Raw genomic sequence first — 57671 nt, 5'->3', positions numbered from 1 at the left:
AGATCATCCTGTTCGACGGCTGGGATGCCAAGGGCGAGCTCTGGCGCACCAACTACACGCTGACCCTGCTGGCGCCGGACATCCCGGCCGTCATCGGCAGCATGTTCTGGGGCGGCTACGACCTGCAGACCGGCGCCTACTACCTGAACATGGCCAGCAACGAACTGGCCAGCCAGTACAAGATCGTCGCACCGCTGCCGCGCAGCTTCTTCAGCCCCGAAGAGCTCGCCAACGAAGGGGCCAGGTAATGCGCAGGCTGGCGTTCCTCGCGCTGGCCTGTGCGGTGTCCGCCCAGGCCGCCGCACCGGCGCCGGCCGCGTTGTCCGAGCCGGCGCTGATCAGCCCCAAGGCGCTCAGCGCGGCGACGCTGGCCGTCGCCCGCGCCGGTGAGCGCCTCGTCGCAGCCGGTGAACGCGGCACGGTGCTGTGGTCGGATGACGGCGGCAAGGCCTGGCAGCAGGCTGCGGTGCCGGTGCGCGCGGGCCTGACGGCCTTGCGCTTTGTCGATGCCAACAATGGCTGGGCGGCAGGCCATCTTGGCGTCATCCTCAAGACGAGCGATGGCGGCAAGACCTGGATCAAACAGCTCGACGGCCTGCAGGCCGCTGCCAGCCTGCTTGCCGCCGCCACCGACGACGCCGGCCGCCGCGCCGCCCAGCGCATGGTGGAGGAGGGCGCCGACAAGCCCTGGTTCGACCTCGACGCCATCGACGCGCGCCAGGCCATCGCCGTCGGCGCCTACGGCCTGGCCATGGTCACGCGTGACGGCGGCGCCACTTGGCAGCCGCTGCCCACGCGCGCCGCCAACCCGCGCGGCCTGCATCTCTACGGCGTGCGCGTCGTGGGCGACCAATGGTTCATCGCCGGCGAGCAGGGCCTGCTGCTGCGCTCCAGCGACGGCGGCGCCAGCTTCACGGCCCTGGCCTCGCCCTACAAGGGCAGCTTCTTCGGCCTGCTTGCCTCACCCAGCGGCGCGCTGCTGGCCTACGGCCTGCGCGGCAGCGTCTACCGCTCGACCGACGCCGGCAACAGCTGGGACAAGGTCGACCTCGGCACGCCGCTGAGCCTGCAAGCCGGCATAGCGCGGCGCGGCGAACTGACGCTGCTGGCCCAGACCGGCGAGCTCTTCGTCAGCGCCGACGACGGCCGCACCTTCAAGCGCCAGCCCCCGCCCGCCGGCCCCTTGCCCGCCGCCGGCCTGGCCTCCGCACCCGACGACGCCTGGGTCATTGCCAGCCTGCGCGGCACCCGTCGCGCCCAGCCCTGAACTTTTCAAACAAGACGATGCACGCCACCGACACGCTGGGCGCCCAACCGGTGATCACCCGGCTCGACGACTTCGACACCCGCTCCGGCTCCTGGCCCGAGCGGCTGCTCTTCAACCACCGGCCCTGGGTGATGCTGCTGTGCCTGCTGGCCACGCTGTGGCTGTGCCAGCAGGCCTTCAAGCTGACGCTCAACGCCAGTTTCGAGAAGACCATCCCCACCCAGCATCCCTACATCGCCAACTACCTGGCGCACAAGGGCGACCTGGGCGGCCAGGGCAATGCGCTGCGCATCGTCGTCGAGGCCAGGAAGGGCACGATCTACGACAAGCACTACCTCGACACACTGCAAAAGATCAGTGACGAGATCTACCTGATGCCGGGTGTGGACCGGCCCTTCATGAAGTCGCTGTGGACGGCCAACACCCGCTGGGTCGCCGTGACCGAGGACGGGCTGGATGGCAACACCGTCATGGGCGACAGCTACGACGGCTCGCCCGCCGCGCTGGCCGAGGTGCGCGCCAACGTCGAGCGCTCCGGCGAGATCGGCCAGATCGTCGCCGGTGACGCCAAGTCCAGCATCGTCTTCGTGCCGCTGCTGGACGTGAACCCCAAGACCGGCCAGGCGCTGGACTATGGTGAGCTGGGCCGCCAGGTCGAGGCGCTGCGCGCCAAGTACGACAGCGACGCCGTCGCGCTGCACGTGACCGGCTTCGCCAAGGTCATGGGCGACCTCATCGAGGGCTTGCAGCAGGTGCTGGTGTTCTTCGCCGTGGCCCTGGTCATCTGCGCCGGCGTGCTGTGGGGCTACACGCGCTGCGTGCGCAGCACCGCGCTCGTCGTCGCCTGCTCGCTCGTCGCCGTGGTCTGGCAGTTCGGCCTGCTGGCCTTGCTCGGTTACGCGCTGGACCCGTACTCCGTGCTCGTGCCCTTCCTCGTCTTCGCCATCGGCATGAGCCATGGCGCGCAGAAGATGAACGGCATCATGCAGGACGTGGGCCGCGGCACGCATCGCGTGGTGGCCGCGCGCTACACCTTCCGCCGCCTCTTCGTCGCCGGCCTCACCGCGCTGCTGTGCGACGCCGTCGGCTTTGCCGTGCTGGCCTTGATCAAGATCCAGGCCATCCAGGACCTGGCGCTCGTCGCCAGCATCGGCGTGGCGGTGCTGATTTTCACCAACCTCGTGCTGCTGCCCATCCTGCTGTCTTACGTGGGCGTGAGCCCGGCGGCGGCCAAGCGCAGCCTGCGTGACGACCCCGAGTTCAACCCCAAGGCCGGCAGCTCCTGGATGTGGCGCCAGCTCGACCGCTTCACGCAGCGCGGCCCGGCGCTGGTGGCCCTCGGCGCGTCGGCGGCATTGGCCGTGGCGGGCTATGCCGTCAGCACGCGGCTGCACGTTGGCGACCTGGACCCCGGTGCCCCCGAGCTGCGCGCCGACTCGCGCTACAACCGCGACAACGACTACGTCACCCAGCACTACGCCGCGTCCAGCGACATCCTCGTCGTCATGGTTGCCACGCCCGAAGACCAGTGCACCCGCTACGGCACGCTGGCCAAGGTCGACCAGCTCGCCTGGCAGCTGGAGCAACTCCCCGGCGTCGAGTCCACCAACTCCATGGCGGCGCTCTCCAAGCTCGCGATGGTGGGCTACAACGAGGGCCAGCTGAAGTGGTACGAGCTGATCCCCAACGACAGCGCGCTCGGCGGCGTGCAGACCCGTGCGCCGCGCGAGCTGTTCAACCAGGGCTGCTCCTTCCTGTCGCTCTACGTCTACCTGAAGGACCACAAGGCCGAGACGCTGAGCACGGTGGTGAGCACGGTCGAGGGCTTCATCAAGGAGAACTCGACAAAGGACGAGCGCTTCATGCTCGCGGCCGGCTCGGCCGGCATTGCGGCGGCGACCAATATCGTCGTCAAGCAGGCCATGAACGAGATGCTGTGGTGGGTCTACGGCGCCGTTGTCGTGCTGTGCTGGGTGACCTTCCGCTCCTGGCGCGCCGTCGTCGTGGCCGTGCTGCCGCTGGTGCTGACCTCCATCCTGTGCGAGGCACTGATGGTGGGCCTGGGCATGGGCGTCAAGGTCGCCACGCTGCCGGTCATCGCGCTGGGCGTGGGCATCGGCGTGGACTACGCGCTCTACGTGCTCAGCGTCATGCTGGCCCGGCTGCGCGCGGGCGAAAGCCTGTCGGCGGCCTACCTGCACGCGCTGCAGTTCACCGGCCGCGTCGTGATGCTGACCGGCGTCACGCTGGCGCTCGCCGTGGGCACCTGGGCGCTGTCGCCGATCAAGTTCCAGGCCGACATGGGCATCCTGCTGGCCTTCATGTTCGTGTGGAACATGGTGGGGGCGCTGGTGCTGGTGCCGGCGCTCGCGCACTGGCTGCTCAAGCCCGCCAGGATCGCTTGAGATGGCACGGCGGTGGATCCAGCGTTGGGTGGTGCTGCTGGCACCCCTCCTGCTGGAATTTTGTTTGTCGGTTGCATCGGCGGCCGAGCAGGCGCCGCTGGTGCTGGGCCAGTCGCTGCCGCTGACCGGCGCCGCCTTCCCCATCAGCAATCGCGTGCAGGCCGGTGCCAAGGCGCTGGTGGATCGCGTCAATGCCGGCGGCGGCATCGGCGGACGCCGGCTGGAGTTGGTGACCCTGGACGATAGCGGCGACAGCCAGCGCCGCGCGGCCAACCTGCACAAGCTCGCCCGGGAGCATCACGTCCTGGCATTCGTCAATTGCCTGGGCGAGCGCGCCTGCCTGCAGACCGCCGCGCTGGCGCGTGAGTTGAACGTGCCGCTAGTCGGCCCCTTCTCCGGCGCCGCGGCGCTGCAGCAGCCCATGGTGTTCAGCCTGCGGCCCGATGACCGGCGCGAGGCCGAGGCGCTGGTTGCGCAATTGCGAGCCATCGGTATCGAGCAGGCCGTGCTGCTGGGCGACGGCGACGAGCCGGCCCGCGAGCGCGCGCTGGCTGCGGCGCTGCAGGCCGCGGGCATCCGCTTCCACCCGCTGGCGATGCAGGCAGATTCCGCCGCCACGCTGCGCGAGCTGGCCGCCGTTGCGCCGCAGGCCCTGGTGCTCAATCTCGGCCCCGAGTCGCTGGACCTGCTGACCCGCCACGAGGCCGCCTGGCGCGCCGCGGTGCCGCTCACCGTGGCGGCACTGTCGTCGCCGGGGCTCACGCAGCTGACGCGGCTGCTGCGTGACCGGCTGATCGGCTTCACCAGCGTCGTGCCCAACCCCGAGATCTCGCAGCTGCCGCTGGTGCGCGAGTTCGAGCGGGATGCGGAAAGCCACGTCGGCCCCGAGGCCATCAGCCTGGAGGGCCTGGCGGCCTACCTGCATCTGCGCGTCTGCGTCGAGGCGCTGCGCCGCGCCGGCAACCGTGTCGACGGGCCTGGGCTGGCGAGTGCGCTGGAGAACCTGGGCGCGCTCGACCTCGGCGGCTTCAGCGTGCGCTTCAGCCCCCGCCAGCACCGCGGCTCCGAGCACGTCGAGATCGGCCTTCGCGGCCGCGACGGGCGCCTGCGGCGATGAACTTCACTTTCCCAGTCCCTCAAAGGAGACATTCCATGCTCGATCTGCACCTGCAACACGTGCTGGCCCAGGCGGCCGGCGCCCCCGACCTCTGTGACCTGCCGCCCGAGGCCTCTCGCGGCCTGTACCGGCAGATCTGCACGTTGGCGACCATGCCGCCCGCCGACGTCGACGTGACGCCGCACGAGACCCACTTCGCCGGCCAGGCTGTGCGCGTGCGCATCTACAAACCTCGCGATGCGGCGGGCGCCTTGCCCGTGGCGCTGTACTTCCACGGCGGCGGCTTCGTGCTCGGCGATCTCGAAAGCTATGACGCCGTCTGCCGCCAGCTCTGCGCTGACAGCGGCGTGATGATCGTCAGCGCCGCCTACCGGTTGGCACCCGAGCATCCCTATCCGGCGGCCATCGAGGACAGCTACGCCGCGCTCGGCTGGGTGGCCGAGGCCATCCGCAGCTTTGGCGGCGACCCGAGCCGCCTGGCCGTCGTGGGCGACAGCGCCGGCGCTGCGCTGGCCACCACCGCCGCCTTGCTGGCGCGCGACGCGGGCGGGCCGGCAATCGCCTTGCAGGTCCTCGTCTACCCGCCGGCAGCCGGTGCTCACGATGGCGACTACCCGTCCCGCGAGCGGCATGCCGGTGGCCCCACGCTGACGAAGCGCACCATGGACTACTTCAACCGCCACTACTACGGCGCCGCCGGCAAAGCGCCCGACTGGCGCGGCGCGCCGCTGCTCGCGCCCAGCCTCGCCGGCCTGCCGCCGACGCTGTTGCTGCTGGCGGCCCACGATGCGCTGCGCGACGAGGCCATGGCCTACGGCGAGGCGCTCGGCGCGGCTGGCAATGCCGTCACCGTCATCGAGTACCACGGCCTGGCGCACGGCTTCATCAGCATGGCCGGCGCCGTCCCGGCGGCGCGGCTGGCGCTGGGGCAGGTGGCGAGTGCGCTGCGGCAGGCCTTGCTGGGGTGATCCAAGCCATATCGAAACTGGCATGGCTTGAGAGGAAATCGCCATTGGATTGTTGTCGTGGAATGCCGTACACCCGGCAGCCACGACAAACGAGACAAGAGACATCCCATGGCATTGAATCGCAGGGGCCTGATCAGCGCCGGCCTCACCGGCATCGCCGCGTCCACGTTGCCCGCCCAGGCCGCCACCACCGCTGCAACGCCGGCCAAAGGCCTGCTGGCCCCCACGCCGCCGATGGGTTGGAACAGCTGGAACAGCTTCGCCACCACCATCAACGAAGCCCAGGCCCGCGAGACGGCCCGCATCATGGCGGACAAGCTGCTGCCGGCCGGCTACAACATCTTCACCATCGACATCCAGTGGTACGAGCCCACGGCGTCAAGCTACAGCTACAGCGCCAACCCCGAGCCGGCGATGGACGGTCACGGCCGGCTGATCCCCGCCGTGAACCGGTTCCCGTCCAGTGCCGAAGGCCGCGGTTTCGCGCCGCTGGCGGCGGATGTCCATGCCATGGGCCTGAAGTTCGGCATCCACCTGATGCGCGGCATCCCGCGCCTGGCCGTGAAGCGCAACCTGCCCATCCTGGGCACGCCCTACCGCGCCGCTGACATCGCCGACACCAGCAGCGTCTGCACCTGGAACCCCGACATGTACGGCGTGGACATGAAGAAGCCCGGCGCGCAGGCCTACTACGACAGCGTCTTCGCGCTCTACGCCTCCTGGGGCGTGGACTTCATCAAGATGGACGACATGAGCCGCCCCTACGACGCTCATGCGCCGGAGATCGAGGCCGCCCACCGTGCCATCCAGCGCACGAAGCGGCCGATGGCGCTCAGCCTGTCGCCCGGCGAGACGCCCGTGAGCCGCGCCGAGCACGTACGCCAGCATGCGCAGATGTGGCGCATCTCCGACGACTTCTGGGACGACTGGCATGCCCTGGACGCCCAGTTCACGCGGCTGGAGAACTGGAACCCCTGGCGCCGCCCGGGCGCCTGGCCTGACCCGGACATGCTGCCGCTGGGCCGCCTGGCCCTGGGTGAGCGCGACACCAAGTTCACCGCCGATGAGCAGCGCACGCTGATGACGCTGTGGGCCATCACCCGCTCGCCGCTGATCATGGGCGGCGACCTGCGCCACCTGGACGAGCCGACGCTCGCGTTGCTCACCAACCCCGAGGTGCTGGCCGTGGACCAGGCGAGCACCGACAACCGGCCGCATTTCGTCGAGGACTTCGTGCGCATCTGGTCAGCCCGGCCCGCCGACGGCAAGGGCCGCTACGTCGCGCTGTTCAACCCGACGGACAAGGCCCGCGAGGTTGGCATCGCGCTGCGGGACCTGGGGCTGGACGGCGTTCGCCAGGTGCGTGACCTGTGGGCGCGTAAACCTCTCGACGCGGCATCGGGCCGGTTCGCCCAGCAGCTGCCGTCGCATGGCGCCGGGCTTTACCGGCTGAGCTGACGGTTCAGTCTGCGGCGCATGAACCCCGCGGGCCGAGCGCCGGGCCGCTCCCAAGCCGGCCCGGTGGGCGATGTGCGAGCGGGGCCTTCCCCGCGAGCATCGCCGTCCCCTCGGGGGACCGGCCAACGTACTCGTTGGACGAGGGGCTTCATCTCAGCGGGCGACCTTGGCGAGCAGTTCCTGCAGCAGAAGGCGCTCGCCGCTGGACAGCACACGGTCCAGCGCCTGCTCGGCGACCTGCAGCGCCGCGAGGCTTTCCCCGGCCAGGCGCTCGCCTTCGGGCGTGAGCCGCAGGTGCAGCGCGCGGCGATCGTTGGCGTCGCGTTCGCGCTCGACCCAGCCGCGCTCCTGCAGGCGGTCAAGGATGAGCGTCATCTGCGGTGCCGGCACGCGCAGCAGGTCGCACAGGCGCTTCTGCGTGGTGTTGCGGTTCGAGAAGATCAGCTGCAGCAGCGTGAACTCGACGGGCCGCATGCCAAGCGGCTCGCCCACGCCCTGGCTGAACAGCTGGTTGGTCGTGACGGCCGCGCGCGCGATGGCGTAGCCCAGCGTGTGGGCCAGGCGGGACTGATCGAGGGGAGGGGACTTCTCGCGGGTCGGGCTCATGGGTTCGCAGGATAACCATGGCCTGCTGGCCGCCGTGGTTGTCAAAACTCTTCGGTGTCGATCTCGGCCTGTGTGGCGGCGCTGTAGCGCGCGCCGCTGACCGTGTGGCGGTTGATCAGGGCGTCGAGCCGGGCGAGTGTGGCGGCGTCGAGCGCCAGCTGCGGCGCCGCGAGCAGGTCGCCCAGGTGATCGGGGCGCGAGGTGCCGGGGATGGGGACGATGTCGCCACCCTGGTGCAGCAACCAGGCCAGCGCCAGCGTGGCCGGCGCGCAGCGCAGCCGGGCCGCTTCTGCTTCGAAAGCGTCCAGCAGGCGCAGGTTGGCGCTGTAGTTCTCGGGCGAAAAGCGCGGCATGGCACGGCGGATGTCCTTGGACTCGAGCTTGCTCACGTCGCGCAGCTCGCCGCCCAGGAAGCCGCGCGCCAGCGGGCTGAAGGCGACGAACGCGACGCCCAGTTCGCGGCATGCGTCGAGCACGGCGATCTCGGGGTTGCGCGTCCACAGCGAGTACTCGGTCTGCAGCGCGGCGATGGGGTGCACGGCGTGCGCGCGCTTCAACGTTGCGGCCGAGACCTCGGACAGGCCGATTGCACGGACCTTGCCCGCCTTCACCAGCCCGGCCATCGAGCCGACGCTCTCTTCCACCGGCACCTTGGCGTCCAGCCGGTGCAGATAGAGCACGTCAATGACGTCGGTGCGCAGCCGCTTCAAGCTGGCCTCGACGCTGGCGCGGATGGTGTCGGGCCGGCCGTCGATGACGCGCTGGCCGTCGACGCCCTGCATGCCGCATTTGCTCGTCAGCACGATGCGTTCGCGGTGCGGCGCCAGCAGGCCGCCCAGCAGCTCCTCGTTGGCGCCAAAGCCATATAGCGCCGCTGTGTCGAACAGGGTGATGCCGCCGTTGAGGGCGCCGTCCAGCACGGCCGCCGCCACGTCGCGAGGCGGCGGCGTGCCATAGGCGTGGCTGAGGTTCATGCAGCCCAGCCCGACGGCCGAAACCTCGAAGGGGCCGATACGGCGGTTTCTCATTTCAATTGCTGCTCCAACTCGTGCAGCACCCGATAGCAGGGCAGCACTTGCGCCACGCTGCTGTTGGGCTCGCGGCCCTCGCGGATGGCGGCGAAGAACTCGCGGTCCTGCAGCTCGATGCCGTTCATGGACACGTCCACCACCGACACGTCGATCTTGTTCTCCTTGCCATCGAACAGGTCGTCGTAACGGGCCAGGTAGGTGCCGGTGTCGCCGATGTAGCGGAAGAACGTCCCCAGCGGGCCGTCGTTGTTGAAGGACAGGCTCAGCGTGCAGATGGCGCCGTTGGCGGCCTTGAGCTGGATGCTCATATCCATCGCAATGCCCAGCGTTGGGTGGATAGGGCCTTGCAGCGCATGGGCCTGCACGACCGGGCTCTGCACCTGATATGCGAACAGGTCCACCGTGTGCGCGGCGTGGTGCCATAGCAGGTGGTCGGTCCAGCTGCGTGCCTGGCCGAGCGCATTCATGTTGGTGCGGCGGAAGAAGTAGGTCTGCACGTCCATCTGCTGGACGTTGAACTCGCCGGCCGTGATCTTCTTGTGCACCCACTGGTGGCTGGGGTTGAAGCGCCGCGTGTGGCCGCACATGGCGACCAGGCCGGACTGCTTTGCCACGCTGATGACCTCCTCGCCATCGGCCAGCACGTCGCACAGCGGGATCTCCACCTGCACATGCTTGCCGGCCTTCAGGCAGGCGAGCGTCTGGCTGGCGTGCATCTGCGTGGGCGTGCACAGGATGACGGCGTCGACCTCGGGCAGGGCCAGCGCATCGGCCAGGTCGGTGGTGACATGCTGGATGCCGTACTTGTTCGCGACCTCGCGGGTCTTGTCCAGGTCACGGCTGATCAGCGAGACGACTTCGACGCCGGCTATGTTCTTAATGCCGTCCAGGTGCTTGATACCGAAGGCGCCGGCGCCGGCCAGCGCAACACGAATTGGTTGAATCATGTGTTCTCCAGAATCAGATGGCCGACCGCCGTGTTCGAGGCAGGCACGTGATAGAAGCGATGCGCGACGCGCGGTGCCGAGCCACCGTTGACGTCGGCCATCGCGCCGCGGGCGATCAGCCACATGACGAGCTCGATGCCTTCCGAACCGGCTTCGCGCACGTACTCGTCATGCGGCACGCGCGACAGGGCGTCGGGCTCGGCGATCAGGCGGTCCAGGAAGCGGGTGTCCCACTCGCGGTTGATGAGACCGGCACGCGGGCCTTGCAACTGGTGGCTCATGCCGCCGGTGCCCCAGATCTGCACATTCAGGTCCGGCCCGAACGACTCGACCGCGCGGCGGATGGCCTGGCCCAGCATGAAGCAGCGCCGCCCCGACGGCACCGGGTAGTGCACGACATTGACCGCGAACGGGATGACGGTGCAGGGCCAGGCGCCTTTCACCGGGTCGGGCTGGCCGCACATCAACGACAGCGGCACGGTCAGGCCGTGGTCCACGTCCATCTTGTTGGCGATGGTCAGGTCGAAGTCGTCCTGGATGACGCTGTGCGCGATGTGCGCGGCCAGCTCCGGGTGGCCGATGACGGTCGGCACCGGGCGCGGGCCCCAGCCCTCGTCGGCCGGCTCGAAGCGGGCCGCGGTGCCGATGGCGAAGGTGGGAATCAGGTCGAGGCTGAAGGCCGTCGCGTGGTCGTTGTAGACCAGGAAGACGACATCCGGGCGGTTGTTGTCGAACCAGCGCTTGGAAGGTTCATAGCCCGCAAAGACGGGCTGCCAGTAAGGCTCGGTGGTCTTGCCCAGGTCCAGCGCCGCGCCGATTGCGGGCACGTGCGAGGTGTAGACGGATGCGGTGATGCGGGCCACGGTTATTTGTTCCCTGCTTTGCCTTGCGGCTGGCGGTGCGCCTGCGCGTCGCCGTCCTCGCCAACGCGGCGGTTGCCTTCCACGGAGCGGCCGCCGGAGATCATCATGTTGCGGTACTCCTCTTCGGTCATGCCCGTCATGCTGCCCGCCATCTGCTGGAAGCTCTTGCCGTCGGTCGCGCCGATCTTGGCCAGGAAATAGATGTTGCCGCCCAGGCGGATGCATTCGTTCAGGTCGCGTGCCAGCACCGCCGCCTTCTGCGCATCGGTCATCGGCCACTCGTCGAGATAGGCGCGCTCGTCGGCCTTGAAGCGGGCGCGGTTGTCGGCCTTCATCAGCGACATGCAGAACTGGTTGAGCCAGTAGCCCTTGCGGGATTGTTCGGCGTCGAAGATGGTGGTGCCGGGGATGTCGGTGTAGGACTTGTCGAGCGGCATCAGCTTTCCTCCGGCCAGTACAGGCGCATGGGGTTGTCCACCAGCAGCCGGCGTTGTAGCTCAGGCGTCGGGGCGATGTGGGGGATGAAGTCGACCAGCAGCCCGTCGTCGGGCATGTGGTCCTTGAGGTTGGGGTGGGGCCAGTCGGTGCCCCACAGCACGCGGTCAGGGAACTCGTCCATGACACGGCGGGCAAAGGGCACGACGTCACGGTAGGCGGCCTGCTCGCCGTCCAGCGCGCGCGGGCCGGTGACGGACAGGCGCTCGGGGCAGCTGAGCTTGCTCCACACGTTGTCGTTCTCGCGCATGAACTTCAGGAAGAGCTCGAACTCGGGGCCGTCCACTGGTTTGCTGACATCCGGCCGGCCCATGTGGTCGACGACGACGGTGGTGGGCAGGGCGGTGAAGAAGTCCCACAGCTCGGGCAGGTCGGCCGCCTCGAAGTAGATGACGACATGCCAGCCCAGCCTGGCGATGCGCGTGGCGATCTCCTGCAACTCATCCTTGGGCGTGAAGTCCACCAGCCGCTTGACGAAGTTGAAGCGAACGCCGCGCACGCCGGCCTCGTGCATGCGTTGCAGCTCGGCATCGCTGATGCCGCGCTTGATGGTGACAACGCCGCGGGCCTTGCCGCCCGAGCTTTGCAGCGCGTCGATCAGCGCGCTGTTGTCGGCGCCATGGCAGGTCGCCTGCACGATGACGTTGCGCGCAAAGCCGAGGTGGTCGCGCAGTGCGAACAACTGTTCCTTGCTGGCGTCGCAGGGCGTGTACTTGCGCTCCGGCGCGAACGGGAACCGCGCGCCGGGGCCGAAGACATGGCAGTGCGCGTCGACGGCGCCGGCCGGGACTTGGAAACGCGGTTTGGAAGGAGCGGCGTACCAGTCCAGCCAGCCAGGGGTCTTGGTGAAGTCCATGGTTTCAGTCGATGTAGCGCAGGCCGGCTTTTTCCAGCGGCTCACGCATCTTGTACATGTCGAGGCCAAGCACGCCCGAAGCCAGCTTGGCGCGCTTCTCGCCTTCGAAGCTCTCGCGCTTGAGTGCGGCCTCCAGCGTCTCGACCGCACGCGCGGCCGGCACGCAGACGACACCGTCGTCATCCGCCACGATGACGTCGCCGGGCGTGACCCACATGCCAGCGCAGACGACGGGGATGTTGACCGAGCCCAGCGTGGCCTTGATCGTGCCCTTGCTGCTGATTGCGCGGCTCCAGACCGGGAAGCCCATCTGCTGCAGTGTCTTCACGTCGCGCACGCCGGCATCGATGACGAGGGCACGCGCGCCGCGCGCCTGGAAGGAGGTGGCGAGCAGGTCACCGAAATAGCCGTCGGTGCAGTCGGCGGTGACCGCCGCGACGACGATGTCGCCGGGCTGGATCTGCTCGGCGGCGACATGCATCATCCAGTTATCGCCGGGTTGCAGCAGCACGGTCACGGCCGTGCCCGACACCTGCACGCCGGCGTAGATGGGCCGCATATAAGGCTTGAGCAGGCCGACGCGGCCCATGGCCTCGTGCACGGTGGCCGAGCCCAGCGCGGCCAGGCCGTCGGCGGCCGTGCGATCGGCCCGTTGGATGTTGCGGTAGACGACGCCGAGTTCGTACATATCAAAGACCCTTGGCTTTCAGTTGCGCATCCAGGCGCGGGAAGACGCGGCGGGCATTGCCCTCGTAGACGGCGTGGCGATCCTCGTCGCTGAGATTGGCTGTGGCCTCGACGTAGCGCTTGGTGTCGTCGTAGTAGTGGCCGGTCTCGGGATCGATGCCGCGCACGGCGCCGATCATCTCGCTGGCGAACAGGATGTTCTTGACCGGGATCACCTTGGTCAGCAGGTCGATGCCTGGCTGGTGGTAGACGCAGGTGTCGAAGAAGATGTTGTTCAGCAGGTGCTCGCTCAGCAGCGGTTTCTTCAGTTCCTGGGCCAGGCCGCGGAAGCGTCCCCAGTGGTAGGGCACCGCGCCGCCACCGTGCGGGATCAGGAACTTCAGCGTCGGGAAGTCCTTGAACAGGTCGCTGGTCAGGCACTGCATGAAGGCCGTCGTGTCGGCGTTCAGGTAATGCGCGCCGGTGGTGTGGAAGCAGGCATTGCAGCTGGTCGACACATGCACCATGGCCGGGATGTCGTACTCCACCATCTGTTCGTAGATGGGGTACCAGTGCCGGTCCGACAGCGGCGGCGACGTCCAGTGGCCGCCGGATGGGTCGGGGTTCAGGTTGATGCCGACATTGCCGTACTCCTCCACGCACTTGACCAGTTCGGGAATGCAGGTCGCCGGGTCCACGCCGGGCGACTGCGGCAGCATGGCCGCCGGCACGAAGTGGTCGGGGAAGAGCCGGGCCACGCGGTAGCAGAGCTCGTTGCAGATGGCGGCCCAGGTGGCGGACGTGTTGAAGTCACCGATGTGGTGGGCCATGAAGCTGGCGCGCGGGCTGAAGATGGTCAGGTCCGAGCCGCGCTGCTTCATCAGCTTGAGCTGGTTGGTCTCGATGCTCTCGCGCAGTTCGTCGTCGCTGATCTTCAGCTCGCTGGCCTTGGGCGCGAGGGACGGGTCCTTCAGGCCGGCGATCTGCAGGTCGCGCCAGGCGCCCAGTGCCGCCGGTGCGGTCGTGTAGTGGCCGTGGACGTCGATGATCATCAGAGCTTCTCCTTGTTGTCAGTGCGCGAGCGCCGTGCGGGCATCGCGGTCGTCGGCAAAGCCATCGGCATCACGCTTGATCCACAGCGCCGCGGCGGCGAGGGCGCCGGGCACGGCCAGCACCAGGAAGACGGTGCCGATGCTGGCATGCATGGCGGCCATTTGCGCCACCAGCAGCGAGCCCAGGATGCCGCCGAAGCGGCCGATGCCCAGCATCCAGGACACGCCGGTGGCGCGCGCATTGGTCGGGTAGAAGGCCGCCGCCAGCGCCGGCAGCGAGGACTGCGCGGTGTTCATCAGCACGCCGGCCAGGAAGACGCAGACGACCAGCGCGCCCACGTTGCCTGTCATCTGGCCAATGGACCAGATGGCCACCGAGGTCAGCGCAAAGCCCAGGGCAACGATGCGGTTGGGCTCGACGCGGTCCATCAGCCAGCCGAAGAACACGGCGCCGACGCCGCCCAGCGGGAAGAGGGCCGAGATCAGCGTGGCGGTGCGCGGCTCGATGCCGGCCTCCTTGAACAGCAGCGGCATCCAGTTGATCAGCGCGTAGAAGATCACCAGGCCCATGAAGTAGGCCACCCAAAGCATCAATGTGCCGAGGCGGTAGGAGCGGGCCAGCACCTGCGCCAGGCCGCCGCGTTCGTTGGTAACGACGCGGGTCTCGCTGAGCGTGAAGCGCTCGATCTGGTGCACCTGCGGGCCGGCGATGCGGGCCAGCGCAGCGCGGATGCGTTCAACCGGTTGGCGGCGCGTGACCATGAAGCGCACGGATTCGGGCAGCAGCGTCAGCAGGCCGACCGTCAGCAGCAGCGGCGCGATGCCACCCAGCACCAGCACGCTCTGCCAGCCCCATTGCGGGATCATCCACGCGGCCAGGAAGCCGCCGAAGGCCGCACCCAGCGGGAAGCCGCAGAACATGAGGTTGGTCAGCGTGGAGCGGCGCGCGGTGGGGCAGTACTCGCTCATCAGCGTGACGGCGCTGGGCATGGCCGAGCCCAGGCCCAGGCCGGTGATGAAGCGCAGCACGCTGAGTTCCGTCAGGTTGGTGGCGAAGGCCGAGGCCAGCGTGGCGACGCCGAAGAGCAGCACCGTCACCGTCAGCACACGCTTGCGGCCCAGCCGGTCGGCGATGGGGCCGGACAACAGCGCGCCGGCGGCCAGGCCGAAGAGGGCGGCGCTCAGCACCGGCGCCAGCATGGGCTTGGTGACGCCCCAGTCCTTGATCAGCGACGGCGCGATGTAGCCGATGGCCGCGGTGTCGAAGCCGTCCAGCAGCACGACGAAGAAGCACAGCGCGAAGACCACCCATTGCCAGCGGGACAGCGGGTGGTCGTCGATGAGGCGCTGCACGTCCACGGCACGCGTGCCGGGAGCGGGGATCGGTGAGGTCTGCAAGCTTGTCTCCTGTTGTCGTTGGGGTCAGCGCGCGTCCGAAGTCGCGCGCATGCCGTGTTGCCGTTTGATCGCCTCGGTGGCGGGGCTGGCCATGAAGTCCAGCAGGGCCAGTGCCGCTTCGGGCTGGGTCGCACGGGCCGTGATGGCGCCGCTGAAGCGGCTGACGATGTCGCCCCCCGGCGGCATGCCGCCGAGCAGCGTGATGCCGGAAACATCCATCAGCTCGCTGTACTGCTGGAAGCCCAACTCGACCTCGCCGCTGGCCACCAGGCTGCCGACCGGCACGCCGGGGCGGGCCTGCACGAGGCGGGCCTTCAAGCTGTCGGCCAGGCCCCAGCGCTCGAAGAGCTGCATCAAGGCCGTGCCGCTGGGGCCGGTCGAGTAGCCGATGCTGCGGGCTTGCAGCACGGCGGCGCGCAAGGCGGTTTCCGTGCTGATATCCGGTTGGGCCGAACCGGCACGCACGGCAATGGCGACGCTGGAGTCGGCGATGGCCCGCACGCTGCCGGGCTTCAGTCGGCCGGCAGCCTCCAGCTTGGCGATGGCATCGCTGGCCAGCACAACCACGTCGAAGGCCTCGCCGTCGTGCACGCGACGCGCGGCGTCCACGCCACCGACCGATTCGAGGTGGACGGCCGGTGCGCCGGTTTGAGCATGCGCTTGCGCGAGTGCCGTCAGCAGATGGCGCGTGGCCATGGACGAGATCAGGGTGAGGGCGGTGCTCATGGGGCGCGATTCTTCGCAGTGAAGCTCTGTCACGCTAGGTCTGGCTGCTGCTATCAGCTATAGCGATCCGGCATGGGCTCTGCCAAGATGCGCACATGACGTTGAACCAGATCGAGTACTTCATCCAGGTGGCCGAGCACGGCAGCTTCAGCAAGGCCGCGCTGGTGTTGAACGTGGCGCAGCCGGCGCTGAGCCGGCAGGTGCGGGCGCTGGAGACGGAGCTGCACGAAACCCTCTTCCTGCGCAATGGTCGCGGCGTGACGCTGACCGAAGCCGGGCGCCGGCTGCTGGAGCATGGTCAGGGCATCCTGCACCTGGTAACGCAGGCACGCGAGGACCTCAGCGAGCACCGCAACGAGCCGGTCGGCCAGATCGTCGTGGCCATGCCGCCGACACAGGCGCGCATGCACACGCTGCCGTTGATCAGGGGTTTTACCGCCAGCTGCCCGCGGGCGCGCCTGGTCATCATGGAAGGCTTTTCGACCCACCTCACCGAGTGGCTGGTGTCGGGGCGGGCGGACCTGGCGCTGGTCTACAACCCCGAGCCGCTGCCGTCGCTGGAGATCCTGCCGCTGCGCGAGGAATCACTGCTGCTGCTGAGCCCGCCAGAGGCAGCGCCCAGCGGGCCACTGACGCTGGAGGAGCTGTCGCGCTTGCCGTTGATCATGCCGCAGCGGGGCCATGTGTTCCGCAAGCGCATGGAGGAGGCCGCAGCGATGGCCGGCGTGCAGTTGCGCGTGGACTGGGAGGTGTCCAGCGTGCCGGCCATCCTCGACCTGGTCGCTGCCGGTCTCGGGCATGCGGCGCTGGGCGAGGACGTGCTGCGCGCTTTCGAGCATCCGGAGCGCCTGGCCGTCACCCGCTTCAAGGCCAGCGATGTGAAGACGACACTGTGTCTGGTCACGCCGGCGCTGAAGCGCTCGACGCCGCTGACGCAGCGGACGGCGGCGCTGCTGATGAAGCTGGTGCGTGAGCCCTACCAGGGCAGGCCGACGTAGTTCTCCGCCATCGACGCCATCGCGGCCTCGGAGCTGACGACGTATTCCAGTTCGGCGCGATGCAGCTTGGCATCGATCTCGGGCTCGTTCGGCAGGTTGTGCATCAGGCTGGTGAACCACCAGGAGAAGCGCTCGGCCTTCCAGATGCGCGACAGGCAGCGGGAGGAGTAGTGCTCGATGCCGGCTTCGCTCTTCTCGCGGTAGTGCTCAATCAGCGCCTGGGACAGATAGCGCACGTCGGATGCCGCCAGGTTCAGCCCCTTGGCACCGGTGGGCGGCACGATGTGGGCGGCGTCGCCGGCCAGGAAGAGGCGGCCAAAACGCATCGGCTCGGCAACGAAGCTGCGCAGCGGCGCGATGCTCTTTTCCAGTGAAGGGCCGGTGACGAGGGCCGCCGCCGCCGCAGGGTCCATGCGCGCGCGCAGCTCGTTCCAGAAGCGTTCGTCGCTCCAGTCGCCCACCTGCTCGGTCAGCGGCACCTGCAGGTAGTAGCGGCTGCGTGTGCTTGAGCGCATGCTGCACAGCGTGAAGCCGCGCTCGTGGCGGCCGTAGATCAGCTCGTGCGAGACCGGCGGTGTGTCGCTCAGCATGCCCAGCCAGCCAAAGGGGTAGACCTTCTCGTGCGTCTGGATGGCGTCCGCCGGCACGCTGGCGCGGCTGACGCCGTGATAGCCGTCGCAGCCGGCGATGTAGTCGCACAGGATCTCAATGCGCTCACCATTCACCGTGCAGCGCGCACCCGGTGCATCGCCGTCGAAGCCGAACAGCTCCACATCGGAGGCTGAATACAGCGTCTGTTCGCCCACCGCGGCGCGGGCTTCCATCAGGTCGTGCGTCACCTCGGTCTGGCCATAGACCATGACCGACTTGCCGCCGGTCAGCCGGCTCAGGTCGATGTGATGGCGCTGGCCGTCGAACATCAGCTCGAAGCCGTGGTGCACCAGACCTTCGGCATGCATGCGCGCGCCGACACCGGCCTGATCCAGGAGGTCGACGGTGGTCTGCTCCAGCACGCCGGCGCGGATGCGGCCGAGCACATAGTCGCCCGTCTGGCGTTCGACGATCAGGTTGGCCACGCCGGCCTTGTGCAGCAATTGGCCGAGCAGCAAACCCGACGGCCCCGCGCCGACGATGAGCACCTGGGTGCGCAATGTCTTCATGTCTCGCTCCGTTCTTGTCAGATACCTGTGAGCGTAGGCCGGTGGGGGTGTAGGAACAATGGACGACAGGAACGTGCGCTTGCACAATTCGAACCTATGTCAAGGTCTCAAGCCCGTTCCTCACCACCTCTGTATGAGCTTTATGGCGAGCTGGGGCGGGATGAAGCGCTGGATGGTCTCCACATGGAGTCCATCGCCGACCGCAGCCGATTGCACAATTGGGAAATCCAGCCGCACCGGCATGCGGCGCTGGTGCAGCTGCTGCTGATCGAGTCCGGCACGGCGCGCGTGCAGATCGACGGGCAGCTGCTGGAGCTACGTGCGCCCGCCGTCGTCTGGGTACCGATGCTGGTGGTGCATGGCTTCGCGTTCTCGCCGGAAACTGAGGGGCACGTCATCACGCTGGACCAGGCGCGGGTCAGGAGCCTGATCGGCGGCTCGCGCGGCCTCTGGGAAGGCCTGGGAGCCTCGCGCGGCGTGGCATTGGAAGCCGGCTCACCCCACGCGCAGACGCTACTTGCGATTGCCCGCGTGCTGCGTGCCGATTACGCCGGCACGTCGCCCTGGCGCGCCCAGGTGCTTGACGGCGCTGTGCTGATGGCTGCCGCGCTCATAGCCCGGCTGCCTCCGCTTGCTGCGGAAGCGGCGGAAACTGCCGAGCCCGAAGGCCGGGCCATGCAGCATCTGGCGCGCTACCGCGAGCAGGTCGAGCGCCACTACCGCAGCCACCCGACGCTGGACATGCTGGCGGCGCCGCTGGGCATCACGACGACGCAGCTCACCCGCCTGTGCCGCCAGCATCTGAACTGCTCGCCGCTGGACATGCTGCACCAGCGCCTGTTGCTGGAGGCCAAGCGTGAACTGAGCTATACGACGTTGCAGGTGCGCCAGATCGCCGATGGCCTGGGCTTTGCAGACCCGGCCTACTTCACGCGCTTCTTCCGGCGGCTGACGGGGCAGTCGCCGAGTAGCTGGCGGGCCGACATGGCGTCGCGCTCGATGGTTACTCGAAATCATTGAGCGCTGCCAGAACCCTGCGAATTTGCATACCTTCTCAGATGCGTGGCCGTCTCACCTGAGCCCGTCGCGGCCATCTCCGCCACGGGGCCCTCGAACACCACGCGACCGCCGAATCGGCCAGCTTCCGGCCCCATGTCGATCAGCCAGTCTGCCTGGGCGATCATGTCCAGCTGATGTTCGATCACGACAACGGTGGCGCCGCGTTCGATGAGTTGGTCGAGCAATCGAAACAATCGATCGATGTCCGAAAGATGCAGGCCTGAGGTGGGTTCGTCGAACACATAGATTCGGCCCGACTGGCCCAGCTCCGTGGCCAGCTTCAGGCGTTGCCGTTCCCCGCCCGACAGGCTGGACAAAGGTTGGCCGAGCGACAGGTAGGCGAGCCCGACTTCATCGAGGCGGGCCAGCGCAGGCGCGATATTCGGCTCGGCAAAGAATGCGCTCGCTTCGGCGACGCGCATTGCCAGCGCCTCGGCGATGTTCTTGCCGCGCAGGCGGTACTGAAGAGCTTCGTCAGTGAACCGGCGCCCTCGGCAGCGCTCACAGATGCTGACGATGGGCTCCATGAATGCGAGGTCTGTCTCCGTGGTGCCAAGGCCTTTGCACACGGGACAGGCGCCGCCCGAGTTGGCGCTGAACAGCGACGCGCTGGCCGCGTTCGCCTGGGCAAAAAGGCTCCGGATGGGATCGAGGATGCCCGTGTAGGTCGCCGTGTTCGAGCGACGCGAACCTGTGATGGCACCCTGGTCGATGCACACGACCTCGGGGTAGGTGCGGGCGAAGGCGGCGTTGATCAGGCTGCTCTTGCCCGAACCGGCCACGCCTGTCACGACCGTCAGGACGCCCATCGGGATCGAAACGCTCACGTCCTTCAGGTTGTGCTGAGTGGCGTGTGTGATCGGCAGCCAACCCGATGGAGTGCGCGGTGTGGTGTTGATGCGCGCCGGGCGAGCCAGGCTGCGCCCCGTGGGCGTGTCGGCCTGCCGCAGGGCCTGCACATCGCCCTCGAAGACCACGGTGCCGCCTGCGTCCCCAGCGCCCGGGCCAATGTCGATGACGTGGTCCGCCGCCACGATGACGTCGGGGTCGTGTTCAACCACCAGCACCGTGTTGCCCTTGTCGCACAGGTGGCGCAACAGCTTGTTCAGGCGCGCAACGTCGCGCGGGTGCAAGCCCACACTGGGTTCGTCGAAGATGTAGCTCATGTCGCTGAGGCCGCTGCCCAGGTGGCGAACCATCTTCACGCGTTGGGATTCCCCGCCCGACAGGCTCGTCGTTTCTCGGCCGAGGCTCAGGTAGCCCAAGCCGATATCAACCAGATGCTGGACCCGGTAGGCCAGCGCCGGCACCATGCTGGCGGCAAGCGGCGCATCGACCTGGCCGATGACGGCCAGCAACTCACCCACCTCCATCTCGCACCAGTCGGCGATGTTCCTGCCGTCAATGCGGCAACTCAACACCTTCTCGTTGAGGCGCGCCCCGTGGCACCGCGGGCAAGGGCCGGCCGTCACCAACCGATCCCATTCGGCGCGGTCCAGCCCTTTGACCTCGCTGATGTTGCGGGTCAGGAAGTTGCGGCGGATGCGCGGCAGCACGCCCTCGTAGCGGCTGGTCGGTGGCCAGCCTGGCCCGGGGTTCAGGATGGGTACGTCCTGCGCGTGGAGCAGCGTCTCCCACTCCTCGTCGGTGTAGTCCTTCAGCGGCTTGTCGTTGTCGAACAGGCCGCTGTGGACATAGCGCTTCCAGCGGTAGCCGCCGACGGCGAACGCGCTGAAGCGGATTGCTCCCTGGTTGAGCGAGCGCTGCCTGTCGAACAGCCGGTCGATGTCGATGGTGTCGACCTTCCCCAGGCCCTCGCATCGCGGGCACATGCCGTCAGGGTGGTTGAACGAGAAGATGTTGGAGTAGCCGACGAAGGGCTGCCCTACCCGCGAGAACAGCAGGCGGACCAGCGCGAGGATGTCGGTGGCCGTGCCGACCGTGGAGCGCGCATTGCCGCCCAGACGACGTTGATCGATGACGATGGCTGCGCAGAGGTTTTCCAGCACGTCGGCATCGGGCTGGGCGTGATGCGGCAGGCGGTGCCTCACGAAGGTGGAAAAGGTGTCGTTCAGCTGCCGCTGCGACTCGGCTGCAATGGTGTCGAAAACGAGTGAAGACTTGCCCGAGCCCGAGACTCCTGTGAACACGGTGATGTGCTTCTTCGGGATATCGACGCTGACGTTGCGCAGATTGTTCTCTCGGGCACCGACGATGCGGATGAAGTCGGTGGACGGCGATGGATGTTTCAGCACGGAGGAGCTCTTTGCCTGCATGGACAGCGGCGGCAATCAATGTGCCCAGCTGCGGCGAATGCCTAGCAAACGTTCGTCCTGCCTCTGCCAGGGCAGAGCGCTGCCTGACCCTGCGGGGGTGCTCGACTGCTGGAAGCGATTTGGCCCTGACGTGAACATCGTCCAATGAAACCTCACCTCGCGCGCCAGTCGGATTGACGAGAGGTTTGCAGACCTTCTCTAGCGCCTGGTGCCGGGCGATGACCAGGATTGCGACTCCGCTGTGGCGCGCTCAAAATGATTCAGATGGACCTGGGGCCTTCAATTGTTCATCGTCGGTTGATCAGCCGTCGTGCCGCGATGCTGGGCTTGGGTGCCACCCTCGCTGCCCCGTCCATCGCAGGCCAGCTTCTTGAAGTCGTGTATCCACGTACGCACGAACGGCCCACCGACGGTACGCCGTTCAAATTGCTGACAGCCGCGTTGGAGGCTTCTGGACGTCCCCACACTCTTCGAGTGAGCGAGGCGCCGCTGCCGTCGATGAGGGCTTTTTTGGAACTCAAAGGCGGCGGTGTCAATGTCATGGACACGGGTGCATCGCCAAAGGTGGCTGAGCGTACTCGGATCCTCCCCTTTCCACTGGATCTAGGACTGAGCGGCTACCGCCTCATGCTGGTACGTCGCGATCGACTCGACCGCCTGAGGGCCGTGCGTGAACACGATGATCTTCGGCAATTGGTTTTCGGTCAGGGGCCTGATTGGGTGGACTCCAGCATTCTGCGAGCCGCTGGGCTCAAGGTGCAGGAGGCAGAGTTCTTGCACCTGTTCCGTATGCTGGAGGCGGGTCGATTCGATGCCTTCCCGCTGGGAGCCGATGAGGCTGGCATGTTGCTGGACATGTTCGGCCACCTGGCGCCATCGGTAGTGCTGCTCGAGGATTGGTGTGTTCACTACCGGTTCGCGCGCGTCTTCGCTGTGCGTCGAGACGAACCGGCGCTGGCTGATGCTTTGAACGAAGGCCTGAGCAGACTTTTCGTCACGGGCCGCGCGAGAGAAATCCTGGCTCGGGATGCTCGCATCGGCCCGCTGCTCGACGGCCGCAGACGGCTACCTGCGTCAGTCTTTGAACTCGACAACCCCCTCTGGACGGCGCCCTTCCGGGCGATTCCCGAAGCATTGTTTTTCAAGCCGCACTGACCAACGGCCGCGGCGAAATCCGTTCTTTCCCCGGTAGGCAGCGCAAAACGGCAGGCTGGTGCCCCTCAAAGCCTGTCATGCGGGTCGGCCCGCCGAATCGTCCTGTTGGCCGTGGACCCGGCCTCGCAGCTTTTTTCCGGTGGACCCCTTCCGAGGCCACAAAGGAAAACGGCCTAGCTGCCGAAGCTGCTAGGCCGTTGATTCTCTTATTGTTTTATGGTCGGGACGGCGGGATTCGAACTCGCGACCCCTTGCACCCCATGCAAGTGCGCTACCAGGCTGCGCTACGCCCCGACTGAGCCAAAAAGTATAACCGAGGAATTGCGCTTTCAGCCCAGAAGGCTGGCTCGGATCGCAAGAAGTTCGGCTCGAACCTGCTCCAGAGAGGTCAGCGGGTCCACGGCGAGCACCGGCAGTGTCAAGGATGCCCCGGAGGCCTTCAGCGGCTGGGCATGTGCATGCGATGCCAACCGGACGGCGGGCAGATGCGCCAGTTCGACCGGCGCGCTGGCGTCGTCGTCACCGTCGAGTTCCCCATCCATGGCTTCGAGCGCCTGTGCGGCCTCGGCTTCATCTCGGAAGTTCTGCGCCGCGGCCGCCGATGGCAGGCCTTCGCTGAGCTGGTTGCGCGCGCCGCTGATGGTGAAGCCCTGGTCGTAGAGCAGGTCGCGGATGCGGCGGATCAGCAGCACCTCGTGGTGCTGGTAATAGCGCCGGTTGCCGCGCCGCTTCATGGGCTTGAGCTGGGTGAACTCCTGCTCCCAATAGCGCAGGACATACGGCTTCACACCGCACAGCTCGCTGACCTCACCAATGGTGAAGTAGCGTTTGGCGGGAATGGAAGGCAGCGCTTTGTCCATTGAAATCAAGGGCTTCGGAGCGAAAGCTGAGGCAAGGCGTCAGACTCTACTCGAAGTCTTCGCCGCTGGGCGTATCGCCTTGCACCAACCCCTTGAGCTTGTGGGAGGCGTGAAAAGTCACGACGTTGCGGGCCTTGATCGGGATGGACTCGCCGGTGCGCGGGTTGCGACCCGGGCGCGGCGCCTTGCGGCGGATGTTGAAGTTGCCGAAGCCCGAGAGCTTGACGTCCTGGCCCTTGACGAGGCTGTCGTGCAGCATGTCGAAGAAGGCCTCGACCATGTCCTTGGACTCGCGCTTGTTCAGCCCGAGCTTGTCGAACAGCAGCTCGGCCAGCTCGGCCTTGGTCAGGGTGGGCGTTTCCAGGCTGCCGATGACGACCGCAGCGGATTCGGATTTCTTGGCGTCGTTCGCGTCCATTCGTGTTCCTGTTCCTGGGGTCAGCCGCGCAGGCGGCCGCCGAGCTGGTCGCCGACAGCGGCCACGATGGCGGCCACGGCCGCATCGATGCGCTCATCGGTCAATGTGGCTTCGTCGTCGAGCAGTTCCAGGCGCACGGCCAGGGAGCGCTCGTCGGGTTGCAGATCCGTGCTGGCGCCAGCAGCGGGTTTGAAGACGTCGAAGAGCTTGGCTGAACGCAACAGCGCGCCGCCAGCGGCCGTGATAGTGGCCATCAGTGCGTCGTGGGGCGTGCTGTCCTTGACGACCAGGGCCAGGTCGCGCTGCACGGCCTGCTGGCGCGGCAGCGGCTGGCCTTGCGGCAGCGTGCGAGTCAGCGCGGCGTCGAGATTGAGCTCAAAGACGACGGGGGCGCTGCCGCTGATCTCATAGGCCTGGCGCCAACGCGGGTGCAGTTCGCCGACGATGCCGATGGCGACGCCGTTCAGCTTGACGCTTGCGCTGCGGCCGGGGTGCAGGGCAGGGTGCTCGGCGGTTTCGAAGCTCAGCGTCTGCGGTGCGAACAGGGCTTCGAGGTCGCCCTTGACGTCAAAGAAGTCGACGGCGCGGTCGCGCTGGCTCCATTGCTGCTGGTCGGCGGAGCCCCAGGCCAGGCCGCCCAGGCGCAGCGGCTGCTCGATGCCGGCCACGCTCAGCGGCCCGTTGGCCACGCCAGCATCCCGCTTGAACACGCGGCCCAGCTCGAACACGCGCACGCGCGTCGCGCGGCGGGACTGGTTGTGGCGCAGCACCTGCACCAGGCTGCCGATCAGGCTGGTGCGCATCACCGACAGCGGCGCGGCGATGGGATTCAGCAGCTTGATGGGATCGGCGACACCGGCCAGCTCGCGCTCCCAGCGTTCCTCGACGAAGCTGAAGTTGATCGTCTCGAAGTAGTCGCGTGCGGCGACGGCGCGGCGCAGCGCGTGTGTGCTCTGGCGCGATTCCGAGCCCGTGCGGCCCACGATGGGCGCCAGCGGCGCGGTCGATGGCAACGTGGGATAGCCCAGCACGCGGATGACTTCCTCGATGAGGTCTTCCTCGATCAGGATGTCGAAGCGCCAGCTCGGCGGAGTCACCGTGATCACGCCGTCAGCGGCCGTGAATGGCAGGCCCAGACGCGTGAACACGCCTTCGCACTGGGCTTGCGTCAGCGGCATGCCGATGACCTTGGCAGCGCGCGCCACACGCAGCGTCACGGGCTTGCGCGTGGGCACGTTGGGCGACTGGTCGTCCATCGGGCCGACCTGGGTGCCAGACGTGCCGCAGATGTCGATGATGAGCTGCGTGACGCGTTCGATGTGCTCGACGGTCTGCGACGCATCGACGCCGCGCTCGAAGCGGTGGCCGGCATCGGTGGAGAAGTTGTAGCGGCGGCCACGGCCCATGACGGCCTCGGGCCACCAGAACGCGGCTTCGACGTAGACGTTGTGAGTGTCGTCGGAGACTGCGGTGTGGTCGCCGCCCATGATGCCGGCGAGGGACTCGACCTCGCGCGCATCGGCGATGACGCCGACCTTCTCATCCACCGTGATGGTGTTGCCATTCAGCAGCTTGAGCTGCTCGCCGGCCTTGCCCCAGCGCACGACCAGCTCGCCGCTGATCTTGTCGAGGTCGAAGATGTGCGACGGGCGGCCGTACTCGAACATCACGTAGTTGGAGATGTCGACAAGGGCAGTCACCGAGCGTTGGCCGCAGCGCTCCAGGCGCTGGACCATCCAGGCAGGCGTCTTGGCCTTGGTGTCGATGCCCTTGACGATGCGGCCGGAGAAGCGGCCGCACAGGTCGGGCGCCTCGATACGGATGGGCAGCTTGTCGTCGATGCCGGGCTTCACCGGCGGAAACTCGGCCTTGAGCAGCGGCACGCCGGTCAGCGCAGCCACCTCACGGGCCACACCGAAGACGCTCAGCCCATGGCCCAGGTTGGGCGTGAGCTTCAGCGTGAAGAGGGTGTCGTCGAGATTCAGGTGTTTGCGGATGTCTTCGCCAATGACGGCATCGGCGGGCAGTTCCAGCAGGCCGCCGTGGTCTTCGCTGAGCTTGAGCTCGCGGGCCGAACACAGCATGCCGAAGCTCTCGACGCCGCGCAGCTTGCCGACACCGATCTTGAAGGGCTTGGCTGCGTCATCGGTGGGCAGCTCGGCGCCGACGGTGGCCAGCGGCACCTTGATGCCGACACGGGCGTTGGGTGCACCGCAGACGATCTGCAGCGGTTCGGCGCCGCCGGCGTTGACCTTGCAGACACGCAGCTTGTCGGCGTTGGGGTGCTGTTCGGCTTCGAGGATTTCGGCGACGACGATGCCGTGGAAAGGCGGCGCCACGGGGCGCAGCTCTTCAACCTCCATGCCGGACATGGTCAGCAGTTCGGCCAGTTTTTCAGTGGACAGCGGCGGATTGCAGAACTCGCGCAGCCAGGACTCGGGGAATTGCATAACGATTTACTTGAACTGCGAGAGAAAGCGGAGGTCGCCGTCGAAGAAGGCGCGCAGGTCGTTGACGCCATAGCGCAGCATGGCCAGGCGGTCGATGCCGGAACCGAACGCGAAGCCGATGTAGCGCTCGGGGTCCAGGCCCATGTTGCGGATCACCTGCGGGTGCACCTGGCCGGAGCCCGACACCTCCAGCCAGCGGCCCTTCAGCGGACCGCTCTCGAACATGATGTCGATCTCGGCGCTGGGCTCGGTGAAGGGGAAGTAGCTGGGGCGAAAGCGCAGCTGCAGCTGGTCGGTCTCGAAGAAGGCGGTGATGAAGTTGAGGTAGACCGCCTTCAGGTCCTTGAACGAAATGTTCTCGCCCACCCACAGGCCTTCGACCTGGTGGAACATGGGCGAGTGGGTGGCGTCGCTGTCGACGCGGTAGGTGCGGCCCGGCGCGATGACGCGGATTTCGGGCATGGTGTCCTGGCCCGCGTAGCGCTTGGCGTGGGCCTGCGCGTAGCGGATCTGCATCGGGCTGGTGTGCGGACGCAGGTTCAGCCAGGCACCGTTCTCGTCCTTCATGTCGACGTAGAACGTGTCCTGCATGGAGCGGGCCGGGTGGTTCTCGGGGTTGTTCAGCGCCGAGAAGCTGTACCAGTCGGTCTCGATCTCGGGGCCGTCGGCCACGTCGAAGCCCATGGAGGCGAAGATGGCCTCGATGCGCTCCATGGCGCGCGTGATGGGATGCAGGCCACCGGTGCCGCGCTGGCGGCCGGGCAGGGTGACATCGAGCGCTTCAGCCTTGAGCTGCTTCTCGAGCTCGGCGGCGGCCAGCGCGTCGCGGCGGGCGGTCAGGGCGGCCTCGATGCCGACCTTGAGCTGGTTGATCTCGGCGCCGCGAGTCTTCTTCTCCTCGATGCTGAGGGCGCCCAGGCCCTTCATCAACTCAGTCACGCGACCGGACTTGCCAAGGAAACGGGCCTTGGCGTTTTCCAGTTCGGCAGGTGTGGGCGCGGCGGCAAAGTCGCTGCGTGCCGCTTCAAGAAGAGCGTCGAGATCAGACATTCGGAATTCGGAATGAAAAAGGGCCGACCCTGGTGGGCCGGCCCTGAAAGTTTGCGTGCCCCGACGCGAGCCAGGGCGAATCGCAATCAGGCGAGCGCGGCCTTCACCTTGGCGAAGATGCTGGCAAAACCAGCCGGGTCGTTCACGGCCAGATCGGCGAGGACCTTGCGGTCGATCTCGATCTGGGCCTTCTTCAGACCCGCCACGAACTTGCTGTAGGACAGACCCAGACCACGCGATGCAGCGTTGATACGGGCAATCCAGAGCTGGCGGAAGACGCGCTTCTTGGTACGACGGTCACGGTAGGCGTATTGGCCCGCCTTCATCACCGCCTGCTTGGCGATGCGGAAGACGTTCTTACGACGACCCCGGAAGCCCTTGGCCAGAGCCAAGACCTTCTTGTGACGGGCACGAGCGGTTACACCACGTTTGACGCGAGGCATGTGTTTCTCCTTGAGTCAGTGATGAATTACAGGCCAGCAAAGGGCAGCATCTGAGCGATGTGACCCATGTTGGTTTCGTGCACGGTGACGGCGCCGCGGAGCTGACGCTTGTTCTTCGTGGTCTTCTTGGTCAGGATGTGGCGCTTGAACGCCTGACCGCGCTTGACGGTGCCTCCCGGACGAACGCGAAAACGCTTTTTCGCGCTGCTCTTGGTCTTCATTTTGGGCATGTTGATGCTCCTTCTAAGTGCGTCCCTGGGGCGGCGCCGGTGAGCCCGGCGCACTTGTTGGCCTCAGGAGACTAATGAACCCGTCGGCGACCAAACCGGCGGGTTGAACTCTTCGGGCTTTAGCGCTTTTTGGGCGCCAGGACCATGATCATCTGCCGACCTTCGAGCTTCGGCATGTTCTCAACGATCGCCACGTCGGCCAGTTCGTCGCGAATCCGCTCCAGCAGGCGCATACCGATGTCCTGGTGGGTGATTTCACGGCCCCGGTAGCGCAGCGTGACCTTGCCCTTGTCACCGTCTTCGGCAATGAAGCGGCGCAGATTGCGCATCTTGATCTGGTAGTCGCCTTCGTCCGTGCCCGGACGGAATTTGACTTCCTTGATTTCGATGATCTTCTGCTTGGACTTGGCTTCGGCAGCGCGCTTTTGCTCCTGGTACTTGAACTTGCCGTAGTCCATCAGCCGGCAGACCGGCGGATTGGCGGTGGCAGAGATCTCGACCAGATCCACATCCATGTCGCCCGCCATACGCAGGGCTTCCTGGATGCTGACGACGCCGATGGGTTCGTTCTCGGGGCCGTTCAGACGGACTTCGGGAGCCATGATTTCGCGGTTCAACCGGTGCTTGCGCTCCGGAATCGCACGACGGTCAGCAAACGTAGCGATGGTGTAGACCTTTCAACGGGCCCCCAGGCGAGAGGCCCAAACAAAACAAATCGCGCCCGAAAGGCTTCAGACCTTGTTGGTGATGTCTGCGGAGATCCGAGAGAGGAAGTCCTGCAGGGGCATCACGCCGAGGTCCTGGTTGCCACGGGCGCGTACCGCAACGCTGCCATTCGCCTTTTCCTTGTCGCCTACGACGAGGATGTACGGCAGCTTTTGCATGGAATGCTGGCGGATTTTATAGGTGATCTTCTCGTTGCGCAAATCTGCTGAGGCCCTAAGCCCTTGTTTTTGCAGCGATTTCACAATTTCAGACACGTAATCGGCCTGCGCGTCGGTGATATTGGCCACCACCACCTGCGTCGGAGCCAGCCAGACGGGCAGCGCGCCGGCATGCTGCTCGATCAAGATGCCGATGAAACGCTCCAGGCTGCCGACGATTGCGCGGTGCAGCATGACGGGTGTCTTGTGCTGGCCGTCCTCGTCGACGAACTCGGCGCCCAGGCGCCCCGGCATCGAGAAATCGACCTGCATCGTGCCGCACTGCCATTGGCGGCCGAGGGCGTCCTTCAGCGTGTACTCGATCTTGGGGCCGTAGAAGGCGCCGTCTCCGGGGGAGATGATGAAGTCCACGCCCGAGGCACGCAGCGATTCCATCAGCGCGTGCTCGGCCTTGTCCCAGACCTCGTCGGAGCCGATGCGGGCGTCAGGGCGCGTCGCGACTTTGTAGATGATGTCCGTGAAGCCGAAGTCCGTGTAGACCTTCTGCAGCAGGGCCGTGTAGGCCACGCACTCGGCCAGGATCTGGTCTTCCGTGCAGAAGATGTGGCCATCGTCCTGCGTGAAGCCGCGCACGCGCATGATGCCGTGCAGGCCGCCGGTGGGCTCGTTGCGATGGCACTGGCCGAACTCGCCGAAGCGCAGCGGCAGGTCGCGGTAGCTCTTGACGCCGTGCTTGAAGATCAGGATGTGGCCCGGGCAGTTCATCGGCTTGAGCGCGTAATCGCGCTTCTCCGACTCCGTCGTGAACATGTTGTCGCGGTACTTGTCCCAGTGGCCCGTGGCCTCCCACAGCGTCTTGTCGAGCAGCTGCGGGCCCTTGACCTCCTGGTAGCCGTTGTCGCGGTAGACGCGGCGCATGTACTGCTCCACCTCCTGCCAGACCGTCCAGCCCTTGGGATGCCAGAAGACGACGCCGGGGGCGTGCTCGTCGATGTGGAAGAGGTCCAGCTCCCTGCCGAGGCGGCGGTGGTCGCGCTTCTCGGCTTCCTCCAGCATCACCAGGTACTTCTGGAGGTCGTCCTTGGTCGCCCAGGCCGTGCCGTAGATGCGTTGCAGCATCTCGTTGCGATGATCGCCACGCCAGTAGGCGCCGGCCACCTTCATCAGCTTGAAGTGCTTGAGCTTGCCCGTGCTGGGCACGTGGGGGCCGCGGCACAGGTCTTCGAAGGCACCTTCGGCATACAGCGACACATCCTGGTCGGCCGGGATGCTTTCGATGATCTCAGCCTTGTAGGCCTCGCCCATGGCCTTGAAGTGCGCCACCGCCTCGTCGCGCGGCAGCACGCGGCGCGAGACCTTCTCGTCCTTCCTGGCCAGCTCGGTCATCTTGGCCTCGATGGCGGCCAGATCGTCGGGCGTGAACGGGCGCTTGTAGGCAAAGTCGTAATAGAAGCCGTTCTCGATGACCGGGCCGATGGTGACCTGGGCGTCGGGGTAGAGCGACTTGACCGCGTAGGCCAGCAGGTGGGCCGTCGAGTGGCGGATCAGCTCCAGGCCGTCGGCGTCCTTCTCGGTGACGATGGCGAGCTGCACGTCGTGGTCGATGACGTGGCTGAGGTCGACGACCTTGCCGTCGACCTTGCCGCCGAGGGCGGCCTTGGCCAGGCCGGCACCGATGCTGGCGGCGACGTCGCCGACCGACAGCGCGGCGGGGTATTCACGGCGCGAGCCGTCGGGGAGTTGAATCGAAATCATGGGTGCTCCGAAGAGGCGACAAACAAAAAAGCGCGGCCACTTGCCGCGCTTTGTTTGTGCCCGAAGGCGAGAAGACGTGACGAGCCGCGGCCGACTAACTACCGGTAAACGGGAACGTAGTTCGCGGTGTCATAACCAGGGTGCCTTTCTCGCTCTTGTGAGGGGAGGAAGGCGAGATTCTAAAGCGGCAGGGCGGAAATGGAGTCGCGCTGGGCCAACGCAGCGAATTCATCGGCCAGGCGCTGGCTTTCCGTCACGGCGACGCGCCAGCGGCGGCGGCGCTCGGCGGCGTCCAGCGCCATGAAGTCATTGCGGTCGGGCAGCTTGGCGCCGGGCAGCCTGGCGATGAAATCGGGCGACGGGCACAGCAGCACGACGTTGTCGAGGAAGTCCGTCGAGCGGTGGCGGTGTTTCAACGCCTTGTCCAGCCAGCCGGGCACCACCTGGCGCTGGAAATGCGGGTAAAGCACCAGCGGCGCGGTGGACGACTGCAGTGCGCGGTAGTCCAGGTGCAGGTGGTAGTCGGTGATGCCCCCGTCCCAGTAGGCGCCGCGCGGCGCGCCGGGCAGGTCGTGCTGGGCCTGCAGCCAGAAGGGGATGGAGCAGCTTGCCAGCAGCGCGCCGCGCAGGTTGGCGCGCGACAGATGCACCTCGCGGCTCGTGAAGTCGTTGAGCTTCAGCGGCAGGCGGTCGCGCGGGTCGGAGAAGACGACGCGCTCCAGGAAGCGGCCCAGCAGCGGGCGTGACATGGCGTTCGCCGCGAACGCGCCGAGGTAGCCCAGAGGCGTGCGCAGCTTGCCTTCTCGCGCCAGCAAGCCAGCGCGGCCTCGCGACGTGACCACGTGCAGGCGCAGCCGCGGGTGGGCCAGCACTTCGGCCTCGCGGCCCTCGAAGATATCGCCCAGGATCTCGCCGAAGCGCTTGCTGACACCCTCGGGCCGCGGGCGCTTCTCGCCGGGCAACACGTCGTACTCCTGTGTCACATAGGCCTCGGCCATGGTGTTGAACGCATCCGGCACGTCGCGGTGCGCCAGCGCAGCCGTGGCCATGCGCCAGGCACCGATGCTGGCGCCGACGAGATGCACCGGATGCTGGCTTTGCGGCAGCCATTCACCGAAGACGAAACGGTCCAGCCCGTTGAGGATCAGCCCCTTGGGACCGCCGGCGGCAGCGGGAATCAAGCCAATGTCCTCGGCGCGCAGGCCGCGCTCGGCCAGCTGCGCTTTCGCGGCCGGGCCGGCAAAGACCTGCAGGGTGCCCGAGCTCATGCGCTGAAGATAGCCCGGATCAGAACTTGTGTTCCCAGTTCACTGCCCACCATGGCACCGGATCGCGACGGTTCAGGTTGTAGTCGGGCGTGCCGATGATGACGACCCGCGTGCCCTGTTGGGGCTGGAACAGGCCGTTGACGCTGACGCGCACGCTGTCCTGCTTGCTGACTTGCATCGCCGCAAAGGCGTCCAGCGAGCGCGAGGCCAGCGAAGTCTGGCTCTGCAGCACGCTTTGGCGTACGTCGAACTCCGGTGCGATCTGTGCGCTGAATCCCATGTTGATGGGCAGACTCTTGAACCGATAGTCCGCACCGAAGTTGAATTGCCATGGCTGCTGGCCTTCCAAACGGTTGTCGGGGCCGGGGATGTCGGCGACCGTGGACCGGTACAGGTTCAGCGACGCACGCAGATTGAGGTTGGTGCTGGGCTCGAAGAGGCTGGGGAAGAGTTCGCCGGCACGGCCCTTGACCTCCAGCTCCAAGCCCTGGGTCGTGGCCTTGCTGAGATTGATCTGGGTGATGACGTAGCGCTGCGTGTCGGCATAGTCGACGGTCATCAACCGCGGGCGGTCGGTGCGGATCAGGTTGGTGATGCGGCGATGGAAAACGCCAACGGAGATCAGCCCCCCGGCCGGAAGGTACTTCTCGTAGGCCACGTCCAGCCCCGTGGCCAGTTCAGGCTTGAGCTGCGGGTTGCCGATGCGGTCGGGACCAAGCTCGGTGTTGATGCGGGCATTGGGGCCGCGCACCTCGTAATCGGTGTTGACGGTCGGCCGGGCGATGAGCTGCTGGACGTCGGCAGCCTTGTAGCTGCGCGTGAGGCTGGCGCGCACCAGGTCGCGGCCCTTGGGGTCGGGCTTGAAGTTCAGGTGCAGCAATGGCGTGGTGACCTTGCTGGTGCTGGCGAACTGGCTGCTTGCGCCTTCGCTGGCCATCTTGATCTGCTCGTGGCGAACGCCGGCATAGGCCGACCATTGCGGGTTGATCTCCCATTCGTCCTGCGCGTACAGGGCCGAGCGCGTGATCGTCGCGTTGAAGGGCTGGCCTTCGACGCCGGTCAGCAGGTCCTCCCATTTGGGGTCGGCCTTGCGGTAGTCGAACTGCTGGGTGCGACGGCTTTCGTCACGCGTGCGACGTTCCAGTTCGGCGCCGGCGGTCACGGTGTGGGCATCGCCAGCGTACTGGCTGTATTTGCCCGACAGCGTCGTGTTGCGATTGCGGTTTTCGCCGGTGGTGAGGCGGTCGATCGCCGGCGTGCCGTCCTTGTTGCGGCCGAAGAAGCCGGAGTTGAAGTCCGCGCCGCCACTGCCCGCGCCAGCGCGCAGCTCGATGCGGCGGTCCTCGCCGAAGCGGTTGTTGTATTGCAGATTGACCCGCTGGGCCGAGAAGGTGCCACGGTTGCGGGTGGTGTCGAGCAGGCTGGGCGGCAGCACGCTCTTGCTCGGCGTGGCCGGGTCTGCGAACAGCACCTCGGTGGTGTTGCTGCCTTCGCTGCGGAAGCGGTTCTGGATGAAGAACCCTTGCACGCTCAGCGTCTCGTCGTCGCCGAGCTTCCAGTTCAGGCGCGGCGCCATGTTGAAGCCCTGGCCGAACGAGCGGTCGCGCCCGCTGTTGCGCAGGCCGGTGAGGCCGCGGTCACGCACGCGGTCGCCCTCGTTCTCGTTGACGAAATTCCACTGTTGGACATTGATCGGCAGCACGAAACCCAGGCCGCCGATGACGCGGTCGCCATAGGTGAAGCCGGCGTTGATGACGGGCTTTTCCGACGCATAGGCCATTCCCAGCCGCAAGTCCTTCTGCACGACGCGCGGGGCGTCCTTCAGGATGATGTTGAGCGTGCCGGCAATGGCCTGGGCGCTCTGGTCGGCCGTCGGGGCCTTGCTGACCTCCAGTCGCTCGACCTGGGCGGGGTTCAGGTTGTCCAGGCTGAAGCCCGGGGGCGCCGGCTCGCCGTTGACGAGGATCTGCGTGTAGGCGCCGCCCAGGCCGCGCATGCGCAGCTGGCCGCCGGAGACGTTGATGCCCGGCAGGCGCTTGAGCACATCGCTGAGCTGGGTGTCGCCGTATTTGTCCAGCTCGTCGCGGCCATAGAGCTGCTTGGCCACGGGCTCGCGGCGGCGCAGGTCGGTGTCGGTCTGCTGGCGCGTCACCGAGACGCGTTCGAGTTGGTTGTTGCTGGGCGTGGGTGAGTTGTTCGAGGCGCGGTCGACCTCCTGCTGGGCCAGGACCAGGGCTGGGCTGAGCAGAAGCAGCAAGGCGAGGGCGGGGGTTTTCAAGACGGACTCCGAGAGATGCGATTCAGCGCGCGGCGCGCACCATAGCGGCAGCGCTGTCATGGCGCGGCGGTGCTGCGACCAGTTGCGGGTTCAGGGGCACCAATCGACGCCCCGCGGCGCGGGCCGCGATCATGGCAGCTCGCTGTGGCAATGACGAAGGTCAGCGCTTGAGCTTGGCAAAGGCCGCGGCCATCGCACCGCCGGCAGGGGCCTGGGAGTCCTGAGACTGGCGCGGGCCACGTTCGTTGCGCGCCGCGGGGCGGAAGTTGTTGTCCGGCTTCGGGCCTCGCGGTGCCTGGGCGTCCAGCTTCATCGTCAGGGAAATGCGTTGGCGCGCCAGGTCCACTTCCAGCACCTTGACCTTGACGATGTCGCCGGTCTTGACCACCTCTCGCGCGTCGCTGACGAACTTGTTGGACAGCTGGCTGACGTGGATGAGCCCGTCCTGGTGCACGCCCAGGTCGACGAAGGCGCCGAACTGCGCAACGTTGCTGACCGTACCTTCAAGCAGCATGCCCGGCTGCAGGTCCTTCACGTCTTCGACGCCGTCATTGAAGCGCGCCACCTTGAAGTCGGGGCGCGGGTCGCGGCCGGGCTTTTCCAGCTCGGCCAGCACGTCCTTGACGGTGATGAGGCCGAACTTCTCGTCGGCCAGCAGTTCGGGCTTGAGCGTGCGCAGCACCTCGCTGCGGCCGACGACGTCGGCGGCCGGGCGCTTGAGGATGCTGAGCGCCTTCTCGACCAGCGGATAGGTCTCGGGGTGGACGCCGCTGAAGTCCAATGGGTTGTCGCCGCCGCGGATACGCAAAAAGCCTGCGGCCTGCTCGAAAGTCTTGGGGCCCAGGCCGCTGACGTCCAGCAATTGCTGGCGGCTCTTGAAGGCGCCATTCGCGTCGCGCCAGCGCACGATGCTGCTGGCGACCGACGCCGACAGGCCCGACACGCGGGCCAGCAGGGCCTGCGAGGCGGTGTTCAGGTCCACACCGACCTTGTTCACGCAGTCCTCGACGACGGCGTCCAGCGTGCGCGCCATCTCGCTCTGGTTCACGTCGTGCTGGTACTGACCGACGCCGATGCTCTTGGGGTCGATCTTGACCAGTTCGGCCAGCGGGTCCTGCAGGCGGCGCGCGATGGATACGGCGCCGCGCAGGCTCACGTCCAGGTCGGGCAGCTCCTTGGAAGCGAACTCCGACGCCGAGTAGACCGAAGCGCCCGCCTCGCTGACGACGACGCGCTCGATCTGCACCGAGGCGTCCAGCGCCTGTAGCTTCTTGATCAGCTCGCCGGCCAGCTTGTCGGTCTCGCGGCTGGCCGTGCCATTGCCGATGGCGATCAGGTTGACGCCATGCGTGGCGCAAAGCTTGGCCAGCGTGTGCAGGCTGCCATCCCAATCGCGGCGTGGTTCGTGCGGGTAGACGGTGGACGTGTCCAAAACACGGCCGGTGTCGGAAACGACGGCGACCTTCACGCCGGTGCGGATGCCCGGGTCCAGTCCCATGACGACGCGCTTGCCGGCGGGTGCGGCCAGCAGCAGGTCGCGCAGGTTCTCGGCGAAGACCTTGATGGCGGTCGCTTCCGCCGCCTCGCGCAGTCGGGCGAACAGGTCGCGCTCCAGGCTCAGCGACAGCTTGACCTTCCAGGTCCAGCCCACGGTCTTGCGGATCAGCGCGTCACCGGGGCGGTTGGCATGGCGCCAGCCGAGGTGGCTCGCGATGCGGCCTTCAGCGAGGGTGGGCTGGCCGGCGACGACTTCTTCGTCCAGCACCAGCTTGGCATCCAACAGTTCTAGCGTGCGCCCGCGAAAGACAGCGAGCGCGCGGTGCGACGGCACCGTCTTGATGGTTTCGGCGTAGTCGAAGTAGTCGCGGAACTTGGCGTTGTCCGGCGTGTCCGGGCTCTTGCCGTCCATCAGCCTGGACTGGAAGAGACCGACATCCCAGAGCCATTCGCGCAGCTTGCCCACCAGCACGGCATCCTCGGCCCAGCGCTCGGCAAGCAGATCGCGCACGCCATCCAGCACCGCGTGGGCATCGGCAAAACCGGCCTCGGCGTTGATGAAGCTCGCGGCTTCATCGAGCGGCGTCAGTGATGGGTCTGCGAAGAGCTTGTCCGCCAACGGCTCCAGCCCCGCCTCGCGGGCGATCAGGCCCTTGGTGCGACGCTTGACCTTGTAGGGCAGGTAAAGGTCTTCCAGCTCCTGCTTGGTCGGCGCCGTGCGGATGGCGGCTTCGAGCTCGGGCGTCAGCTTGCCCTGCTCGGCGATGGACTTGAGCACCGCCTCGCGGCGCTCGGCCAGTTCACGCAAGTACGCCAGGCGGGCGTCGAGCTCACGCAGCTGGATGTCGTCGAGACCGTCGGTGGCCTCCTTGCGGTAGCGGGCGATAAAGGGCACGGTGGCCCCACCATCCAGCAGCTCGACGGCAGCCTGCACCTGGGCGGGCCTCACCTTCAGCTCGGCGGCAATCTGGGAAACGATCAGCTTGTTGTCCAAAACGGGCTCTGGAAATCGGGCGAAAAGCCTGCGATTTTCCCACACGGGTTTCCTGCAACGGGATACCTGAAACCCGTCGCGCGACTTCTCCAGGTTTTCCGTCGCGCAGGGCCCGCCCGCTGCCGCGGACCGGCGGGCCCTGAGTGTCAGCAGCGCAGGCGGCGGCGCGTGGTAAGACCCAGGCCGATGAGGCCGGCCACAAGCATCGCAGCCGATGCCGGCTCGGGCACGGCCGAGACGGCGTTGAAGGGCTGTGCCGCGTCGTTGCCGATGCGGATGCTCGTGACGTCGAGCGTGTGCGAGAAGTCGGCCGCGGCGCCGTTCTGCGCACCCGTGAACAGGAAGGCGCCCACCATGTAGAAGTAGCGGCCGCAGGCGGGCGAGATGGGGGTCTGGCAGTCGATCCGCGTGCCATTGGCGCTCACGTGGAGGGTGGTGTCGACGTCCAGCGAGCGGCTCATGGTGTCGCTTTGCACACCGAACACGTCGAGATGGGTCTGCGTGCTGGGGTGGGCGGCAATGAGTTGCTGCAGCAGGGGATCGCCCCCGACTTCGAAGGCATCGAGCCCCGCAGTCTTGAACAAGGCGTACTGGCTTTCGGCCGTGAAGTTGGCTTGCGAGCCGACGACGAAGGCGGTGACGGCAGCGCCCGAGCGGTCGGCGCCCAGGGCGCGGTCACCCGTCGTCGCCAGATGGCCATCAAGCTTCAGGTCAAACTGAACGGTCGTGTCCTGGTCCAGCATGGCCCAGTAGCCCATGAAGGAATGGCCGACTGCAACGCTGCTGATGGCGGTCGGATTCAACGGCGCCAGCGCGGAGGCCGACGCACCGAGGCTGGTCGGTCCGACGCGGGCGAAGGCCGAGGCCAGCTTGTCATTGACGGCTTGCGAGTCAGTCGCGCTGCGGCTCAGCTGGGCAGCGGACGGAAAGTTCAACCAGGCGCCGTCCTGGCTGAGCGTGCCGTCGATGATCGTGCCGGCCGTGGCCTCGTTGGTGGCGACAAACCACTGGTTCAGTTCCAGCCCGTACAGGTTGGACGCATTGGGCATGCCCAGGGAAATGGGCGGCAAGGTCGCGTCGGCCGATGCCGGGAGGTGGGCGAACGCGGCGGTCAAGCTCAGGGCCAGGGTGGCGAGGCGCAGGGACGTCATGAGATGTGTCGTTAGCAGGGACGGCGGAGTCTAGGAGCCGCTTCGGCTCACCCCATCCCCGCGGCACCCAAGGGCTAGGGATGCCTGCCCGTTCGGGTTGCAACCAACTGTGACTGTCAGGACGCCAGCCAAGCCGCAAGCCCCGCGGCTGCGGCGCGCCCGCTGGCCATGCTGGCTGTCAGCAGATAGCCGCCGGTGGGCGCTTCCCAGTCCAGCATTTCGCCGGCGACAAAAACGCCGGGCAGGGCCTTCAGCATCAGGCTCTGGGTCAGCGCCTCGAAGCGCACGCCGCCGGCCGTACTGATGGCTTCGGCCACTGGGCGGGGCGCGCGCAGCGTCAGCGGTAGATGCTTCATCGCAGCGGCCAGCGTGGCGGCATCAAGCATCTGCTCGCGGGTAAGCAATTCGTGCAGCAAGCCGAGCTTGAGCGGGTTCAGGTGCAGGCGGCTTTTCAGGTGCGAGGACAGGGACCGGCTGCCGCGCGGGTGCCTGACCTCTGCGAGAACGCGCTCGGCTGTCAGCTGGGGCAGCAGGTCCAGGTGCAGCGTGGCGACGCCGTCACGCGCAATCTGCTCGCGCAAGCTGCTGCTCGCTGCGTACACCAGCGAGCCTTCGATGCCTGTGGCCGTGAAGACGAACTCGCCGGCGCGATTCGCGAAGCCTTCGGTCTCGAGTGCGACCGGCTTGATCGGTTGGCCGGCGAACTCGGTGGCAAAGCGTTCGCTCCAGCCGGGGCCGCCGGCGTGGGCCGCGGTGGGCCCAACATCGAAGCCGCAATTGGCGGGACGCAGCGGTGCGATGTCGACGCCCCGCGCGGCGAGCCGCTCGACCCAGGCACCGTCCGAGCCGAGTTGGGGCCAGGAGGCGCCACCCAGCGCGAGCAGCGTGGCGCGCGGTGTCACCAGGCGTTCACCGTCGGGGGTGTCGAAGCGCAGGGCGCCATCGTCGGCCCAGCCGGCCCAGCGATGCCGCATCGCGAACCTCACGCCAGTCGCGCGCAACCGGTGCAGCCAGGCACGCAGCAACGGCGCGGCCTTCAGGTCCTTGGGGAACACACGGCCCGAAGTGCCGACAAAGGTCTCGATGCCCAGGCGCGCGGCCCAGTCACGCAGCGCATCGCCGTCAAAACCGCGCAGCAGCGGCTCGATGTGCGCCGCCCGCGCACCGAAGCGCTCGATAAAGGGCTCGAAGGGCTCCGAATGGGTCAGGTTGAGCCCGCCCTTGCCGGCGAGCAGGAATTTGCGGCCGACGCTGGGCTTGGCGTCGAAGACGGTGACGGTGTGGCCGACTGCGGCCAGCACTTCGGCCGCCATCAGGCCGGCGGGGCCGCCGCCGATGATGGCGATATCGGCCGTGGGATCTTTGGGTTGCATGCCCGATTCTAGGAACCGGGCTGGCCGTGACCTGGTTGGGCTGCGCCGCAGGCGGCGCTCGCCGTCCCTCAGGCCCGCACGACCGGTGTCGCTCCCGTCGGCGCCAGGGCGTTGTTGCCCCAGCACTGTTCGTACTTCCAGCCGGTCAGTTCCTCGGCCACGGCGCGGGCCTCAGCAGGGGCGTCGCCGATGCGGCCGCCTGCCTTGATGCGCGCGATTTCTTCGAGCAGGACGGCGTGGTTCTTGCGATCGAGCTTCATCTGGGTGGTGTAGTAGATGCCACCCAGTGCCAAGGCGATGACGCCCAGCGTGAAGATGCCGACGATGGCGTTGACCGCGATCTCGGGCTGGGTGGCCTGGCCGGACAGGAAGCCGAACTGGCCCAGCGTCCAGCCCATGACGAAGACAACGGCCGAGCGGGTGATCTTGCCGGCGAAGGTCATGGCGCCGGCATAGATTCCTTCACGCCGCCGCCCCGTCAGCACCTCGTCGACGTCGGCCAGGAAGGTGTAGACCGTCCAGGGGATGTAGTAGACGCCGCCGGTGCCCAGGCCGAACACCGCCGTGACGGCAAAGAGGGCGATGGTCGTGGTCTGCTTGGACCAGCCGAGGTAGAACAGCGCGGTATAGGCCAGCACACTGCCGCAGACGATGAGCAGGGCGATGCGGTAGGGACGCGCAAAGCCGAATTTGATGCACAGGCCGATGAACAACATGGTCGATATCAACTGCATCACCGAACTGAAACTGTTCAGATAGCCGACAACGGATTTGTCCTGGCCCATGCCGAAGACGATGAAATAAGTGAATATCGAAGCGAACAGCCATTCCGCCCCAAAACCCAGCAGATACATGCCGAGGTGTTTGCGAAAGATCTTCAAGTGGAAGGTCGACAGCATGTCCGAGGCGAGTTTCTTGAGCGCCTTGCCCAGGCTGCCCGCGCGCTCCTGCACTACCTCGTGCACGGGCCGCTCCCAAGAGGAGAAGTAGAGGGCCGCCATCGCGGCGCACATGATGAGGGCGTAGATGATGCCCGTCAGCAGGAAGGGCGTGGCCGACTCCTTGCTGTAGACCAAGAAGAGTTGGGCCGGGATGAAGGCGGCCAGGAAGTTGGCGCCCTTGCCAAACATCGCCTTGGAGCCGGTGAGCTTGGAGCGAACCGCGAAATCCGTGGTCATCTCCGTCGCCAGGGTTTCATAGGGCACCATGATCATGGTGTAGACCAGCTCGAAGAGGGCGTACATGCTCAGGTAGTACCAGAACCCGAAACCCTCGATCCACATCAGCGGATACAGCAGCACCGCCGGGATGCCGACCAATATGAAAAATCGCCGGCGCCCGAATTTGCGGCCCAATCGCGTGTTGTAGAAGTTGTCGCTGATATACCCCATCACGGGGTTGCTGATGGCGTCCAGGATGCTGGCCACGGAGAAGATGGTGGCTGCCTCGACGACCGTCAGCCCGCAGAAGGTCGTATAGAAATAGAGCAGCCATGCCGCCGCGATGGCCAGGGCGCCGCTGCCCAGCAGGTTGGCACTGCCGTAGCTCAGCGTGTGCCGCATTGAGATGGTTCTGCTCATGAAGTGCTGACTCGCGTTGAAATGGAAGACAGTTTCATTTTTTGTGGCCTGTCGTTCCGTGACGCAAGTATCCCATTTCGGACCGCTTTGGAACCTGCCGTGAACCCTGGGCAGCCTCTACATTGGCGGTGCTTGCCGGCGCTCAAGAGCGCCAGCAAGTCGCGTCAGTCAGGGATGAGCATCCAGCCGGTGTCAGACGGGCTGCCGGCTGGTCGACCTCGGACCCGCGCGTTGTGGCGAAGGGTCAGGCCGCGCCGCGAGCGCGCTCAATCGGTGCGCAGCTTGGCGCGCAGGCCGGCGCCGATCTCGGGTCGGTCGGCAAAGGCGTCGGTCGGGTTGCGCAGCAGCATGACGTCTTCCAGACGCGTCTGCACGCCTGCCAGCGCCTGCGGGTGGCTGAAGATGTAGAACTTGTTGTGGTCGATGGCGTCGAAGACCATAGCGGCGACGTCGGCCGCTGTCAGCTTGCCCGAGGACACGGCCTTGTCGGACTGCGCCTGGGAAATCATCTGGCTCTTGGTCGGCTTGGCCGCAGCCAGGTCGGCCGGGCGGTTGCGGTGGCTCTGGCTGATGCCGGTGGGCACGAAGAAGGGGCAAAGCACCGAGGCGTGGATCTGGTCGGTCACCAGGGACAGGTCCTGGTAGAGCGTCTCCGACAGCGACACCACCGCATGCTTGGACACGTTGTAGACGCCCATGTTGGGCGGGTTCAACATGCCGGCCATCGAGGCGGTGTTGACGATGTGGCCCGAATAGCCGGGGTCGGCCTTGGCGGCGGCCAGCATCATGGGCGTGAACAGGCGCACGCCATGCACGACGCCCATCACGTTGACGCCCATCACCCATTCCCAGTCGGCCAGGGAGTTCTCCCAGATCAGCCCGCCCGAGCCGACGCCGGCGTTGTTGAAGACGAAGTGCGGCGCGCCGAAGCGCTCTTGCACCGCGGCAGCCAGCCCTTCCATCTGATCGGCCTTGGCGACGTCGACGACGCGGGCCAGCACCTCGACGTCCTTGAACTCCCTGAACTCAGCTTGCGCCTTGTCCAGGGCATCGGCCTGCACGTCGACGAGGACGAGGTTCATGCCGCGCTGGGCGGCGAGGCGGGCGGTTTCCAGGCCAAAGCCGGACCCGGCGCCGGTGATGACAGCAGTCTTTTTCATGGGGTCTCCTTGCGCATCTCCACATGGGGGATGCCGTCTTCGATGTATTGCTCACCCACCGATACGAAACCAAAGCTGGCGTAAAAGCGCTCCAGGTGGGCCTGGGCGTGCAGCGTGATCGCGTGGGCGGGCCACAGACGCGCGCAGTGAACGAGGGCCTCGGCCATCAGCGCGCGGCCCACGCCACCGCTGCGTGCGGCGGGCGACGTGACGACGCGGCCGATGAGGGCTTCGGGCGCCTTCAGCCCGGGCGGGATCAAGCGCGCATAGGCCTTGAGCTTGCCGTCGTCGCCTGACCCCAGCAGATGCCAGGTTTGCGGATCGAGACCGTCGATGTCGAGGAACACGCAGTTCTGCTCGACGACAAAGACCTCGGAGCGCAGGGCCAGCACACTGTAGAGCTGCTGCACGCTCAGCTCGTCAAAGCGCAGGCAGTTCCAGCGCATCAGATCAACTTGACGAGCTGCTTGCCGAAGTTCCTGCCCTTGAGCAGGCCGATGAAGGCCTCGGGCGCCGCGGCGATGCCTTCGGCGATGGACTCGCGGAACTTGAGCTTGCCGGTGGCGACCATGGTGCCCAGCTCCTTGAGCGCCTCGGGCCAGACGTCCATGTGCTCGGACACGATGAAGCCCTCGACCTTCATGCGGTTGACGAGGATGAGCTGGGGGGCGGCCATCGGGATGGGCTGGCCGTTGTAGCCGGAAATCATGCCGCACATGGCGATGCGGCTGAAGGCATTGGCGCGCAGCAGCACGGCGTCCAGGATCATGCCGCCGACGTTCTCGAAATAGCCGTCGATGCCGTTCGGGCACTCGGCCTTCAGCGCGGCGGACAGCGACTTCACATCGGGGTGCTGCTTGTAGTCGATGCAGGCATCGAAGCCCAGTTCCTCGACGACGTAGCGGCACTTGTCCGCGCCACCGGCCAGGCCCACGGCACGGGCACCTCGCGCCTTGGCGAGCTGGCCGACGACGCTGCCGACGGCGCCGCTGGCAGCGCTGACGACCACGGTCTCGCCGGCCTTGACGTTGATGATCTTCATCAGGCCATACCAGGCCGTGACGCCGGGCATGCCGACCGAGCCGAGGTAGGCCGACAGCGGGATGTGGGTGGTGTCGACCTTGTTCAGCACGCCGCGCTGGGTGGCGTCGACGGTCTGGAATTCCTGCCAGCCGCCCATGCCGACGACCTTGTCACCGACGGCGAAATTGGCGTTCTTCGACTCGACCACTTCACCGACCGTGCCGCCGATCATGACCTCGTCCAGCGGCTGCGAGGCCGCATAGCTCTTGCTCTCGTTCATGCGCCCGCGCATGTAGGGATCGAGGCTCAAGAAATGGTTGCGCACGCGCACCTGGCCTTCGGCCAGCGCGGCGAGCGGCGCCTCGACCAGGCGGAAGTTGGCGGGCGTCACCTCGCCCTTGGGGCGCGAGGCGAGGACGATCTGGCGGTTGATTGGGCTCATGGGGCTGTCTGTTCAAGTAGCAGCCACCATTGAAGCATCGTGGCGCAAGCCCCTGCGTCCCAGGGGCGACAACGTTCTAGAGCGCCAGACTCAAGCGCCGATCGCGATCGGGTATGCCGTGCAGCCGAGCTTCTCGGAGATGTCCTTGCTGGCCGTCTGCAGCATCCGGACCACCTCCGGCGCCTTCTCGACGTCGAAGCGGAAGGTCGGGAAGGACACGCTCATGCCGGCGATGGGCTGGCCCAGACGGTCGAAGATGGGCACGCCCAGGCAGCGGATGTGGTCGTCGAACTCTTCGCGGTCTTCGCCGAAACCTTGGCGTTTGACCTGCTCGAGCTCGGCCAGGAAGGCCGGGCGTTCCGTGATGGTCTTGTCACGAAAGCGCTTGAACTCTGCGCCGTCGAGGATGCGGTCGCGGCGCTCGGGGTGTTCCCAGGCCATCAGCACCTTGCCGATGGCCGTGCAATGCAGCGGCGCGCGGCGGCCGATGCGCGAGTACATGCCCAGCATGTGGCGCGAGTCGACCTTGTGGATGTAGATGATCTCGCTGTCGATGAGGCTGCCCAGGTGGACGGTCTCGCCGGTGGCGTCGGCCAGCATCTGCATGTGGTGCTTTGACAGGTCGACCAGTTCGGGCGAGGGCAGGGCCTTGGCGCCGATCTCGAACATTCGCATGGCCAGGCCGTAGCGCTCGCTGTCGGCTTCCTGGCGCACATAGCCCAGGCCCTTCATCGTCTGCAGGAAACGGTAGACCGTCGCCTTGGGCATGGCCAAGCGCACCGACAGGTCGGTGATACCGATGTCACTGCGCTCACCCAGGGCGTTCAGGATCGCGAACACCTTGAGTACCGCGGCAACCGACTCCGGCTGCTTGGAATCAGCAATGTCGTCGTCCATCGTTTCGATTCTTTCGGGTGCGTGTTTCAGTAGTCGGATTCTGACTCAGGCGCGGCGCGGCCCGACGCCTGCGCGGATTTGCTCAACCAATTGATCGGGACGGGCCGGGCGCAAGGCTGCTGTGTCGTAGGACTCGTCGGGGCGCCAGCCGACGTCGGCGGACAGGGACTCGCCGGGGTGCGCGGCCGCCCAGGCGGCCAGGATGTCGACCGCTTGGCCGTTCAGCCGGCTGTCGCGGTCGGTGAAGGCGCTGCCCTTGAGGCGGCGGATCAGGCGGTCAGCGGTGATGCCGGCTGGCAGCTCCCAGCGGTTGTGTTCGCTGTACAGCCGCGAGTTGGCGCCGATGCCCAGGGAGTAGCCGAAATCTTCGGCGCGCTCGGCGCTGAAGAGGTTGGCCACGACATGCACGCGGCCAAAGCGCACCCGTGGCGTGCGTTCCTTGCAGGCGTGGAAATGGTTGTGATGCAGTGTCACGCGCAGATGGCCCTCGTCGCTGCTGCGGCTGTCGCTGCTGCCGATCAGCATGGTCTTGTCATGGGCCTGGAAGCGGCACCAGGACACGGTGACGAGGTCGCTGCCGTTGGTGATGTCCAGCAGGCCGTCGTGGTGCTGCACCCGCTGCCCCAGGCGGATGGGCTCGAGCTTGTCGGGGTGCTGGCCGTCGTCGAAATGGCAGTGGTCCACCCACACGCGGTCGGCACCGCGCAGCGACAGCGCGTCGTACTCCGAGTTCCACTCGCCATGCCCGTTGTCACGTGGCTGCCATTCGGGGAAGTGGTCGTAGGCGTCGGAAAAGCGCAGATCACGGATGACGATGTTGCTGACCTTGTCCAGCAGCACCATGCCGTGCTGGAAGCCGGCGCCGGGCGCGACACCCAGCACCGTCGTGTTGGACGGCAGGCGCACGACGGAGACTTCGGCCTGGCGCTTCTCAGAGCGCTTGCGGGCATCTTCCAGCGGGCCCTTGGGGTCGTCGCGGCCCCAGGTGGCGGGGTCGAACGCGCGGTCGAAGGCGTCGAAGCTGAACTCGGGGTCGCGGAAGGCTTCGACGCCGCCGGGGCAAAGATCGATGAACTTGTGGATGCGGATGATCTTGGGCTTGTCGCCCAGGCGCAGCGCGGCATCCAGGCCGGCGCGGTCGTGCACGTCGAAGACATGTTCGGGGATGGCCCTGGCGCCGCCGGTCGTACTGCCGACGCTGGCCCAGCCTAGCGGGGTTTCGGGCGCTTCAACCAGTGCATGGGGCGCGCTGGCGCAACCGCCGAGTGCCGAGAGACCGGCGAGGGCGAGCAGATGGCGACGGAGCAGGGTCATGGGCGGTTGTTGAACTCGAACAGGCGGTTGCTGGCAGCGTCGAAAGCTCGGCGCGAGGTGCTGGCCGACCAGGGGCCGATATGGGCGCCGATCTCGCTGTCACGCACGATGGCGACGCCGTTGGGGCTGCTGCCGGCCACCCAGGTGCCCGCCTTGACGCCGGCATCCCATGCTCGGCCGATGGATGTGGCGCCGGGCGCGATGCCGGGCTCGCCGACCAAGCGGCTGTGCGTGATCAGAAATCCCTGGGCCACGTCGGGTGCGGTGCTGGGCGCCAGCACGATGCCGCCGTGCCCTGGCGTGCGGCGGTTGGCGCGGGTCAGGATGGTGCTGTGTTCGATGACGAGCACCGCGTTGCCGAAGATGAAGTCCACGTCGCCAGCGATCAGGCTGTGGCGGATCAACTGGCGGGCGGTCTGGTCGGCCTTCGCGCGCTTGGCGTAGAGGGTGTCCTGGTGGCCGAGCAGGCGCACGCCTTCGAGCTGGATGCGGTCGCCCATCAGCGTCAATGCCACGGCCTGCGCGCCGCCGCTTTCGCCCACGCCCGGCGGGTAGGCCTCGCCACGGCGCACGCCGTCCATCGCGTCGTTGGCGATGGTCAGCGCGATCAGCTGCACGTCGTTGCTCTGCACCAGCATGCTGGTGCTGCCGCTGGTGCCGATGGTGGCCTTGCCGAGTTCGGGCCAGCAGGGGTGGGCGGGCTCGTTCTCGCCCTTGGGCTTGCCGGAGAAGCGGCTGTCCACCAGCACCACGGCGCTGGCGTCCAGCGCCGAGCCGATCAAGGCCAACGGTGCCTTGTCCTTGACGCAAACGGGACCGCGATACGTGCCCGGCTGGATCTGGATGACCCAGCGCTTGCTGCCGTTCTTGCCTTGGTCGGGCACCTTGTCGATCGCGGCTTGCACCGACTCACCCGGCTTGACGACGAAGTCAGGCGCCGTCGCGGAGAGGTCGGCCAGTGGCCCCGGTTGCCAGTCGCCGAGGTAGGCCGCCGCGGTGTGCGCGGCGGCCTGCTCGGCCGGCAGCTGCGGGCGTGCTTGCCCCTGAGCTGCCGTTACTGCAAGCGAAGCGGCCAGGACTAGCGCGAGCTTCACAGGTCGGCGAGATAAAGGGCCGGTTCGACGCCGTTCGCGCGCTCTTTGTCGCAGCTGAACAGCACCTGCTTGTTGTCTGGCGTGAAGCTCGGGTGCGGGTGCGTGACCTGGCGGTCGTCCTTGTAGACGTCCCAGCCGCTGTCATGGCGGGCGATGGCGCGGGTCGTGCCGGCCTTCAGGTCGAACAGGTGCAGGTAAGGGTCGCCCACCAGCATCGCGTTGCTGGCCGTGCTGTCATGGCTGACCTTGCCCACGCCGTCGCCGACAATGAGGGTGCCGTCGTGGTTGCTCATCAGGTGCGAGCACTGAGGCATCGCCGTCAGCAGCTTGTTCTCCAGCGTGACCGGGTCCAGGCTGTAGATCCAGCGCTCGGGCGACTTCTCGTTGTAGCTGACGTAGATCATGGCGCTGCCGTCCGGCACCCAGAACTCATGCGTGCAGCTCTCGCCGTCGAGATGTTCCTTGCCGCAGCGTCGGTTCGTGCCGTCCTCGTCGATGAACCACATGCGCGCGTCGATCAGGTCATGCGGGCCTTCGTGGCAGTAGGCGACGGTGTTGTCATCGAACGGGCGGTATTGCGGGTGGCCTAGCCAGCCGCGCTGCTCAAGGATGACGGTGCGTTTACCGGTCGCCAGGTCGACGCTGAACAGCCGGCACAGTGGCCGCTTGTGGAACATCTCGTTGAACTTCTGCCAGGTGTTCAACGGGAACCAGTCGTCGGCCGAGATTTCGATGCCGACGATTTTGGTGCAGGCACTGTTGCTGACCCAGGTGCCATAGCCCACCCAGGCTTCAGGCACGACGTACAGGACCGCCTCTTCCAACGTGGCGAGATCCAGGCGGATGAACTGGCGCTTGTCACGCACGAAGTAGAGGTGCTTGTCATCCGGGCTCAAAAAGCCGCCGAAGGTGTTCTCGCCCACGCCGTCGGTGAGCTGGACGCAGCGCTGGGAGTCGAGGTCCAGCAGGTGGTAGTTCCAGTTCGGACTCGGGTTGGGGCCGAACTCGCCGCCGAAGATCAGTTTGCGGCCGTCGTTCGTGAAGCACTTCTGATAGAAGTAGTTGCGATGGCAGGTGACGTCGGGCGGCGTCAGCCGCGTGACGCGCGCACCGGTGTCGGGGTCCTCGCGGGTGAGGAATTCAAACTTGCGTTCGGTGGATTTCATGGCGTGATCCTTTTTTGGGCCGAGCGCTGGGCCGCTCCCGAGCCGGCCCCTTTGGCGATGTGCTTGCCGGTCGATCCGGCAAGCATCGCCGCCCCCTCGGGGGGCCGACCAGCCGCGCTCGCGTCCAGCGATGCGAGGTTGGGCGAGGGGCGTTTTATCTCGCCAGCCAGCCACCGTCGACAGCAATGGTGTAGCCGTTGACATAGTCCGAAGCCTGCGAAGCCAGGAACACGACCGGGCCAGCCAGATCCTCCGGCTTGCCCCAGCGGCCGGCCGGGATGCGGTCGAGGATGGCGCTGTTGCGCTGCTCGTCGGCGCGCAGCGCGGCGGTGTTGTTGGTGGCCATATAGCCCGGGGCGATGGCGTTCACGTTGATGCCATGCGAGGCCCATTCGTTGGCCATCAACCGCGTAATGCCCATGACGCCACTCTTGCTGGCCGTGTAGGAGGGCACGCGCACGCCGCCCTGGAAGCTCAGCATCGACGCGATGTTGATGATCTTGCCGCCGCTGCCCTGGGCCAGGTAGATCTTGGCCACAGCCTGCGACAGGAAGAACACGGACTTCAGGTTCAAGTCCATCACGTCGTCCCAGTCAGCCTCCGAGAACTTGATGGCGTCTTCGCGGCGAATGATGCCGGCGTTGTTGACCAGGATGTGCACCGCGCCCGTGAAGGTCCTGGCCTGGGCGACCAGGTCGGAAATGGCGCTCACGTCGGACAGGTTGGCACGCATGTCCAGAAAGCGGCGCCCGAGCTTTTCCACGCCTGCCTTGGTCTCATCCGGGTCGGAGACGTTGACGCCGACGATGTCGGCGCCGGCTTGCGCGAGCGCCAGCGCCATGCCCTGGCCCAGGCCGGTATTGCAGCCGGTGACGATGGCCGTCTTGCCGGCCAGGTTGAAGTTGTTGAGCACCATGTTTTGTTGCGTCCGTTCAGCGCGAGGTCGTGGCCAAGGTGGTTCAGCTTGTTGAAACGCAGTTCCACTTTTTCCGATGCCACGACTTTAGGCAGCGCGCAAGTGTTGCGGAATCATGGTTTCTAATTAGTGAACCGATGTTCCGATTTTTGCATCTTCCCCCTATCATCGTCCACAACGAACTTCGAAGACCCCAGCAATGAGCCCCTGTTTACCCATGACGGGCCCGCGCTGACCGACAAGTTTTTCCCTCGCCGCGACAACGATCTGTCGTCACGACGAAAGAACCGGCGCTCGCACTACAGCGTCGCCGGCTTAGGAAATCAACGGGTGCCCTGCGTGCGCCCGGGTTCCCAGCCTTGCATAACCCGAGAGCCGCCGGCGCGACACAGCGCCCAGGCGGCCTGCACCAGGAGACACCACATGCCCGCCGTTCGCCCTTTCCGCCGTCCGTCCCAGCGCCTGGCCTTGCGCCCGGTGGCCCTGGCCGTCACTTTCATCGCCGCGCCCGTCTGGGCCCAGACCGCGCCGGCCGCCTCTGCGCAACTGGAGACGGTCACCGTCACCGGCATCCGCGCCTCGCTGGAGAGCGCGCTGAACGCCAAGCGCCAGGACAAGGGCATCGTCGATGTCATCAAGGCCGAGGACATGGGCAAGTTCCCGGACACCAACCTGGCCGAATCGCTGCAGCGCATCCCGGGCGTCGTCATCGACCGTGACGCCGGCGAAGGCCGCAACATCACCGTGCGCGGCCTGGGCGGCGACTTCGCCCGCACCCGCATCAACGGCATCGAGGCCCTGGCCACCACCGGCGGCACCGACAGCTCCGGCGGCGCCAACCGCACCCGCGCCTTCGACTTCAACGTCTTCGCCGCCGACCTCTTCAACTCGCTGACCGTGCGCAAGAGCAGCTCGGCCGACGTGGATGAAGGGTCACTTGGCGCCACCATCGACCTGCAGACGGCCCGCCCCTTCGACCTGAACAAGTTCGCGGCCGCCGTGTCCGTCAAGGGCACCTACAACGATCTGTCCGGCAAGGCCACGCCCAAGGCCTCCTTCCTGATTTCCAACACCTTTGCCGACAAGAAGATCGGCGTGCTGCTGTCGGGCGCCTATTCCAAGCGCAAGGTCTATGAAGAGGGTTTCAGCACCGTGCGCTGGGACAACGGCCCGTCCAGCGGCAACGCCTTCAGCGGCTGGTGCCCGCCCCAGGGCGTGACGGCCAACCTGCCGACCGGCTCCACCGCCACCACCTGCGGCCCCGCCGCCCAGGGCGTGGCCCGCCTGCCCAACACGCCGGAGAACCTCGCCGCCTACAACGAGGCCAGCAAGGCGACCAGTTTCCACCCGCGCCTGCCGCGCTACGGCCGCCTCACGCACGACCAGGAGCGTCTGGGCATGACCGGCGCCATCCAGCTGCGCCCGGCCGACAGCATGTTGATCACCTTCGACATGCTGTACAGCAAGTTGGAGGCAACCCGCCAGGAAGACTTCCTGGAGGCCATCTCCTTCAGCCGCGCGCTGTCGGCCGGCGGCAAGCAGCAGACCAGCGTCGTCGAGGCGCAGTACGCGCCCAGCGGCCAGATGCTCTACGGCAAGTTCAACGGCGTCGACGTGCGCGCCGAGTCGCGCTTCGACAAGCTCAGCACCGAATTCACGCAGCCCTCGCTGACCGTCGAGCAGGACATCACCGACACCCTCAAGCTGACCCTGCGCGGCGGCCGTGCCACGTCCCGCTTCCGTAACCCCATCCAGACCACGACGACGTTGGATGCGCCCAATGTGAACGGCTATGTGTTCGACGCCCGTGGCGACGACCGCGCGCCGCTGCTCGGCTACGGCAACCTCAACCCCAGCGACGCCAACGGTGGCCTGAAGATCTACGGCGTGCCCGTCGGCTCGACCAGCATCGCCAACTTCACGCCCAGCGAAATCCGCATCCGCCCCAACGGCGTGACCAACCGCCAGGACGTGCTGACCGCGGACGTGGCCTGGGAAGTCATTCCCGACGTGCTGACGCTCAAGGGCGGCGCCAGCTACAAGCAGTTCAAGTTCACCAGCTACGACATCCGCCGCACCGTCGAGACGATGAACACGCTGCCGGCCAACGTGATCCCGGCCAGCCTCGTGACGACGCTGACGGGCTTTGGCAAGGGCCAGAACCTGCCCAATGGCTCGATCACCTCCTGGGTCATCCCCAACCTGGACGCCATCGCCCAGGCCTATGACATCTATTGCAACTGCCTGAAGACCGGCCCCGCCGGCGGCCCGGGCGACTACACGCTGACCTCTATCACCAACGGCAGCGCCCGTGGCGGCAACCGGGCCATCTCGGAGACCGACACCGGCACCTGGTTCATGGCCGATTTCGAGACCCGCCTGGGCGGCATGGCCGTGCGCGGCAATCTCGGCACGCGCTACGTCAAGACGGCCATCGTCGCCAGCGGCTACCTGGCCACGGGCGGCGGCAGCCCCGTCACCGCCACCCGCGATTACACGGACTGGCTGCCCTCAGCCAACATCGCGGTCAACTTGACCAAGGACCTGATCCTGCGCGCCGCGGCCGCCAAGGTCATGTCGCGCCCGCCGCTGCAGAACCTGAACCCGGGCGGCACGCTGAGCACGACAGGCACGCTGAGCTACACCGGCGGCAATCCGGCGCTGGAGCCCTTCCGCGCCACGACCTTCGACCTCAGCGGCGAGTGGTACCACTCCAAGAACGGTTTCATCGGCCTGGGTGTGTTCCAGAAGGACATCAAGAGCTATGTGCTGACGGTGGGTCGCAACGTGGCGTACAAGGACACCGGCCTGCCGATGTCGCTGCTGCCGAGCAACTTCACCGGCGACGAACTCTTCCTGGTCAGCGCGCCGGTCAACAGCCCGGGCGGCAAGCTCACCGGCTTCGAGATCAACGTGCAGCAGCCCTTCACTTTCCTGCCGGGCTGGGGCAAGAACTTCGGCGTGCTGGCCAACTACACGCAGGTCAAGTCCAAGATGGACTATGTGCTCTCCGCCTCGGTCGGGGCGGCCACCGTCTCGGAAGACCTGGTCAACCTGTCGCCGCGCTCCTGGAACCTGTCCGTCTACTACGACGACGGCACCTTCAGCGGCCGCGTGTCGACCTCGGCCCGCTCGGCCTTCCTGACCACCATCCCGGCCGGCAACAACCAGGACGTGGCAGGCAAGAACAAGACCTTCAACGTCGACCTGTCGATGGGCTATCAGTTCAACAAGCAGCTGCAGCTGACGTTTGAAGCGACCAACCTGACCAACCAGCCCAACGACCAGTTCATCTCCCGCGCGATGAACAACGTCGTCGTCAACAACTACACCGGCCGCGAGTTCATCGTCGGTGGCCGCTACAAGTTCTAAGGCGGACATGGCCTAGAGAAAGCAAAGGGCGCAGACCTACGTCTGTGCCCTTTTTCGCTTGCGGGACCCTGCAGGTCTCCTGATCCCGAAGACGTGTCGATCGCCCCGCGGCGAGCCCGACCACACGGAGACAAATCATGAAGACCCACAGGACCCTGGTGGTCGCAGCCGCTGCATGGCTGATCGCCACCGTCGCCCAGGCCGCCAACAGCCTGCCCGCCGGCACCCTCATCACCGGCCAGGTCAGTGGCGCCAGCACGATGGTGCTGGGCCTGGACCACGGCTTCACCGAGGAGGCGGGCAGCAACATCACGGCGCTGGCTGCCACCGACCTCGAGTTCCTGACTGGCGACGCGGCGGTGGGTATTGACTTCTTCAGCGACGGCCATGTGCAGGTCTGGAACAACACCGGCGCCACCGGCCTGACCGGCAGCTACAGCTTCACCTTCAGCTTCGCGGGCTTGAGCGCGCCCATCACCGGCTTCACGCCGCTGGACATGACGGGTGTTGCCGGCGGCACCGTCAGCCTGCAATTGGTGGATGAGCACACCGTCAGCCTGACGCTGAACAACGTCAGCTTCGCGAGCGAGTTCGGCAGCTTCACGACACAGATCGCCGTCAGCGCCGTGCCGGAGCCTGGCAGCCTGGCGCTGCTGGCCGCAGGCCTCGGTGTCGTGGCCCTGCGCAGGAGGGTCGTCGCATGAAAGCCCTCAAGCACCTGGGCATTGCCGCGCTGCTGGCCCTGAGCCTGCCGGCCCATGCCGTTGATGCCGCGCAACAGACCGCACCCAGCGATGGTTGGGGAGCCGGCACCGTCGGCGGCAGCGCCGCCACACCAGAGCACATCTACACCGTGCACAACCGCGCCGAGCTGCTGAACGCGCTGGCCAATGGCGGCAACGCGGCCAAGATCATCAAGGTGGCCGGCACCATCGACATGACCGAGGGCACGCCCTTCGCCAGCACCGCCGACCAGAAGGTGAGGGCGCGGGTGCGCCTGACCAGCAACACCACGCTGATTGGCGAAGGCCCGGGCGCCGGCTTCGTCAATGCCTGGATCGACATCACCAGCGTCAGTCAGGTCATCGTGCGCAACCTGCACCTGGTGGCGCCCTGTGACGTCGGCCCGATCTGGGACCCCACCGACGGCGCGCTGGGCAACTGGAACTCCGCCTACGACGCCATTGGCATCGTCACGGCCACGCAGGTCTGGATCGACCGCAACACCATCACCGACGCGCCCGTCACCGACGACACCTTGCCCGTCGAGAACGGCAAGACCAAGCAGTGCCACGACGGCGCCATCGACATCACCAAGGGCGCCGACCTGATCACGGTCTCCTACAACCTCGTCACGGCGCATGACAAGAGCATGCTGATCGGCGGCTCCGACAGCCTGACCAGCGACGCCGGCAAGCTGCGCGTCACCATCGCCAACAACGTCTTCAACGGCGTGGTGCAGCGCGTGCCACGCGTGCGCTTCGGCCAGGTCCACGTCTTCAACAACTACTTTGTCGGCAGCAAGACGGCCAATCCCTATCCGCACAGCTACAGCGTCGGCGTGGGCAAGGCGAGCAACATCCTGTCGCACGGCAATGTGTTCGCCATCGACGGCGCGACCGGCTGTGACAGCGTCGTCGTCTACGCCAGCTCCGACCACACGGGCGTGTTCCAGGACAGCGGCTCCACCATCAACGGTGCCGCTTTAGGCGCCTGCAGCGTCCAGGCCGGCGCTGCCTTCGTGCCCGGCTATGCCTACAAGCCGCGGCCCGCGGTCCTGGTCAAGGCCAACAACCTGGCCCTGGCGGGCGCCTGGAAGATCTCGACGCAGATCAGCGGCAGCGGCAACGTCAGCGAGGTGGGCGGCACGAAGGCGCCTGCCGCGAACGAGACCAACGTCCACACCGACACCCGCCTGTCCCTGTCCTTCGATGCGCCGCCCGCCATCGGCACGGCGGGCAAGGTCAATGTCTACCGCACGAGCGACGACGTGCTGGTGGATAGCATCGACCTGAGCAGCGCGCCCTCGGCCAGCGACACGCAGACGGTGCTGGCCCGCAACAACCTGGAGATCGACGCGCTGGGCCTGGGCGCCATGCCTGATGGCGCCACGTTCGCGCGCTATGTCTGGTACCGGCCCGTCAGCGTCAGCGGCGCCAAGGCCTCGGTCAAGCTGCACAGCAACAAGCTGGATTTCGCCACGACCTACTACGTGACGATGGACGCTTCGGTGCTGTCCGGCACCATCAAGGGCGCTGCCTTCGCCGGGATAGCCAAGGCCGACAACTGGAAGTTCACGACGCGCGCTGCGCCGGCGAGCTTCACGAACCTGAACGTCGACGACGGCGGCACGACGGCCGACTTCCGCACGCTGCAGGGCGCGCTGAACTGGGTCATGAAGAACTGCTCGACCAACAGCCCGGCCGCCAATGGCTGCAACACCGTTGCCACGCCCAAGACCATCCACCTGGCCAACGGCAGCTACCCCGAACTCAACATCCTGCGCAAGGTGTCCAACCTCAGCATCGTCGGCGAGAGCCGTGATGGTGTGGTGGTGGGCGACGTCAACTTCGAGTCGCTGAACTCGGGCAGTGGCGCGAGTTCCGCCACAGCGGGCACGGCGCTGAGCACCTCAGGCAAGACCCTGGGCCACCGCGTGCTCGGCGGCGGGCGTGCGTCGCTGCTCGTCGAGACGTCAGACCTGCTGACGCTGCAGAACTTCACGCTGCAGAACCCGCATGTGCGCAGCACGAGCTGGGACAACCAGGCCGAGGCCATCTACTTCAACACCAGCACGACGGCTGCGGCCGCGCGCTTCGTGGCCAAGCAGATGAACTTCCTGAGCCAGCAGGACACGCTGCAGCTCAAGGGCTACAACTGGATCTACCAGTCCCTGGTCGCCGGCAACGTCGACTTCATCTGGGGCAGCGTGATGGCCAGCCTGTTCGAGGACTGCGAGATCCGCTCCGTGGCCGACACGTCCAGCGGCTCGGCGGGCTTCATCCTGCAGTCGCGCGCCACCGCCGGCGACAAGGGCTTTGTCTTCCTGAACAGCCGGCTGACGGCCGAGCCCGCGGTGAGTCAGGCCTATCTCGCCCGCAGCGGCGGCACGGCGGCGACGACCTATATCGATCACATCGCCTTCGTGAGCACCAGGATGGGCTCGCACATCCTGCCCGCCGGCTGGTGTGTGGGTACAGGCACCAGCAAGACGGGCGTGGGCACGGGCAATTGCGGCAGCAACCCACCGTCCTGGGCCGGCACGGCCGACGGCGGCACCACCGACACGGTGGGCTGGCGCGAGTTCGGCAGCATGGACCTCAACGGTGCGCCGCTGGACGTCAGCGCGCGGCTCGGCGTGGCCTCGGTCAAGGTCGCCAATGTGCCGACCAATGTCGTGCTGGCCAAGCCGCTCGGCTCGGCCACGGGCCTGACGACCCGCGCCGAGATCTTCCAGAACTCGACCATCGCCACCGGCGCGCCCGGCGGCTGGGTGCCAGCCCCCTAGACCCATCCAGCAAAAAGCACCACGGAGACACGATGAACATGAAGAACCCGCACGCTCGCCTGACCCTGTGCGCCAGCGCCGTGTTGAGCCTGATGGCCACGGCCCACGCGCAGACCACCGATGCTCCCGCGACGCTGGAGCGCATCCAGATCACCGGCTCCTCCATCAAGCGCCTGGCCGGCGAGACGGCACTGCCGGTCTCGGTGATCAAGTCCGAGGAGCTCGAAGCCCGCGGCCACACCGAGCTGAAGGACCTGGTGCTGGAGATGCCGCAGTCGCTGTCCCTGGGCACCAACAGCGGTGCCGCAGGCCCGATGCTCAATCTGCGCGGCCTGGGGCCGATGCGCACGCTGACCCTGCTGAACGGCCGCCGCATGGCCAACGAGCCGCTGCAGGACCAGTACGTCTCCGTCAACGTCATCCCGCGCATGGCCCTGGACCGCGCCGAGACGCTGCGTGACGGTGCCTCGTCCATCTACGGCTCCGACGCCATCGGCGGCGTGCAGAACTTCTACACCTTCAACAGCTTCAAGGGTGCGCGGGTGAAGGCCGAGTGGAACCAGCCCGAGCACTCCGGCGGCGGCGAGACCAAGGCCATCGGCGCCATCGTCGGCGCGGGCGACCTCAACGCCGATGGCTGGAACGCCTACTTGTCGCTGGACCATCAGCGCAAGTCGGCGCTGTTCAAGATCGACCGGCCCGAGCTGTATGACTACTCGGTGCTGTCGGCCATGGGCCTGGGCCTGCTGCCCGACAACAAGAACCCCAGCCCGATCGCCAACTTCGGCTTCGCAACCGGCGCCAATTCCAACTACAACCCAGCCTTTGCGACCGGCTGCGCGGCGCCGTACTCGCTGCCGACTCTCGGCGCCGGCAGCGTCGCCACGCCGGCCACTTACTCGAACGCCGGTTGCTACCGCAACCCCAACTACTACGACGCTGTCACCGATGGCAGCGAGATCACCAACGTCTTCGGCAAGCTGAGCTGGAAGATCAACAACGACCACTCGCTGGCGCTGGAAGGCCTGCACTCCAGGTTCAATGTGCAGAAGTACCGCGGCATGCAGGTGCCCGCCGGCACGGCCCCGGCCACCACCTACAGCATGCCGGCCACGAGCCGCTTCTACCCTGGCAAGGGCATCACGTCGGCCGTCAAGGTGGTGGGCAGCAACACCGGTGCCAACTCGCCGGCGATGTTCATCGACGCCAGCAAGACGCCCGGCACGGTCACCGACCTGAACATGAACAACCGGACGATCTACTTCGTCTGGGGCCCGGCAGAGCTCGGCTCGGCCTACCGCAACGACGAGCAGACCAACGATCGCCTGGTGCTCAGCGCCGAGGGCACGGTGGCTGGCTTTGACTACCGCGTGGGCCTGAACTACGGCCGGTCGCTGCGCGACACCCGCGCCGGCGCCGGCTACATCCTCTACTCCAAGGCGCAGGAGGGCTTCACCAAGGGCATCCTGAATCCCTTCGGCCTGCAGGACGAAACCGGCCTCGAATACTTGCGCAGCATCGAGGCGAGCGACTACAGCTACCGCGTCAACCGCGCCTACAACCGCAGCGTGGACGTGACGCTGACGCGCTCGCTGATGGACCTGGCCGGTGGCCCGCTGATGCTGGCCGTGACCGGCGAAGTGCGCCGCGATTCGGCCAAGGTCGAGGCTGCACCGCTGGACTACGTGGCCAAGAACGCCAACGGCAGCTATGCGATCGATGCCTTCGGCAACGTCAGCAAGCACGACCTCGTCGGCGAGACGCCCACGGGTGTGGCACGCGACCTCGGCCGCAACATCAAGTCGGCGGTCATCGAAGTAGACGCTCCCGTCACCAGGCGGCTGAGCTTCAACGCCGCGGTGCGCTCCGACACCTACAGCGACCTGAAGACGACGACGGTCAACCCCAAGCTGTCGGCCCGCTACCAGGCACTGGACGAGCTGGTGCTGCGCGCCTCGGCCAACACGGGCTTCCGCGCACCGTCCATCATGGACATCCAGAACCCGACGCCCGAGGTTCGCACGCAGATGATGGACGACCCGGTG

At 66.8% G+C, this 57671-nt stretch carries 47 protein-coding genes and 1 tRNA gene (2 of these 48 running past the window's edge); 13 read left to right on the top strand and 35 right to left on the bottom strand.

What is annotated here, in order from left to right:
* The 6 genes from ASC91_RS13315 to ASC91_RS13290 all read left to right on the top strand — a co-directional run.
* Positions 1 to 248, top strand: partial view of a DUF1329 domain-containing protein gene (locus ASC91_RS13315; RefSeq protein ID WP_056197457.1) — the 3' portion only. The gene continues 1111 nt to the left of window position 1, outside the view; the window shows 248 of its 1359 coding nt (coding positions 1112-1359); its start codon lies off the left edge, out of view; its stop codon occupies positions 246 to 248.
* Positions 248 to 1267, top strand: a complete 1020-nt coding sequence (locus tag ASC91_RS13310; protein ID WP_056197455.1) for a YCF48-related protein — start codon at positions 248 to 250, stop codon at positions 1265 to 1267. The genes ASC91_RS13315 and ASC91_RS13310 overlap by 1 nt, the downstream gene beginning before the upstream one ends.
* Positions 1268 to 1284: 17 nt before the next feature.
* Positions 1285 to 3672, top strand: a complete 2388-nt coding sequence (locus ASC91_RS13305; RefSeq protein ID WP_056197453.1) for an RND family transporter — start codon at positions 1285 to 1287, stop codon at positions 3670 to 3672.
* A gap of 1 nt (position 3673) precedes the next feature.
* The gene (locus ASC91_RS13300) at positions 3674 to 4789 is read left to right on the top strand and encodes an ABC transporter substrate-binding protein (protein WP_056197451.1); all 1116 of its coding nucleotides are present in this window, start codon (positions 3674 to 3676) and stop codon (positions 4787 to 4789) included.
* 35 nt (positions 4790 to 4824) lie between these two features.
* A complete protein-coding gene (locus ASC91_RS13295) occupies positions 4825 to 5757 on the top strand; it encodes an alpha/beta hydrolase (RefSeq protein ID WP_056197449.1) in 933 nt (310 codons plus the stop codon).
* 108 nt (positions 5758 to 5865) lie between these two features.
* Positions 5866 to 7215: a glycoside hydrolase family 27 protein gene (locus ASC91_RS13290; RefSeq protein ID WP_056197447.1), complete on the top strand. Its 1350-nt coding sequence runs from the start codon at positions 5866 to 5868 to the stop codon at positions 7213 to 7215.
* 153 nt (positions 7216 to 7368) lie between these two features.
* Here the strand turns inward: ASC91_RS13290 and ASC91_RS13285 are convergent, their stop codons facing one another.
* Genes ASC91_RS13285 through ASC91_RS13240 form a run of 10 tightly spaced genes read right to left on the bottom strand, consistent with a single transcriptional unit; the run spans position 7369 to position 15855 of the window.
* Positions 7369 to 7821, bottom strand: coding sequence for a MarR family winged helix-turn-helix transcriptional regulator (locus ASC91_RS13285; RefSeq protein ID WP_056197445.1), 453 nt, complete (start codon positions 7819 to 7821; stop codon positions 7369 to 7371).
* Positions 7822 to 7862: 41 nt separating this feature from the next.
* Positions 7863 to 8849, bottom strand: a complete 987-nt coding sequence (locus ASC91_RS13280; protein ID WP_056197443.1) for an aldo/keto reductase — start codon at positions 8847 to 8849, stop codon at positions 7863 to 7865.
* Positions 8846 to 9799 carry a Gfo/Idh/MocA family oxidoreductase gene (locus ASC91_RS13275; protein WP_056197441.1) on the bottom strand — a complete coding sequence of 318 codons (954 nt, stop codon included), beginning with the start codon at positions 9797 to 9799 and terminating at the stop codon, positions 8846 to 8848. Before ASC91_RS13275 ends, ASC91_RS13280 begins: the two co-directional genes overlap by 4 nt.
* Positions 9796 to 10662, bottom strand: coding sequence for a class III extradiol dioxygenase subunit beta (locus tag ASC91_RS13270; RefSeq protein ID WP_056197436.1), 867 nt, complete (start codon positions 10660 to 10662; stop codon positions 9796 to 9798). Before ASC91_RS13270 ends, ASC91_RS13275 begins: the two co-directional genes overlap by 4 nt.
* A 2-nt stretch (positions 10663 to 10664) precedes the next feature.
* Complete coding sequence (gene ligA, locus ASC91_RS13265; RefSeq protein WP_056197434.1) at positions 10665 to 11099, bottom strand: protocatechuate 4,5-dioxygenase subunit alpha; 435 nt, start codon at positions 11097 to 11099, stop codon at positions 10665 to 10667.
* A complete protein-coding gene (locus ASC91_RS13260) occupies positions 11099 to 12013 on the bottom strand; it encodes an amidohydrolase family protein (RefSeq protein WP_056197432.1) in 915 nt (304 codons plus the stop codon). The genes ligA and ASC91_RS13260 overlap by 1 nt, the downstream gene beginning before the upstream one ends.
* A gap of 4 nt (positions 12014 to 12017) precedes the next feature.
* Positions 12018 to 12701, bottom strand: a complete 684-nt coding sequence (ligK, locus tag ASC91_RS13255; RefSeq protein WP_056197430.1) for a 4-carboxy-4-hydroxy-2-oxoadipate aldolase/oxaloacetate decarboxylase — start codon at positions 12699 to 12701, stop codon at positions 12018 to 12020.
* A gap of 1 nt (position 12702) precedes the next feature.
* A complete protein-coding gene (locus ASC91_RS13250) occupies positions 12703 to 13731 on the bottom strand; it encodes an amidohydrolase family protein (RefSeq protein ID WP_056197429.1) in 1029 nt (342 codons plus the stop codon).
* Between the two features lie 18 nt (positions 13732 to 13749).
* A complete protein-coding gene (locus ASC91_RS13245; RefSeq protein ID WP_235531981.1) occupies positions 13750 to 15129 on the bottom strand; it encodes an MFS transporter in 1380 nt (459 codons plus the stop codon).
* Between the two features lie 24 nt (positions 15130 to 15153).
* A complete protein-coding gene (locus ASC91_RS13240) occupies positions 15154 to 15855 on the bottom strand; it encodes a substrate-binding domain-containing protein (RefSeq protein ID WP_082532665.1) in 702 nt (233 codons plus the stop codon).
* A gap of 95 nt (positions 15856 to 15950) precedes the next feature.
* On the opposite strand from ASC91_RS13240, the gene ASC91_RS13235 reads away from it, so the two are divergent.
* Positions 15951 to 16853 carry a LysR family transcriptional regulator gene (locus tag ASC91_RS13235; RefSeq protein WP_056197427.1) on the top strand — a complete coding sequence of 301 codons (903 nt, stop codon included), beginning with the start codon at positions 15951 to 15953 and terminating at the stop codon, positions 16851 to 16853.
* On the opposite strand, the gene pobA is transcribed toward ASC91_RS13235, so the two are convergent.
* The gene (pobA, locus tag ASC91_RS13230) at positions 16832 to 18004 is read right to left on the bottom strand and encodes a 4-hydroxybenzoate 3-monooxygenase (RefSeq protein WP_056199513.1); all 1173 of its coding nucleotides are present in this window, start codon (positions 18002 to 18004) and stop codon (positions 16832 to 16834) included. The genes ASC91_RS13235 and pobA overlap by 22 nt on opposite strands.
* 192 nt (positions 18005 to 18196) lie before the next feature.
* Here pobA and ASC91_RS13225 point away from each other — a divergent pair, with 192 nt between their 5' ends.
* On the top strand, positions 18197 to 19033 hold the full coding sequence (locus tag ASC91_RS13225; RefSeq protein ID WP_056197425.1) for a helix-turn-helix domain-containing protein: 837 nt from the start codon (positions 18197 to 18199) through the stop codon (positions 19031 to 19033).
* On the opposite strand, the gene ASC91_RS13220 is transcribed toward ASC91_RS13225, so the two are convergent.
* Positions 19027 to 21363, bottom strand: coding sequence for an excinuclease ABC subunit UvrA (locus tag ASC91_RS13220; protein WP_235531980.1), 2337 nt, complete (start codon positions 21361 to 21363; stop codon positions 19027 to 19029). The two genes, ASC91_RS13225 and ASC91_RS13220, sit on opposite strands and share 7 nt — an antisense overlap.
* Before the next feature lie 240 nt (positions 21364 to 21603).
* On the opposite strand from ASC91_RS13220, the gene ASC91_RS29405 reads away from it, so the two are divergent.
* Positions 21604 to 22503, top strand: a complete 900-nt coding sequence (locus ASC91_RS29405) for a hypothetical protein (protein WP_157281578.1) — start codon at positions 21604 to 21606, stop codon at positions 22501 to 22503.
* A 217-nt stretch (positions 22504 to 22720) separates the two neighbouring features.
* On the opposite strand, the gene ASC91_RS13210 is transcribed toward ASC91_RS29405, so the two are convergent.
* The 23 genes from ASC91_RS13210 to kduD form a co-directional block, all read right to left on the bottom strand.
* Positions 22721 to 22797: transfer RNA gene (locus ASC91_RS13210), tRNA-Pro, on the bottom strand.
* A 35-nt stretch (positions 22798 to 22832) separates the two neighbouring features.
* Positions 22833 to 23363 (bottom strand): MerR family transcriptional regulator, encoded by a 531-nt coding sequence (locus tag ASC91_RS13205; protein WP_056197417.1) that lies wholly within the window; start codon positions 23361 to 23363, stop codon positions 22833 to 22835.
* Between the two features lie 46 nt (positions 23364 to 23409).
* Positions 23410 to 23781: an integration host factor subunit alpha gene (locus tag ASC91_RS13200; RefSeq protein ID WP_056197414.1), complete on the bottom strand. Its 372-nt coding sequence runs from the start codon at positions 23779 to 23781 to the stop codon at positions 23410 to 23412.
* Between the two features lie 20 nt (positions 23782 to 23801).
* Entirely contained in the window at positions 23802 to 26231 is a 2430-nt protein-coding gene (gene pheT, locus ASC91_RS13195; protein WP_056197412.1) for a phenylalanine--tRNA ligase subunit beta, read from the bottom strand.
* A gap of 6 nt (positions 26232 to 26237) precedes the next feature.
* On the bottom strand, positions 26238 to 27281 hold the full coding sequence (pheS, locus tag ASC91_RS13190; RefSeq protein WP_056197411.1) for a phenylalanine--tRNA ligase subunit alpha: 1044 nt from the start codon (positions 27279 to 27281) through the stop codon (positions 26238 to 26240).
* An 86-nt stretch (positions 27282 to 27367) separates the two neighbouring features.
* Positions 27368 to 27724 carry a 50S ribosomal protein L20 gene (gene rplT, locus ASC91_RS13185; protein ID WP_025564000.1) on the bottom strand — a complete coding sequence of 119 codons (357 nt, stop codon included), beginning with the start codon at positions 27722 to 27724 and terminating at the stop codon, positions 27368 to 27370.
* A gap of 26 nt (positions 27725 to 27750) precedes the next feature.
* Positions 27751 to 27954 carry a 50S ribosomal protein L35 gene (rpmI, locus tag ASC91_RS13180; RefSeq protein WP_056197410.1) on the bottom strand — a complete coding sequence of 68 codons (204 nt, stop codon included), beginning with the start codon at positions 27952 to 27954 and terminating at the stop codon, positions 27751 to 27753.
* 119 nt (positions 27955 to 28073) lie between these two features.
* Positions 28074 to 28619: a translation initiation factor IF-3 gene (infC, locus tag ASC91_RS13175; protein ID WP_082532663.1), complete on the bottom strand. Its 546-nt coding sequence runs from the start codon at positions 28617 to 28619 to the stop codon at positions 28074 to 28076.
* A 66-nt stretch (positions 28620 to 28685) separates the two neighbouring features.
* Positions 28686 to 30593: a threonine--tRNA ligase gene (gene thrS / locus ASC91_RS13170; protein WP_056197409.1), complete on the bottom strand. Its 1908-nt coding sequence runs from the start codon at positions 30591 to 30593 to the stop codon at positions 28686 to 28688.
* A gap of 179 nt (positions 30594 to 30772) precedes the next feature.
* Positions 30773 to 31861: a patatin-like phospholipase family protein gene (locus tag ASC91_RS13165; protein WP_056197407.1), complete on the bottom strand. Its 1089-nt coding sequence runs from the start codon at positions 31859 to 31861 to the stop codon at positions 30773 to 30775.
* Positions 31862 to 31880: 19 nt separating this feature from the next.
* Entirely contained in the window at positions 31881 to 34139 is a 2259-nt protein-coding gene (locus tag ASC91_RS13160) for a TonB-dependent siderophore receptor (protein ID WP_162247789.1), read from the bottom strand.
* Between the two features lie 160 nt (positions 34140 to 34299).
* Entirely contained in the window at positions 34300 to 36630 is a 2331-nt protein-coding gene (locus ASC91_RS13155; protein ID WP_056197404.1) for a Tex family protein, read from the bottom strand.
* 146 nt (positions 36631 to 36776) lie between these two features.
* Entirely contained in the window at positions 36777 to 37781 is a 1005-nt protein-coding gene (locus ASC91_RS13150) for a PEP-CTERM sorting domain-containing protein (protein WP_056197401.1), read from the bottom strand.
* 116 nt (positions 37782 to 37897) lie between these two features.
* Complete coding sequence (locus tag ASC91_RS13145; protein WP_056197400.1) at positions 37898 to 39154, bottom strand: TIGR03862 family flavoprotein; 1257 nt, start codon at positions 39152 to 39154, stop codon at positions 37898 to 37900.
* A gap of 68 nt (positions 39155 to 39222) precedes the next feature.
* The gene (locus ASC91_RS13140; RefSeq protein WP_200955283.1) at positions 39223 to 40716 is read right to left on the bottom strand and encodes an MFS transporter; all 1494 of its coding nucleotides are present in this window, start codon (positions 40714 to 40716) and stop codon (positions 39223 to 39225) included.
* A gap of 284 nt (positions 40717 to 41000) precedes the next feature.
* Positions 41001 to 41894, bottom strand: a complete 894-nt coding sequence (locus tag ASC91_RS13135) for an SDR family oxidoreductase (protein ID WP_056197396.1) — start codon at positions 41892 to 41894, stop codon at positions 41001 to 41003.
* Complete coding sequence (locus ASC91_RS13130) at positions 41891 to 42340, bottom strand: GNAT family N-acetyltransferase (RefSeq protein ID WP_056197394.1); 450 nt, start codon at positions 42338 to 42340, stop codon at positions 41891 to 41893. Before ASC91_RS13130 ends, ASC91_RS13135 begins: the two co-directional genes overlap by 4 nt.
* A complete protein-coding gene (locus ASC91_RS13125; protein ID WP_056197393.1) occupies positions 42340 to 43359 on the bottom strand; it encodes an NADP-dependent oxidoreductase in 1020 nt (339 codons plus the stop codon). Before ASC91_RS13125 ends, ASC91_RS13130 begins: the two co-directional genes overlap by 1 nt.
* Before the next feature lie 90 nt (positions 43360 to 43449).
* Positions 43450 to 44256: a DNA-binding transcriptional regulator KdgR gene (gene kdgR, locus ASC91_RS13120; RefSeq protein WP_056197391.1), complete on the bottom strand. Its 807-nt coding sequence runs from the start codon at positions 44254 to 44256 to the stop codon at positions 43450 to 43452.
* Between the two features lie 45 nt (positions 44257 to 44301).
* Positions 44302 to 45570, bottom strand: coding sequence for a polysaccharide lyase family 1 protein (locus ASC91_RS13115; RefSeq protein ID WP_056197388.1), 1269 nt, complete (start codon positions 45568 to 45570; stop codon positions 44302 to 44304).
* On the bottom strand, positions 45567 to 46664 hold the full coding sequence (locus tag ASC91_RS13110; protein ID WP_056197387.1) for a pectinesterase family protein: 1098 nt from the start codon (positions 46662 to 46664) through the stop codon (positions 45567 to 45569). Before ASC91_RS13110 ends, ASC91_RS13115 begins: the two co-directional genes overlap by 4 nt.
* Positions 46661 to 47830: an oligogalacturonate lyase family protein gene (locus ASC91_RS13105; RefSeq protein ID WP_056197385.1), complete on the bottom strand. Its 1170-nt coding sequence runs from the start codon at positions 47828 to 47830 to the stop codon at positions 46661 to 46663. The genes ASC91_RS13110 and ASC91_RS13105 overlap by 4 nt, the downstream gene beginning before the upstream one ends.
* 154 nt (positions 47831 to 47984) lie before the next feature.
* A complete protein-coding gene (gene kduD, locus ASC91_RS13100) occupies positions 47985 to 48746 on the bottom strand; it encodes a 2-dehydro-3-deoxy-D-gluconate 5-dehydrogenase KduD (RefSeq protein ID WP_056197382.1) in 762 nt (253 codons plus the stop codon).
* A gap of 423 nt (positions 48747 to 49169) precedes the next feature.
* Between kduD and ASC91_RS13095 the strand changes: the two genes are divergently transcribed.
* The 4 genes from ASC91_RS13095 to ASC91_RS13080 form a co-directional block, all read left to right on the top strand.
* On the top strand, positions 49170 to 52118 hold the full coding sequence (locus tag ASC91_RS13095) for a TonB-dependent receptor (protein ID WP_056197380.1): 2949 nt from the start codon (positions 49170 to 49172) through the stop codon (positions 52116 to 52118).
* Between the two features lie 137 nt (positions 52119 to 52255).
* Positions 52256 to 52822 carry a PEP-CTERM sorting domain-containing protein gene (locus ASC91_RS13090; protein WP_056197379.1) on the top strand — a complete coding sequence of 189 codons (567 nt, stop codon included), beginning with the start codon at positions 52256 to 52258 and terminating at the stop codon, positions 52820 to 52822.
* Positions 52819 to 55626, top strand: a complete 2808-nt coding sequence (locus tag ASC91_RS13085) for a pectinesterase family protein (RefSeq protein WP_056197377.1) — start codon at positions 52819 to 52821, stop codon at positions 55624 to 55626. The genes ASC91_RS13090 and ASC91_RS13085 overlap by 4 nt, the downstream gene beginning before the upstream one ends.
* Before the next feature lie 38 nt (positions 55627 to 55664).
* Positions 55665 to 57671, top strand: the 5' portion of a protein-coding gene (locus tag ASC91_RS13080) for a TonB-dependent receptor domain-containing protein (RefSeq protein ID WP_235531979.1). Its footprint extends 879 nt past the window's final position; the window shows 2007 of its 2886 coding nt (coding positions 1-2007); its start codon is at positions 55665 to 55667; its stop codon lies off the right edge, out of view.

Source organism: Pelomonas sp. Root1237 (genome assembly GCF_001425055.1).
In the GTDB taxonomy this organism is placed as follows: Bacteria; Pseudomonadota; Gammaproteobacteria; order Burkholderiales; family Burkholderiaceae_C; genus Pelomonas.
This window is presented reverse-complemented; position numbering and strand designations above follow the sequence as displayed.

What these genes read in the sequence shown, in the direction of transcription:
- kduD (WP_056197382.1), bottom strand. Translation starts at nt 48,746, where the DNA reads ATGGTGCTCAACAACTTCAACCTGGCCGGCAAGACGGCCATCGTCACC.
- ASC91_RS13090 (WP_056197379.1), top strand. Translation starts at nt 52,256, where the DNA reads ATGAAGACCCACAGGACCCTGGTGGTCGCAGCCGCTGCATGGCTGATC.
- ASC91_RS13145 (WP_056197400.1), bottom strand. Translation starts at nt 39,154, where the DNA reads ATGCAACCCAAAGATCCCACGGCCGATATCGCCATCATCGGCGGCGGC.
- ASC91_RS13165 (WP_056197407.1), bottom strand. Translation starts at nt 31,861, where the DNA reads ATGAGCTCGGGCACCCTGCAGGTCTTTGCCGGCCCGGCCGCGAAAGCG.
- pheT (WP_056197412.1), bottom strand. Translation starts at nt 26,231, where the DNA reads ATGCAATTCCCCGAGTCCTGGCTGCGCGAGTTCTGCAATCCGCCGCTG.
- ASC91_RS13250 (WP_056197429.1), bottom strand. Translation starts at nt 13,731, where the DNA reads ATGATCATCGACGTCCACGGCCACTACACGACCGCACCGGCGGCACTG.
- ASC91_RS13305 (WP_056197453.1), top strand. Translation starts at nt 1,285, where the DNA reads ATGCACGCCACCGACACGCTGGGCGCCCAACCGGTGATCACCCGGCTC.
- ligK (WP_056197430.1), bottom strand. Translation starts at nt 12,701, where the DNA reads ATGTACGAACTCGGCGTCGTCTACCGCAACATCCAACGGGCCGATCGC.
- ASC91_RS13200 (WP_056197414.1), bottom strand. Translation starts at nt 23,781, where the DNA reads ATGGACGCGAACGACGCCAAGAAATCCGAATCCGCTGCGGTCGTCATC.
- ASC91_RS13105 (WP_056197385.1), bottom strand. Translation starts at nt 47,830, where the DNA reads ATGAAATCCACCGAACGCAAGTTTGAATTCCTCACCCGCGAGGACCCC.
- ASC91_RS13225 (WP_056197425.1), top strand. Translation starts at nt 18,197, where the DNA reads ATGGAGTCCATCGCCGACCGCAGCCGATTGCACAATTGGGAAATCCAG.
- ASC91_RS13115 (WP_056197388.1), bottom strand. Translation starts at nt 45,570, where the DNA reads ATGACCCTGCTCCGTCGCCATCTGCTCGCCCTCGCCGGTCTCTCGGCA.
- ASC91_RS13295 (WP_056197449.1), top strand. Translation starts at nt 4,825, where the DNA reads ATGCTCGATCTGCACCTGCAACACGTGCTGGCCCAGGCGGCCGGCGCC.
- ASC91_RS13085 (WP_056197377.1), top strand. Translation starts at nt 52,819, where the DNA reads ATGAAAGCCCTCAAGCACCTGGGCATTGCCGCGCTGCTGGCCCTGAGC.
- rpmI (WP_056197410.1), bottom strand. Translation starts at nt 27,954, where the DNA reads ATGCCCAAAATGAAGACCAAGAGCAGCGCGAAAAAGCGTTTTCGCGTT.
- thrS (WP_056197409.1), bottom strand. Translation starts at nt 30,593, where the DNA reads ATGATTTCGATTCAACTCCCCGACGGCTCGCGCCGTGAATACCCCGCC.
- ASC91_RS13260 (WP_056197432.1), bottom strand. Translation starts at nt 12,013, where the DNA reads ATGGACTTCACCAAGACCCCTGGCTGGCTGGACTGGTACGCCGCTCCT.
- ASC91_RS13285 (WP_056197445.1), bottom strand. Translation starts at nt 7,821, where the DNA reads ATGAGCCCGACCCGCGAGAAGTCCCCTCCCCTCGATCAGTCCCGCCTG.
- kdgR (WP_056197391.1), bottom strand. Translation starts at nt 44,256, where the DNA reads ATGGACGACGACATTGCTGATTCCAAGCAGCCGGAGTCGGTTGCCGCG.
- ligA (WP_056197434.1), bottom strand. Translation starts at nt 11,099, where the DNA reads ATGCCGCTCGACAAGTCCTACACCGACATCCCCGGCACCACCATCTTC.
- ASC91_RS13300 (WP_056197451.1), top strand. Translation starts at nt 3,674, where the DNA reads ATGGCACGGCGGTGGATCCAGCGTTGGGTGGTGCTGCTGGCACCCCTC.
- ASC91_RS13310 (WP_056197455.1), top strand. Translation starts at nt 248, where the DNA reads ATGCGCAGGCTGGCGTTCCTCGCGCTGGCCTGTGCGGTGTCCGCCCAG.
- rplT (WP_025564000.1), bottom strand. Translation starts at nt 27,724, where the DNA reads ATGCCTCGCGTCAAACGTGGTGTAACCGCTCGTGCCCGTCACAAGAAG.
- ASC91_RS13140 (WP_200955283.1), bottom strand. Translation starts at nt 40,716, where the DNA reads ATGCGGCACACGCTGAGCTACGGCAGTGCCAACCTGCTGGGCAGCGGC.
- ASC91_RS13150 (WP_056197401.1), bottom strand. Translation starts at nt 37,781, where the DNA reads ATGACGTCCCTGCGCCTCGCCACCCTGGCCCTGAGCTTGACCGCCGCG.
- ASC91_RS29405 (WP_157281578.1), top strand. Translation starts at nt 21,604, where the DNA reads ATGATTCAGATGGACCTGGGGCCTTCAATTGTTCATCGTCGGTTGATC.
- ASC91_RS13205 (WP_056197417.1), bottom strand. Translation starts at nt 23,363, where the DNA reads ATGGACAAAGCGCTGCCTTCCATTCCCGCCAAACGCTACTTCACCATT.
- ASC91_RS13135 (WP_056197396.1), bottom strand. Translation starts at nt 41,894, where the DNA reads ATGAAAAAGACTGCTGTCATCACCGGCGCCGGGTCCGGCTTTGGCCTG.
- ASC91_RS13280 (WP_056197443.1), bottom strand. Translation starts at nt 8,849, where the DNA reads ATGAGAAACCGCCGTATCGGCCCCTTCGAGGTTTCGGCCGTCGGGCTG.
- pheS (WP_056197411.1), bottom strand. Translation starts at nt 27,281, where the DNA reads ATGTCTGATCTCGACGCTCTTCTTGAAGCGGCACGCAGCGACTTTGCC.
- ASC91_RS13290 (WP_056197447.1), top strand. Translation starts at nt 5,866, where the DNA reads ATGGCATTGAATCGCAGGGGCCTGATCAGCGCCGGCCTCACCGGCATC.
- ASC91_RS13130 (WP_056197394.1), bottom strand. Translation starts at nt 42,340, where the DNA reads ATGCGCTGGAACTGCCTGCGCTTTGACGAGCTGAGCGTGCAGCAGCTC.
- ASC91_RS13095 (WP_056197380.1), top strand. Translation starts at nt 49,170, where the DNA reads ATGCCCGCCGTTCGCCCTTTCCGCCGTCCGTCCCAGCGCCTGGCCTTG.
- ASC91_RS13275 (WP_056197441.1), bottom strand. Translation starts at nt 9,799, where the DNA reads ATGATTCAACCAATTCGTGTTGCGCTGGCCGGCGCCGGCGCCTTCGGT.
- ASC91_RS13125 (WP_056197393.1), bottom strand. Translation starts at nt 43,359, where the DNA reads ATGAGCCCAATCAACCGCCAGATCGTCCTCGCCTCGCGCCCCAAGGGC.
- ASC91_RS13240 (WP_082532665.1), bottom strand. Translation starts at nt 15,855, where the DNA reads ATGAGCACCGCCCTCACCCTGATCTCGTCCATGGCCACGCGCCATCTG.
- ASC91_RS13235 (WP_056197427.1), top strand. Translation starts at nt 15,951, where the DNA reads ATGACGTTGAACCAGATCGAGTACTTCATCCAGGTGGCCGAGCACGGC.